Source organism: Shewanella sp. SG44-2, from assembly GCF_014164215.1.
Lineage (GTDB): Bacteria > Pseudomonadota > Gammaproteobacteria > Enterobacterales > Shewanellaceae > Shewanella > Shewanella frigidimarina.
The window spans coordinates 1-57671 of the sequence record NZ_JACJEU010000020.1 but is presented as its reverse complement, the minus strand read 5'-3'; the positions used below and the strand labels follow the sequence as shown (position 1 = coordinate 57671).

Below are 57671 nucleotides of genomic sequence, written 5' to 3'. Positions count from 1 at the left end.
TAGTGGTTCAACTAAACCCATCTTCATATCGGCAGGTAAACCGCCCACATTGTGGTGCGACTTAATCACATGTGCTTTACCGGTTGCACTGCCCGCTGATTCAATCACGTCAGGATAAATAGTGCCTTGGGCTAGCCATTTAGCATTGGCGCATTTTTTTGATTCTTCATCAAAAATTTCAACAAACACACGGCCAATGATTTTACGCTTCGCTTCAGGTTCTGCTTCGCCAGCCATTGCATCTAAGAAACGGTTTTCGGCATCAACGTGAACAATATTGAGTCCAAAATGATCGCCAAACATTTCTAATACTTGCTCGGCTTCGTTCAAACGCAGTAAACCGTTATCAACAAATACACACGTTAGTTTATCGCCAATCGCCCGATGTAATAGCATCGCCACAACCGATGAATCTACCCCGCCAGATAAACCCAGAATAACTTCGTCATCACCAATTTGCTTTTTTAAACGCTCAATAGCATCTTCAATAATTGATGATGGCTTCCAATTGGCTTTACAGCCACAAATGTCTAACGCGAAATGCTCTAGCATACGCTGACCTTGGCGAGTATGCGTCACTTCTGGGTGAAACTGTACGCCGTAAAAACCTTTCTCTTCATTGGCCATAGCGGCAAACGGACAAGTTGCCGTTTTCGCTACGGTCACAAAACCTTCAGGGATAGCAGACACTTTATCGCCGTGGCTCATCCACACATCAAGCAAAGGTTTGCCTTCTTCGCTAACGGCATCTTCAATGCTTTTAAACAAAGCTGATGTGGTTTGCAATTCAATTTGTGCGTAACCAAACTCACCTTCGCCAACGCCTTGAATCACTTTGCCACCAAGCTGTTCTGACATGGTTTGCATGCCGTAACAAATACCCAATACCGGTACGCCAGCAGTAAACACATACTCTGGAGCACGTGGTGAATTGTCTGCGGTGACACTTTCAGGGCCACCAGCCAAAATAATACCATTTGGGGCAAACTCACGAATTTGCGCTTCGCTCACATCCCACGCCCATAACTCACAATACACACCAATTTCACGGATACGACGCGCAATAAGTTGAGTGTACTGAGAACCAAAATCGAGGATTAGAATCTTATGATCGTGAATATTACTCATGAATAACCTTTACATATTAATTAAGTGTAATAACTCGCATCCAACTGATGCGGGCAAATTAACGCTAATAAAACAAGGGCGACATAACGTCGCCCTTACCGTAATTATGAACGATAGTTTGGTGCTTCTTTGGTAATGGTCACGTCATGAACGTGTGACTCACCCATACCTGCTGAAGTTACTCTTACAAACTGTGCTTTTTCATTTAACTCTTTAATCGTGGCACAACCCGTTAAGCCCATGCATGAACGCAAGCCGCCCATGTGTTGGTGAATGATCTCTTTCAACTTACCTTTGTACGGCACGCGACCTTCAACACCTTCAGGTACTAATTTGTCTGCTGCGTTGTCGCTTTGGAAGTAACGGTCAGATGAACCTTGAGTTTGGCCCATAGCACCCAGAGATCCCATACCACGGTATGATTTATAAGCACGACCTTGGTAAAGTTCAGTTTCACCTGGCGCTTCTTCAGTACCAGCAAACATAGAACCCGCCATGATGCATGATGCACCTGCAGCTAATGCTTTAGCTAAGTCGCCAGAAAAACGAATACCGCCATCAGCAATAACAGGAATGCCTAACGCGAGTACGGCTTCAGCAGCATCAGATACCGCAGTAATTTGCGGCACACCAACACCCGTTACAATACGAGTAGTACAAATTGAACCAGGGCCGATACCGACTTTAACGGCGTTAACGCCCGCTTCAACTAGCGCAAGTGCGCCAGATGCGGTGGCAACGTTGCCGCCAACAATTTGTAAATCAGGGTATTTGGCTCTAGTGTCACGAATGCGCTGCAATACGCCTTCTGAGTGACCATGTGATGAGTCAATCAATAATACGTCAACCCCGGCTTTTACGAGCGCGTCAACACGCTCTTCATTGCCAGGACCAGCACCGACGGCTGCGCCAACACGTAAACGACCTAATTCGTCTTTACATGCGTTTGGTTTGCGTTCAGCTTTTTCGAAATCTTTAACGGTGACTAAGCCTTTAAGTTTAAAGTTTTTATCAACCACTAAGACTTTCTCAATACGATGAGAATGCATTAGTTTTTGCACTTCATCTAACTTAGTACCTTCAGTTACTGTGACTAGACGATCTTTTGGGGTCATCATGTCGGCAACGGTTTTGCTCCAATCAGTCACAAAACGCACATCACGGCCTGTAATAATACCCACAAGTTCGTGTGCATCATTCACTACAGGGTAACCAGCAAAACCATTATGTTCCGTTAATAAACGTAAATCAGTTAAGCTTGTGGTAGGCGTAACAGTAACGGGATCTTGAACAATACCGGCTTCATAACTTTTAACTTTACGAACTTCTTCAGCTTGTTGCTCAATACTCATGTTTTTATGAATGAATCCTAAACCACCTTCTTGCGCCATCGCGATCGCAAGACGAGATTCAGTCACAGTGTCCATGGCGGCTGACACAAGTGGAATATTTAATTCGATTTTAGTCGTTAAACGAGTTTTAAGAACTGCGGTATTAGGGAGTACGGTCGAGTGGGCAGGAACCAACAACACATCATCAAAGGTTAGTGCATCTTTCAGTAAACGTAGCATGGCAACATCTCCCTAGTAAGTAGGATTTGAGGTGAAATATTGCGGCGAGATTATACCTTGCATATTGCAGTTGGTAAATGGAAAATAGATTTTTATTAACGTTAGAATGAGAACTCTCATGAGTGCCACAAAAAACAATGTTTATAGTGTTTCGCAATTAAATAGCGAAGTGAGGCATATTCTTGAAGGTCAAATTGGCAAAATTTGGCTAAATGGTGAAATATCAAACTTTTCGGCTCCAAGTTCAGGGCATTGGTATCTCACATTAAAAGACGCTCATTCACAAGTTCGCTGTGCTATGTTTAAGGGCCGTAATCAATCTGTGCGCTTTAAACCCGTCAATGGTCAACAAGTATTGATTAAAGGCGCCATCAGTGTTTACGAGCCTCGTGGCGATTATCAGCTGCTACTAGAGTCAATGCTGCCAGCAGGTGACGGACTACTCGCACAGGAATTTGAAGCGTTAAAACTAAAATTGGCCGCTGAAGGCTTATTTGCACTAGAAACCAAACGCCCTATTCCAACCAATATCCAACGAATTGGTGTCATCACATCGGCAACGGGGGCGGCGTTGCGAGATATCTTGCATGTATTGGCACGCCGAGATCCATCAATTGAAGTAGTTGTGTACCCAACTCAAGTTCAAGGTGCTACAGCCAGTCAATTAATCTGCCAAGCAATTGTCACCGCCAATCAACGCATGGAAGTTGATGTACTGTTGCTTACCCGTGGTGGCGGTTCGTTAGAAGATTTATGGTGCTTCAACAGCGAACACTTAGCCCATGCGATTTACAACAGTGCACTGCCTGTTGTTAGCGCGGTTGGCCATGAAATAGATACCACCATTAGTGATTATGTAGCCGATGTACGCGCCCCAACGCCGTCAGCCGGTGCTGAATTATTATCAAAAGACAAAGGCAATAAAGCAGAAAAGTTGGCGCTATTATTATCGCGTTTGCAGCAAGGGATGAAGCATTACCAATTGCAGCAATATGGACGATTAACTCAGTTATCTCATCAGCTTCAACGCCATGAGCCGCAACATAAACTGCAGCAATTTGAACAGCGATTTGACGAAATTCAAATGCGCTTAGAAAATGCCTTACAGCATAAACTCAGTCGCTTAACCTTACGCCACCAGCAATTACATAATCGTTTGCAACAACGTTCACCAGTCAACACTCTAACCTTAGAAAAACAGCGGCTTGGGTATTTAATTGAACGCTTTAACGACGCCAGTAAAGACTATTTTAAACAGGCTGAATCACAAGTTTCACAAGCCGCCCATAAACTTGACACCGTCAGCCCACTGGCAACCTTAAGCCGGGGTTATTCAATCACAAGTACCAATGAGCATGTTATCGAAAATGTCAATCAATTAAGCAATGGTGATGTTATTCATACTCGGTTAAAGCAAGGAAGTGTCACCTCCACCGTGACAGATGTTTCAACTAAATAACAAGCATGGTTTCGATGATAGAAATGTGGCAAAAGGACGTAACGTGAAACAGATAGATTATCGATTATGTATGCTTGTTATTTAGATCACTTACCATCCATATACCAATTATCTGTGCCAAATACATGTAGTCATCTAGATTATTGTTCACTAACTCCGTTATCGGTTAAGCAAAAAAAGCCATCTTTCGATGGCTTTTTTATTTAAAGGTCAACAAGCATCGCTTGTTAACCACACTCACGGCTAAAACTACTTACCCATTGGTGTTAATACAATTTCTACACGACGGTTTTGCGAACGACCTTGTTCGGTAGAGTTGCTGGCAATTGGGCTTGACTCGCCCATACCAGTAGAAGACACACGTGAACCGCTGACTTTCTGGCTGGTCATATACTGCGCAACTTCACTCGCACGTACTTGTGACAAACGCAGGTTGTAAGAATCTGAACCTGAACTGTCGGTATAGCCAATCACATTTAAACGAGTATCATCATATTCTTTGGCAACTAATACAACACTGTTTAATACTGATTTAGCACGTGAGCTTAGTACAGTTTGATCAACCCCAAAGGTCACTTCATTAGGCATGTTTAATACAATATTGTCACCGTTTCGCGTCACACTCACGCCAGTTGATTTTAACTGTTTACGCAATTCTGCTTCTTGCACATCCATGTAATAACCAATACCACCACCAAGAGCCGCACCAGATGCTGCACCAATTAATGCACCTTTACCGCGATCGCTTTTGCTTGATGAAAGCACACCAATGGCAGCGCCAGAAAGGCCACCGATAATAGCGCCATTTGTCGCTTTAGCATTTTCTGATTCGCCCGTATAAGGATTAGGTAACTGGCAACCTGACAACAACAGCGCCGAACCAATTAATGAACTGCATAACAACGATGCATTTAACTTTACTAACATACATACTCCTAACTACTTATCCCAGATGGATAAGTAAAAACTGACAAAATCAAAAATAATCATTCTAACGTAGATCTAAGGTGCATAAGCATTAATCTTACGTTATTTTTTATTAATCAAACGTCTACGAAACCCAATAACACCGGCCAGTAAGCCTATACTTAACCAAGATAAGGCCCCGCCTGAATGTTCAGTTTCAATATAAATCTCTTCCACATAAACCGCATCGCGGTCGCTACTTTCAAGTGGCAGCGCGTACAAGGCATTGGACTCATCACTACTTATTGTCGCGACCGGATCGGCATAACCTAGCTCATACAGATCGATCAATACATCATAATGATCGGCTTGATAACCACTGGCTAACGTTGTTAGCACTTCGTAATCATCATTGCTAGAGTCTGCGTGGAGGGTGAATACGTCGGTTGAGTAATAATGGATCCACGGTCCACCGTCTTGACTTAAATATAATTCGGCAAATACATCAGCCTGAATGTCGCCCGCGCTGCTGGTAATATCTGCATCAAAGGTCACACTAAAGGTTTGATAAAAACCATCATAATCATAATCATCAAATAAACTTGAATCGGCACCATAGAAGGAGAAATCGTAATACACGACCTGGTTTTGCTGCGCCAACGCTCGTTGTTGCTGATTTTCCGTCGTTGCGGCAGCTTTTTGATTTTTTGCCATCACTTGTTCACGAGTGACTTTTTTATTCAGTGTTGCAACGTTACTTTGCAACTTAGCTTGCTCATGTAAAGCGATCACCCTAGCCTGCTTGTCAGCTTCAGTTTCTGGCGTTTGCGGATTAATGACTCTTGCTTGGCTATATGTACCAAAAGCTTGTTCAGAGATCCGTTCGGCGCCTTGTACTGTTGGCGAACTTAACCAGAGTGCACTGGCAACACATAAACTTACGCCCCATTTTAACTGGGTATTAATAGTCGATAGATTGGCTGTCTTGGCAGTAGTATGTTTCATGTTAGTTTCTCACAGTCTTGATATTGAGGCCATTTAACCCTAATCAAAATGAACGTAAGCTGAACATAGCAACAAGGCTGACTTCCGTTAGCGCTACCCGTTAGTGACGCTGTTATAAATCAATACCGCAAAAACTGACCATAGGCGTAAGTCATTCAGTTAATGTTCATTTGCTACCGCTTATACTGCCAACTCAAATCATCGACACATTTGTATTTACCGATATCTTACGGGCGTTTATGTTTCGCTTACGGCTATTTACCCAATAAGATTAAGTAGATGTTTCTATATAGAAAGGGATCTTTTACACTGGCAATAATGAGGTTATTAGGGAACACAATATGCAGCGAATGCTCAACGTAAATGCCACCATGTTAGGCCTGATGTTAGCGCTACTGTCACTAACGTGCTCAGTGCCGTCCTATGCAGCTGCATTACATTCATCTGCTGGTGCTCAGTTCTCCCCTGGCCCAAATAATAATCGTCAAAACAATAACCAGCAGAACAGCAATCTGGTAGTTAATAGCGCCCAGCAAGCAGTACAAATGGCTCAGCGGAGTTATTCGGGTAAAGTATTAAAAGTGCAATCAGCTAACGTCAATGGACATCCTGGTTATCGGATTAAATTACTCACCAATGATGGCGTTATTTTTTATGTGTTAGTCGATGCCACCAATGGCTCGGTTAAAAGGAACTAGCCCATGAGATTATTACTGGTCGAAGACGATTTAGCCCTACAAGCAAACATAAAACAGCACCTTATTGATGCGCAATATACAGTTGATGTTGCCAGCGATGGTGAAGAAGGCTTATTTCAAGCTCAAGAATATCAATACGATGTCGCCATTATCGACGTGGGTTTACCTAAGCTTGATGGTTTGTCATTAATCAGTAAACTACGTGAACAAGACATTAGCTACCCGATCATTATTTTAACCGCTCGAGACAGTTGGCAAGATAAAGTGGTTGGTTTAGATGCTGGCGCTGATGATTACTTAAGTAAGCCGTTTCAACTAGAAGAACTTGTCGCGCGAATTAATGCATTAATTCGCCGCTCCGCAGGTAAAGCCAGTCCAGTAATTCAAAATGGTCCCTTTAGTATCAATACCCGTAGTTTAGAAATTAAAAAGAGCCTGCAAATAATTAACCTCAGTGGTTCTGAGTACAAACTATTTGAATACTTGATGCTGCACCCTGGGTCGGTACATTCAAAAAGCAGTTTAATTGAACATATTTATGACCAGGATTTTGATTTAGATTCCAACGTAATTGAAGTATTTATCCGTCGGTTACGTAAAAAACTCGACCCCGACAATCAATATCAATTAATTGAAACATTACGTGGTCAAGGTTATCGACTACGACAGTTAGACCCAGATGCGTAAACTACTCAGCTCGCTTAAAGTCCGCATTGTGGTCAGTGCGTTATTACTGATTTTGGTGTTATTACCTATTATCGGTATAACCGTTAATAATGCCTTCGAAACCCAAATAAATGTTGCTGCAAAAAACCAGTTAAAAGCCTATGTTTACTCTGTTTTAGCCATGGCTGAAGTAGAAGATAACCAATTACAAATGCCGTCTCATTTACTTGAAAACCAATTCAATGTGATTGGCTCAGGTCTTTATGCATTAATCACCACTAAAGATAACCAACTACTGTGGACTTCAAACTCATTTCTCGGCCTCAACACGCCGATTAACTTACCCAAACCCGCAACGGGTAGAAGTACCTTCGACTCGATATTGATTAATGACAAACCGCAGTTGATATACAGTTTTAGCGTGAGTTTTGCCACCAGCGAACAGCCTTTTACCATGACGCTGCACATTATAAAAAACCAACAAGAATATCTACAACAAATCCAAAAGTTCTCTAACACCTTATGGACTTGGTTGTTGGTGTTGACTGCTTTATTGGTTATCGTACAGCTCAGCTGGTTGTTATGGACACTAAAACCATTAGGTCAATTTAGCCAAGAACTCAGTGCTGTAGAACAAGGCACATCAAAGCAACTCAGTACTCGCTACCCTGTGGAATTGCAAAAAGTAGCGCAACAGTTAAACACCTTATTGCAAACCGAACAAAGTCAGCGCAAACGCTACCGCAATGCTTTAGCCGATTTAGCCCACAGTTTAAAAACACCTTTAGCGGTAATCCAAACTCAAGCGGATCTAAGTGAAGCCTCGATGGAACAAATTAATCGTATAAACCAAATTATTGCTTACCAACTAAAGCGGGCACAAAGCGCAGCGGGTAGTGCTTGGCATTTAGGGGTGAATGTTGACAGTATTGCCGTTAAATTAGTCAGAACCTTAAGTAAGATATACCAACATCAAAACCTCACCATTGAGTATCACCCCAACAAACAAGCGCGCTTTAAAGGCGATGAAGCAGACTTAACAGAAATGCTTGGCAATGTGCTCGACAATGCTTGTAAGGCTGCTAAAACAAAGGTGATATTAACCCTTACGCAGCAAGAAAATCAGCTGTGCATGACAATTGAAGATGATGGTGAAGGTATCCCTAAAGATAAACAGCAGCATATTTTTGAACGGGGGATCCGTGCAGACACTTACACTCAAGGCCACGGGATAGGACTGGCAATAGTCAGAGATCTTGTCGACAGTTATCACGGTAAACTTACCGTTGGTCAATCGGCATCATTGGGTGGCGCCAAATTTGAGTTTATTTTCCAACAGTAAACGCCTACCTCAGGTTGCCGTTATATATTATTTGTTTAATTTATCTAGCTTGCTCCTCTCGTTTATTCCTCTCGTTTATTCCTCTCGCATAGTTCTAGCGTATTAATTTCAGTTATTAGCTTTCAGCTTATGTTCATCTTCGGCTCGTTATGATGAACATAACAGTCATCAATGACGCTGGAGATAACATGAAAAAAGCCATTCACGTACCCGCTCAGGCATTACTCGCCTTAGCCTTGGTCTGTATGCCATTAACAAATGTACAAGCGGCGCAACCAACTAATTCATACACTTATAATGCAGCAGATGATGTGGTGAGTGATGCTGAGTTGGCACAAATGCTCGCGCCAATAGCGCTATATCCAGACAGTTTATTAACCCACATATTAATAGCGTCTACGTATCCATTAGAAATTGTCCAAGCAAAACGCTGGTTAGCAAACCAAGGTAACCGCGACACCAACAAAATTATGACAGAGGTAGAGTCGCAAGACTGGGACCCAAGCGTGAAAGCATTGGTAGCATTTCCCAATGTATTAGAGCGTTTAAATGATGATTTAGCGTGGACTCAAAGCGTAGGTGATGCATTTTTGCAAGACGAAGGTCGCATGCTAGACACTATTCAATCGTTAAGGCAACAAGCTGACGAAGCCAACAACTTAGCCGACCTTGAGCAAGTTAAAGTGTCACGAGTCGAGCGCCGGATTATTATTGAATCAGTTCGCCCAGAAATTGTTTACGTGCCTTACTACGACAGCCGTATCGTTTATGGCAATTGGCGCTGGAATCGTTATCCACCCGTTTATTGGCATGCACCTGCTTACGTACATTATCGCCCTAACCACAGCGCGATATACTGGGACAGCGGAGTACGCATTAGCTTTAATTTCTTTTTTAGTGGTTTTCATTGGCATGACCGCCGCGTGATTGCGGTGCCAGTACATCAAAACTACCGTTACTACACACCACGGAAAATTAGTTACAGCCATGGAGCCCAACATTGGCAACATAAACCTAAGCATCGCAAGGGTGTGGCTTACCACAGCCAAGTGATCAGCAAACGTTATAACGGCCATTATGAAAAGCGTAACAAGCAAGTAAGCTATTCACGTGAACCTAAACGCCAGCACGCCAATGAACCTCGTCATTACTCAACCAAGGTCAATGAGCAGCGTAAAGAAGTAAGCCATGGCAACAAGCATGACAAGCGTAGCGAAAAATCGACAGTAAGAAGCGTAGGCCGTAATGAGCCGATAGAGCACAGAAGTAACCAGCTAAAACGCGATCTCAGCCAACAACGTCAACCTGTAGCACAGGTAAAGTCGTTTGAGCGTAAAGGCGAGCCGATGAAGTCAAATTACAGTCGCCAGCGCGATGTGGCCCAAACTAGGCCTAAATATGAGGCAAAACCGGTGGCAAATATAACAAGCAAGCCGCGCACTCAAGAATTACAACAAGCACAGCGTAACACTCGAGTTGAAAAGTCGCGAGAGTCGCACGTTAACGCGATGCGCAATCCACAACAGCAAGTGAAACAAATTCGTAGGAGTGAACCGCAAAAGCAGCAAGTTCGCGAAACAACTCGATCGACTCCTCAGCAAGCTTCGCGCTCAATGAGTCAGCAACGTGATAATTCATCATCACGCCGTGCAAGCCAATCAAGAGACGCAGGGCCTTCAAGAGACAAACCGTCAAGAGAAAAGCCTTCAAGAGAAAGACAGTAAACAGTCAAAAAAATCAGCGAGCTAAAGCGCTAAACAACACGAGTAGACCTTGCCTCTCGTGTTGTTTTTTTATATATAAAATCAATAAAGTTATCAGTTCGCACACTAAATCTGAGCATGAGGTAAGACGATACAAACATTTAAGCCATGAGGTTCTACTTTGCTAAAAGTCAATTCACCATGATGTAAACTGATAATATGCTGGCAAATCGACAAGCCTAAACCGGCACCGTGTGAAGCGTTTTCATCAACTCGATAAAAGCGATTTTTGGCTAAGCTAATTTCTTCATCAGACATTCCCTTGCCTTGATCAAGTACACAAATCATCGTCTGCTGCTCGTCCTGAGTAACCGTAATGGTAATTAATGATTCTATAGGGCTATATTTGCAGGCATTTTCGATAATATTTTTCAGTACCAATTCAATGTAAAACGGATCGGCATTGATGGTCATATCTTTAGGAACAACGATATACCACTCGTAATCGGCAATGATGTGTACAAGCTGATTTATCACATTCTCAATAACATCTTGCAGCTTACAATCGGTTTTATTTAACGCCTCAATGGCATCAACGCGTGATAATAACAACAGCTGCTCTACAGTATGGCTAATGCGGTTTACGCCCTCGCCTATGGCTTCTATATACGGCAAAGTTGTCTGCTGGATCTCTGGTGTTTGGCTAGACAATACATCGCTTAAGCCGTCGCTGTGTAACTTAATAATCGCTAATGGCGTTTTAAGTTCATGGGCTGCATCTGCACTAAAGCGACGTTCACGGATCATCGTCTCGCTAATGCGCAGCAAATAGCTATTAAGGGCTTTTTGTGTTGACGCTAACTCTGTCGGTAACGTGAAATTGATAGGGGTTAGGTCTTGGGCTGAGCGGTTAGCTAGGTGACGTTCTAATAATTTAACTGGTTTAAATAAGAAATAAGTCAGCACTAACATAAAAAATACCATAATGGGGGTAATCATTAATGGCGAGCGCCAGGTGTTGCTGATGATTAATGAGACTAATTCTTGCCGAACATCATCACGTTGCGCAGTCACAATCCATACTTGATGCGGCGATGAAAAAAAGCTGTATACATGCCATAACTCATCATCGATTCGATGAATATCATAACCTTGAGTGAAATTGGTTAATGGTTGTTCGCCAGTGCTATCAGAGTACGCGAGTAACTGTCCCGAGCTGGACAGTAATTGAAATGATAATTTATGCTCATAAGACAAAGTGACAGGATTCGATTGTTCTGCAAAGGTTTCTATCTTTGAATCCGCAACATGAAACAAGATCGGCTGAGAGATAAGTTGAGTCAATTGGTCTTCGGTTAATTGATCTACATAAAATTGTTCCAGCATTTTGGCGGTTTGAACCATCTGCGCATCAAACAATTCTTCGACTTCATGCATAGCATCGCGGGTACTGAGTATGCTCGAAAAGGTTACCGTGAGAACAATCCCTACTAGCATAATCAAACTTAATAATAATCGTAATGAAAACATAATTTCCTTATCACATTGGGTGTAATTTGTTCGTCGCTTATGCTTGACTTATTTAGATTTTCTTTTGATTTATTTTTTTCAACCTTGACTTATCTTAACTTGTTTACCAGTATCAAATCTCTCAATTGCTGGATTATAAATATAAATATTATCTCTAACCATTACTAATCAGCCACCTAAAGATAAAAGAGAAAATCATGCTAACCTCCATTAAATTGAAATTATTGCTGGCTTTTGGCACCATATTTTTATTGCTACTACTGTCATCCCTTTCCAATTACATCAAGCTTATGAACACAGCAGAAGTTCAGACTAAAGTTATCGATTTAAGAATGGTGACAGTTGTTGCTGGTAAAGATATTACCAATGGTATCAATAGCTCTTTGGCGGCGCTCAGAGGATACATGATCCTTGGCAGCGACCCACAAATGGCTCAAAAAATGTCTAGTGAACGAGAAGAAGCATGGAGCAATATTGACAGCAGCTTAGCAATACTCTCCAACTTGTCAGTGAACTGGACCGATCCCACCAACAAAGCAATGTTATCCGAATTGGAAAGCGTACTGGCAGAGTTTAAAGTATCTCAAGAGCAGATACAGACTATTTCCAATACCCCTGAAAATATAAAATCATATCACTTGTTAATTACCGATGCAGCGCCGCGAGCAAGTAAAATACTCGACGCAATAACCGCAATCATCGATGAAGAGGCAACACTCGAGGCGACTGATGAGCGCAAACTATTACTAAAGCAACTCGCTGATTCACGCGGCTCATTTGCCATTGGTCTTGCTAATATCAGAGCCTATTTGTTATCGGGTAATAGTGATTTCAAAGACAAATTTGCCTCTAACTGGCAGGCGAATACTCAAGCTTTCGATAACATCGATTCGCTCGCAGGAATATTGTTTACCCCAAGCCAGAATGCTAACTGGCAGATATATCAAACAATACGTCTAGAGTTCGCTCCTCTGCCCCAAACTATGTTTCAATTACGTGAAGCAAATGACTGGAATCAGGCAAATCATTTACTCGGTAGTGAAGCTGCGCCAAGAGCAAGTAAAGCATTAGAGATATTAGGTACAATGCGCACATCCCAAGATGAATTACTCGCTGAGGATATCGTCAATTTAAAATCTAACACTCAGAATATGCAAGTCACTCTGATTGGCAGTGCTGTGGTTTCACTATTTATTTCAGTGTTAATTGGCATTTGGTTCAGTAAAGATTTGTTAAGCCGACTCATGCCTATTTTAGACCGCGCGAAAGACATATCAAACAATAAATTAAGCGGCACGCCTTTGCCAATCCAGGGGAAAGATGAGCTAGCTGAATTGACTCGAGAAGTAAACGCCATGTCACTCGCCCTACAGCAAGTGGTGGAATCGACTGCACTATCCATGAATGAGGCTGCAGAGGGAGCCGATGCAATATTCGACTCTAACTCTGCCATGGCAGAAGAAATCACCATGCAAGTTGACCAAGTGAATATGATAGCGGCTGCCATTGAAGAATTATCAGCCTCGGCGGCGGACGTTTCCATGAACAGTACTGATGCTACCCACAGCTCTGATGACTCTCTAAAATTAGCTGAGAATGGCGGTAACTTAATGGACAAGTCTCTGGAGCAAATGAATGAGATCAGTGAAGCATTCAATGAAAGCTCCACCTCCATAGACTCTCTAAGTCAACAGAGTCATCAGATAGAAGGGATCTTGAGTGTCATTCGTGGCATTGCCGAGCAAACCAATTTATTGGCACTAAATGCGGCAATTGAAGCAGCCAGAGCTGGTGAACAAGGGCGCGGATTTGCCGTTGTGGCAGACGAAGTTAGACAATTGGCCACCCGCACGACCGAAGCGACCCAAGAAGTAGAGCAAGCCATCGACGCAATGAGAAATGACACTCAAACTGTCGTCAGCAGCATGGCGATCGGTAGAGAGAAAGTAACCCAAGGAATAAAAGTGTCACACCAAGTAGCTGATATGCTGAAACAAATTATCGACAAAGCCAAAGACGTTGCATTAAAAGTTGAGTCGATTGCAACGACGTCGGAACAACAGTCTGCTGTTACCGGCGATATAGCCAGCAATATAAGCCAAACGTCCATGGCGTCACAGAAAGTAAAAGAAGGTATTCAGGGTGTAGTTGAGATGGCAAAGAAAGTCTCAGAAAACACTATAAAAAGGGCCGATGAACTAAAAACAATGATCAATAGCTAAGCCTGCTGAATCAAGCTTATGTAACAAGGCACTATATCAACATGGAACATGCATATAAATGAGGCTCACATCAATCAATCGACTGTCACACAGTCGATTGATTATTTATACCATATTGCAGCAGTAAGCAAATCCTTTAACAAGCATACAGCGCCTACCTCGAAATAAAGAAACACCAATGACAACAGGAAACTAATTAATAAAAGTGTGCTATATCCGGCGATGATAAACCAAAGCACTAAACATAAAGCTCGACGATAGAGAATCAGCCCGCTGGAAAGTAAAACATCCTCAAGGCATCCAAAATCAACTTAAAAAGAAAGTGATGAGCCTTTAATTTAAGCCAGACAAAATGTAGAGCCATTAACCCCTAAAGACTATACCGTTTCAGTTAATATATAGCCTATACCACGCACGGTTTTGATCAATTCCGTGGCGGTTTTTTTCCGTAGATGATGAATATGCACTTCAATAGAGTTACTGCCTACTTCATCCCAGCCATAAGTTAACTGTTCAAGTTGATTACGGGTTAACACGCGACCTGCTGATTGAGCAAATTCGAGTAATAATTGATATTCACGACGTGAAAGCGACACTAACTCATCGCGAAAATGAACTTCACAGCGGGCAAAATCAATGTTGAGTGCACCGTAGCTAAATTGGTTATTATCTAGGCCATGTTGGCGTCGAATAATCGCTTTAAGCCTCGCGATTAATTCCCTCACATCAAAAGGCTTACTTAAATAATCATCTGCACCAATATCTAAACACATTAAGCGAGTGTCAAAATCTGTATTTGCGGTCAACACAATTATAGGTAACGAGATACCATTTTTACGCCACTGTTTTAATAAGTCAGCACCATTGCCATCGGGTAAACTTAAATCGAGAATAATGGCGCTAAAATCTTCATTTTCTAAGGCGATTTGTGCTTGATTATATGATGCTAAATGATCGACCTGAATACCTGATTTAGCTAAACTCATCACGATGCCTTGTGCTAACAGCTTATTATCTTCTACTAATAACACCCGCATTCAGTACCCTTATTCATTAACGAAACACCTTAAAATCGACACCTTGTTGCTGTAAAAAATCTTCAGCATCAGCTCCTTTTAGCATCGACATTGTGGCCAACATTCCAGCCATAACACAATTGGGCGCCAGCACAGTGACAGATAATGGCGCTTGTTCTACGGGGTATCCCGTTTGAGGATTAATAATATGCCCATAACGTTTACCGTCTACCTCAATATAGCGCCGAGTAGTGCCACTAGTGGCTAACGCACCTTGGCGAATAGTTAACAGTGCTGCAGCGTTATCAAGCTTATGCGGGTTTTCAATCCCTACCTGCCAGCCATCACTTTTGGTGACAGGGCAAGTAATGTCGCCCCCAAAGTTGACTAATACCGATTGATTTGGCCAACGATTCGTTAATATTTGTGCAGTGCGATCAACCGCATATTCCTTACCTATACCGCCAAAGTCGACACTCATGCCTGCAGGCATGCAAACGGTCTTATCAGTCAATGCAATGCGATCAAAACCCACCTTAAGCAAAGCGGCATCAATATCAGTTTGTAACGGCACTCGATGGTTACCATCAAAGCGCCATAACGCCATTAAAGGACAGGCACTGATATCAAAAGCTGATTCGCTTAATTGAAAACACTGTTGAGCAAACTGTAATAAATGAGCTGTTTCGGCATCGATCGGTGTGGTTTCACCTTGGGCATGGTTTAACTGCCAAACTATGTTACCTTCAATAAAACGGCTGAATTTATGTTCTATACGCTTTGCTTCGTCATAAGCAATAGTCAGCATTTGCCTCGCAGTATGCTCATCATCAACCGCCATTAATAATTCACATGGACTAGCCATAGCGTTAAATGAACCTAAAAAGCCCCAAGGACGAGGCTGTAAGCTCATCACTTTTGGGGCTTTTGACATTGTTTTGAGTGGTTCAAGCAAATTAAATGACTCTATTTATTGATGATACGTTCATCTTAAAACGAATAACTCACTTGAGCTACTATCGCCTTCACCGCTGGGAATAAATCGTAGTTTTGTAGCTGACCAGGTATCTCTGTGCCATTATTTTCAGGATTTTGCTGATAATATTCAATACGATAACTTAGTTCATGGCCACCCGATAAACGCTGACCAAATTTAAGCCCTATAGTGTAAGCCGTCATATCACCAATGCGATAATCTGCGCTGGCATACTCAGGTATTGCATCGCCACTCATTAAGAATGGTTGATAAAACTCAGCGGCTTGCTGCTGGTAATAACGCAAGTGTAATTGTCCGTACATACTTGGGCTAAAATAGTAGCGATAATGGGTCTCTAAAGTATGCGATTGAATGTCCCAATCATCAGTGCTGTAACGATATGAAAAATCAACTACACCTGAATCCAGCGCGCCTTTAGTAAGTAACAACACACTGTGCTTAAGGCGTGAGTCTGGACGATTTTCGTAACGGTAAGCTTGTGTTTGACCGTTAACATCGACCTCACTAAGGATCTTGTACGGGTCAGTCATGTAGCCTGACACACTTGATAAACCATAGTTAGCTTGCATCAACCAATTACGATTAATAATCTGAGTTACGCCAAACATAATATCGCTTGTTTGTTTAGTATCATCGTCCGCTAAACGAGTTTGATCGAAGGCTACTTGATAATCGGCATCGTTGGCATAATTACCACGAAATACCATTTCTGACATTGCCACTGGGCGGCCGCCAACAGGATCAACTACATCATTGGTAAAAGCACCCGACAATGACAACGTTGTGTTATTTTTATTAAAACTTCGCTCAAGACCACCATTAATACCCATTGAAAGATAATCAAACTCTTTCGAACCATACACGCCAATATTACCAGTCCAATCTTGATTAAGCACTTCTTGCCAATTAGCACTTAGCTGAACACGAGTATCATGAAAGGTATCGTCCAGCGGGGTATCACCAGCAGCAACAGTGTATTGGCCATCACCCGATGGACGCGTGAAAGTTTGACTGTCACTTTGGGCCACTGCACCAGAAGCTGATGCACCAGTTAAACTGTCGACCACAATTTTAAGGTCCAATAACGAACTATCACCAAAGGCTTTTTGTACATTACCAATCGCTTCTGCGGCTTGAACACGGTCCTGCTCACCATAATACATAATGGCAGCATCGACCTTCCAATCATCAGTGGCAGGAATAGGTTCTGCAGCACTGGCCTGTTGACTCAACAAACTACAGCTTGCCAATGCCAACGCACTGGCAATACTTTGCTTAGATGTTAGTTGCATCCACAACCTCCGCCCGCTAATGAGCGACCACCACTGGTGCCTTCTTTGCTAAAGTAAATATGATCATCTAACGCGAGATCGAGTTTTTCGCTGTTCAAAGCCATATCAGCACGGGCTAATTGATCTTTTTCCCAAGGTTGTACACCTAAGCTCGAACAGCCAACCAAACTACTGACAATGGCTAATGCCACGGCAGCTTTGGCAAATGGTTGATAAAATGCTTTTGTCATCAATTTACTCCTGTAACAACATTTGGATTTCTTGTTCGTAGGCGGGAATGTTTTCAGTAAAAAAACCCATGTGAGTTTGCACTAATTCACCTTTACGATTGAACAAAAAGCTACTTGGCATACCCTGTAAGTCAAAGGCTTGAGCGATATCACCTTCAGGATCAAAACGAAGATTAAATGTTGCTGGCAGCTTGCTCAAAAACTCATGGGCTAAGGCGGTATCAACATCAAGATTAATCGCTACAACCTCTAAACCTTGCTGTTGATATTTAGCCTGAATTGCATTCATCCACGGAAATGATTTACGGCACGGAGCACACCAAGATGCCCAAAAATCAACATAAACCACTTTGCCAGCAAACTGTTGCAGACTCACACTTGCGCCTTGTTGATCTAACACATCATGTTCTAATGAGGGAGCGGCTTGAGCTTGGGCATTAACACCTAACCCAATAGCCAAACTCAACGCGATAAACTTAATGTTACGAAAATGACAAAATAACCCAATTGACATCATATTTTCACCTAATGAACCGATAGCAAACAACATAAGCCACCAATCTTAAGATTTACTTAAGCATTGTAAAGATATCGTAAAGACCATTTATGCCATTCAAAAAAAGGAAACTAACATTAGCCGCCAATCATTTTCGACACGATGCCTTTATCGTTGCCTGACTCCGCCACTAAAATCCCTGCTAAATGTAAACTAATAAAAGGGATGAAATACCACAATGCCAACTTATGAATCGTTTCAGCCTGCTGTTCTATTGCTTCAGAACCAAACTTGAGTAACAAACCTGTTATTACCGATAACGCTACGCCGGCATAAAAGACCCAATACACCCATGCCTGAAACTTTTGCTTTGTGGTAGCTTGGCGTGAAAAAGGTGACGGATAATGCAGACCAAATTTAGCCATATAAACAAACCGAGCGAATACAAATACCCCAACCGCATAGCCAAAATAAATATGCCACTGGAACATAACGCCACGAATACCTTTGGCAATGCTCACCGCTTGTTTATCGGTAATAATGACATCTATTTTCGCTAAGCCTTGATGAATTATGGCGGCCATATGGTTTTTCTCCATCCACCCAAGCCTTAGTAATACAGTTAATAACATCACCATCATAGTCAATGCCAATCCCCAATGAATAAGACGATGGAGTCGTGGATAAGTAGTCTGTGTTTGCATAAAAACCTCGGTAGGATTGCGATGATGGGGGCCATTATCACGCCGGAATCTTAACAATCACTTATGGATAACAAAAATCGGAAAATAATCTAAAACATGACACTATGGCGATAAAATAACTTTGAACGGACTCACACATGACTCATTTTCTGCACAAAACTCGACAAACAGCATTATTCCTTGCAGGTATAGGCACGTCATTAGGCGGGCTTTATACCTTATTCCCACAATGGGCTGTCGAAAATCTTAACCAACTAACCTATCAGCCCAGTGACACGATATTTATTCAGCATTGGGGATTTATGGTATTAATGGTTGGATGCAGTTTTTTTATTGCGATGGTGCGTTCAACTTGGATAAAGCCGCTATTTTGCATTGCGCTCATTGAAAAGCTGTTTTTTGTTAGCTTGGTATTGAGTCATGCCAATCAAGCTTTTGTCGATGGGTTTTGGTTATCAATGGTAATGGACAGCATGATATGTACTTACATTGCCGCGTATTTATGGTGGTGTCGAGCCACTGGTGATTTAACGTCTTAAGATAGGTAAACTCAATTTAGTCGACACTATCTGGCGGTGCCGCAACATCGCATTTTTTACAATTAAGGATCATTCCTAATTGTTGTTGCCGACCTTCGATTGTCGTCACCCAAAGGCGAACAGTCCAAGGCGGATTATGGCGTACATGCTGAAAGTGACCACAGCCTAATTCTGCCACCCAATGCTGTTCTTCATCCAAATGATAACCGATAATTTTTTGCTGCATCCTAGTTCACCCAATCTTCAATGTCTTAGATCACCATAGAATGAAAATTTTCTGCTGAAACAATAATACCAATAGCAATTCAAATAACACGAGCACGGTTTACACCTACAAAAAAGCCTGAACAAGTCAGGCTTTTTGAGCGATAAATAACGTAGTTCAATACTAAGTTATTCCAATCCTAAGTTATTCCAATACTAAGTTATTCCAATACTATATTACTTAGTACGATCGCGAATGTGGCTCATTGCACGCTTACGACGACGCTCTTGACCTACGGTCAATTTCTCGGTTCTACCTTCAAACGGGTTAGCACCTTCATGGAAACGTAACTGAATTGGCGTACCAACTACTTTTAATGAACGACGGAAGTAGTTCATCATGTAGCGCTTGTACGAATCAGGTAGCTTCTTAACTTGGTTACCATGAATAACTACGATTGGTGGGTTATAACCGCCAGCGTGAGCATATTTAAGCTTTACACGACGACCATTCACCAATGGTGGTTGATGATCATCTTGCGACATTTGCATAACACGAGTAAGCATTGATGTGCTTACACGACGTGTAGCACTGTCGTAGGCTTCTTCAATTGACTCATATAAATGACCAACACCAGTGCCATGTAATGCCGAAATAAAGTGAATACGGGCGAAATCGATAAAGCCTAAACGGCGATCAAGTTCGCTTTTAACACGGTCTTTGACTTTTTGATCAATACCGTCCCACTTATTTATCGCAATAACTAATGCACGACCTGCGTTTAAGGTAAAACCTAATAAACCAAGATCTTGTTCTGCAATCCCTTCGCGCGCATCGATAACTAACAATACTACGTTAGCATCTTCAACTGCTTTCAAGGTTTTAATTACCGAGAATTTCTCAATAACTTCATTTACTTTACTGCGACGACGAACACCAGCAGTATCAATTAATACGTACTCTCTACCTTCGCGTGACATTGGAATGTAAATACTGTCACGAGTGGTGCCTGGCTCGTCATAAACAACAACACGTTCTTCGCCGAGGATACGGTTAATCAGTGTTGATTTACCCACGTTAGGCTTACCAATAATAGCGAGCTTAATCGGTAAGTTTTGCAGGCGTTCTTGTTCGGCTTCAGCTTCTTCTTCAGTGTATTCACGTTCAACTTGCTCGCCTTCTTCGTCGAGTTCGCGAACAATACCCATAGCTTCGGCATAAGGCGTTAGTGCGTAGTCAATCATGTTGGTCACACCACGGCCTTGCGCGGCAGCCATTTGATAGACTTCACCTAAACCTAGAGACCAAAATTCACCACAAGCAGAATCGGCATCAATACCGTCAACTTTGTTGGCAACCACAAAAGTGACTTTATCGCGGCTACGTAAATGCTGAGCAATCGCTAAATCGGCAGCCGTCATACCAGCACGAGCATCGGTCATAAATAATACGACATCAGCTTCTTCAATCGCGGCCAATGACTGTTCAGCCATTTTGGTTTCGATCCCTTCTTCGCTGCCATCAATACCGCCAGTATCAACAACGATAAACTCGTAGCCAGCTAAAAAAGCACGGCCGTATTTACGGTCACGTGTTAAACCTGGGAAATCAGCGACTAACGCATCACGAGTACGAGTAAGACGGTTAAATAATGTCGATTTGCCGACATTCGGTCGCCCTACAAGGGCCACAACAGGGATCATGATTTTGCCTCTAAAAAACTTTTCAATAAAAAGCCCCCGGAACGCTTCCAGGGGCTCTAGTAAGGACATTATACCTTAATTAACGCAAAAATAGTGCTATGACTTATTCCGCATTAGTTTCAGTATCTTCCTCTACATTCATTTGTTCTTCTTTGTTCAACATAACAATAGCGATTTTGCCACTACGACCTTGAACATAGATTTTGTCACCCACAACTAAAGGTTGGGCATATAATCCATTACTATCAACTTGAACTCGGCCAACTATATCGCCGCTATTACGGTCAATAAAATGTAAGTAACCTTCAAAGTCGCCGACAACAATATAGTTATCAATTACTGCTGGTGCTGTTAACTCACGGTTTTTAAGGACTGAAGTGCTCCATAATTCTAAACCATTACGGCGATCGACTGAGTAAATTCGGCTATGATCATCGACCAAATACAGACTAATACCTGCAGCAGCTAAATCATTAAAGCTTGAATATTTACGCGACCAAACAACACGACCACTACGAAGTTCCATAGACACTAAGTTACCATTGTAACTAGCAACATACAGATTTTCGCCCAGTACTAATGGCGTCATATCAATATCAGCCATCCGGGTGAACTCATTTGCGCCGGTTGGACTAAAGACGGGTTGTTCCCAAGCAGCCTGACCATTACTTTTAACGACAACAGCCACCTTACCGTCTGCTGTACCTAAAAAGAAACCGCCCGCTTCATATGCTGCAGAACCAGTACCACGTAAAGTCAGGTTTGGCAGTTGCATTTCATAGGTCCATAACTTTTTACCGTTATCGATATTAAATGCTTCAAATGCGCCTTTACTGGTATTTACCGCAACAACATCTTCTGCCACTGTCGGCGCCGATAATAACTCGCCATTTGCTTGCGCAGACCACACAACGTCACCGGTTGCTTCGTCAAGCGCAACCAATAAACCCGTTTCGCCACCAACAAAGACTTTATTACGTGCAGCTGTAACACCTGCTGCTAAACGAAGCCCCTTGGTTTTAGTTTCAAGCTTCTCTTCAAAGACGTCATTGAAGTCTTGCTTCCAAAGCTCATCACCGGTTGTTTCATCAAAAGCAACCACAATACCGCTGCGATCGGCGACAAACACCTTGCCGTAACGAACGGTAGGACGAAGTTGCGAGTAATAATCGCCTACACCATCGCCGACACTGGTATCCCAAGTGACCTCAGGAAAAACGGTTGCTTGTATATCAACTAATTCACTCACAGGCTCTTCTTCAACATCACTTGAAGAACAAGCAGACATAAGAGCAACACTTAACCCAACGGCAAGTAGATTTTTACACCACGACTTCATCGGCTAAATTCCTTATGCCTTGTTTAGATTGTCTAATTTCATGGTCAACGCTGGACTGGCTAACGCACCACCATTATCCACTGCTGCTTGATAAGCTGATTTGGCTTTATCCAAATCACCTTGACGCACTAAAAAGTCGCCTTTTAATTCTTCGCGTTGTGAAGCAAATGCTTTATCAGTCACTTGTTCTAACGTCGCTAACGCCATACCTAAATTGTTTTGCTCAGCTTGGATACGCGCTAAACGGATCATCGCTACCATGCCTAAACCAGAACCAGGTTGCGCAGCAATCACTTTTGTAAATGATGCTTCTGCTTTGGCTAAATCGCCGGCTTCAACAGCGGATTTTGCCACCATTAATTCTAGTAACGCTTGATAACCTTGCTGATCATGTTCTGATGTAAAGCTTTCTGCCTGAACCAATAACGCAGCAGGGTTAGCCGACTGTGTCACGATAGACTGAAACGACTCAGAAGCTTCTTCAGCCGCAGTCACTTTCATGTCAGAATAAGTATTCCAACCATATAGACCACCAAGGCCTACTACGGCACCAACGACAATCGAGGTACCATAATCTTTCCAGAACTGCTTGATAGCATCTACTTGTTGTTCTTCTGTGCTATAAATTTCCACTTGCACTTCCCCTTTAAAATCTGTTCTTAAATCAGTTCTGCAATTTTAGCTACGAGTTCACTACGCGTAACCAATTGTTGTTCATTGTTTGTTCTTAACGGCTTAATGGCAACTTGATTGTTGGCTATTTCGTTTTCACCAATAATCAACGCAAATTGGGCACCGCTTTTATCAGCGCGTTTCATTTGCTTTTTAAAGTTACCACCACCGCAATGGCTCATGACTTTAAGCGTTGGCAACTGTTGACGCAACTCTTGAGCTACTTTAATGGCTTCAACGACACAATTTTCACCCATTGCAGTGACATAAACGTCCACTTCAGGGGCAATATCACTGGTTAACTCAAGCGTTTCAAGCAAAAGCACAATACGCTCAAGTCCCATAGCAAAGCCAACCGCAGGTGTGTCTTTACCACCAAGTTGGCCGACTAAACCATCGTAGCGTCCACCTGCTAATACTGTACCTTGAGAGCCCAAACTAGTGGTAACCCATTCAAATACAGTGCGGTTATAATAATCTAAACCACGGACTAAACGCGGATTGATGGTGTATTGGATGCCAACAGCGTCTAAGAGTTCACACAAAGTTGAAAAATGTGTCTTAGAGTCTTCACCAAGGTAATCCATCAATGCTGGTGCATCGCCTAAAATGGCTTGCACTTGCGGATCTTTACTGTCTAACACTCGCAATGGATTTGAATACATGCGACGTTGACTATCTTCATCCAACTTATCTTTGTGCTGCTCTAGAAATGCGATTAAAGCATCACGGTAAGCGGCGCGCTCAGCGGGGTCGCCTAGCGTATTAAGCTCTAGTGCAACGTGTTCTTTAATGCCGAGTAAATCCCATAAACGGGCAGATAACATTAATACTTCAGCATCAATGTCGGCGCTACCAATACCATACACTTCAACACCAAACTGGTGGAATTGACGGTAACGACCTTTTTGCGGACGCTCATGACGAAACATGGGACCCATATACCATAAACGTTGTTCTTGGTTATACAGCAGACCATGTTCATTACCAGCACGAACGGTTGAAGCCGTACCTTCTGGGCGTAAGGTTAAACTGTCACTGTTACGGTCTTCAAAAGTATACATTTCCTTTTCAACAATATCGGTCACTTCACCAATAGAGCGCTTGAAAAGATCTGTACTTTCAACGATGGGAGTGCGAATTTCGCTATAACCAAATGCACTAACTGATGAACGCAATACTGCTTCGACTTTTTGCCATAAAGGACTTTGCGTAGGCAGAATATCGTTCATTCCGCGAATTGCTTGGATTTGCTTTGCCACTGTTAACGTGTCCAATTCTTGAATTAGCTTGCGCTAATAAAATGTAAATATACCCTCAACATCGACAACACTTAGATTGCCATGCACAGGATTAATGATTATTCAGTTTTGTCGGTGATAGCGATGCGGTTGGCCATCATACTCGCTTTAGCACGGATCTTGGCTTCTAAACCATCGATGATTTTATTGTTATCAAAGCGCTCTTTTTGACGTACTCCGTCATCATAATAACCGCTCTTAGCATGGCCGCCAGTTAAGCCGATATCAGACACTAACGCTTCGCCTGGACCATTGACTACGCAACCAATAATTGACACATCCATTGCAGTGGTAATGTCTTCAAGACGACGTTCAAGTTCATTGACGGTACTAATCACATCAAACTCTTGGCGCGAACAAGAAGGACAAGCAATAAAGTTAATGCCACGGCTACGAATACGTAGCGACTTTAAAATATCAAAACCAACTTTAATTTCTTCAACCGGATCGGCCGCTAACGAAATACGTAAAGTATCACCAATGCCTTCAGCTAATAACATGCCTAAACCGACAGCTGATTTAACGGAACCTGCACGCATGCCGCCGGCTTCGGTAATACCAAGATGTAACGGTTGACGAATTTGTTTAGCCAGCAGACGGTATGATGCGACAGCAAGGAAAACATCTGACGCTTTAACGCTGACTTTAAATTGATCAAAGTTCAAACGGTCCAAAATATCCACATGACGCATCGCTGATTCAAATAATGCTTCAGGCGTTGGTTCACGATATTTGTCCATTAAGTCTTTTTCAAGCGAGCCACCATTCACTCCGATACGGATGGGAATGTTTTTATCGCGCGCGCACTCAACCACACTACGAATGCGTTCTTCATTACCAATATTACCAGGGTTAATACGCAGGCAATCTGCACCGTATTCAGCGACTTTAAGCGCGATACGATAATCGAAATGAATATCGGCCACTAATGGCACATTGACAGACTGTTTGATAATTTTAAACGCTTCAGCATCATCCATGGTCGGCACTGAAACACGTACAATATCAGCGCCCACTTTTTCTAATGCTCGAATTTGAGCTACGGTGGCGGCAACATCGGTAGTTTTAGTATTCGTCATCGATTGGACGGCAATCGGCGCACCATCACCAATAGGCACATTGCCTACATAAATTCGGGTAGATGGTCTGCGAATAATTGGGGATTCGTTATACATGCAAATATGCTCTACTGCTGTTGCTAAAGCATTATGACGCTTTAGGCAGGGTTAATCTTGCAACTCGACCGTTGGCAAACTCAGCTAAACTGACGTTATTGCCATCGAGGCTGATGCTGGCTACTTGAGGCGCACCCAAAATCACTTTAAAAGGTTTTATTCCGCGAACTTCAATTCGTTGTGCCGCATTTTTCACGCCATCAACCATCACTTTGCCATTAGCATCGGTTACGTTAACCCAGCAGTCACCCGTGAGCTCAATGGTTAACACGCTCTCGGCACCTGCTAAGCTAGTATCTGCTGTTGATGAAGATACAATATTAGTACTTTCAACAACACTGCTAGCGGGTAATGACTGTGAAGCAGTCGCTGCATCTTGGGCCGTTTGAATCAGTTTGTCCTCGGCTTCTATTGCTGCCTGATCAGCCACATCTGTTGCACTAACATTGCCTTCGTTATCTAAACCATTACCACTGGATTGTACAGAGCCACTTCTAATGATCTGTTGCGGTTCAGGCATATTACTTTCAGCTGCAATTTCTTCAACAGTAGGCTGTGATAAATCAATATTGGTTAGTAACGATGATTTTTGTACCCACCACAGCACTAACATGGCAATCAATACAGCAACAATAAGGTAGGTCACTAAATTAAGACGACTATTACGAGCTTGATGAGTCGTCTTACGTGAAAAACTTTGCATTGCAGGCGCAACAATTTCAGGCAACTGATGGCTTAAACATTGTTGAATTTGGTTAATATCGGCATTCACAACACGGGCATAATTTTTAATATAACCTCTAACGTATGTGGTAGAGGCAATATTAACAAATATGTCGTTTTCAAGATCATTGATAATCTTGGGACGTAAATGCAATTGGGTTGCTACGGTCTCAAGTGAGAGTCCCTTTGCTTCGCGAGCCGCTTTTAAAATGGCGCCAGCAGTAACAACATCCTTTAACAATGGCGCTTTTTCTGCGTCTTGTTCTACTTCGAATTCTTTAGTCATTAATTCAAGTTAGCTCTATAATTTTTGGCTTGTGGAGATGCAGGAAACTTCGCAATGAGTAAAATGCCAAATCGTTTTACGGCCTCTATATCATTTGCCGCCCGCTCAATCTTAATCCCTAAGGCTAAACTTTCTGCTGATTCGCTAGCAACTCGATGGTATCTTGCGAGTTGTTCGCGCGCATTGCCGTAGTCAGCATCTTCCATGGCTAACTCGGTTAACTCTAATAACGTTACTTTACGTCTTTGATCATACTTTAACGCCATATTAAAATACTGTCGCGCTTTTTCTTTATCACCGGCTTTACGGCTGCATACGCCTAAGTTTTCATAACTCGATGCGGTACGGGTATATTTAGGTGTTTCAATCGCCGCAAGAAACATTTTCTCAGACTCAGCAAAATTATTTTGCTGACATAAAAACACCCCAAAATTATTCCGTGCATCACCAGTAACATCACTCAAGCTAATGGCTTTTTTATATGACTCTTCTGTTCGTTCTATATCACCAACAGTTTGATAATAATAAGCCATTGCCATATGAACTTCACTGATATTCGGCGCATATTCAACAGCTTTATTTAAATTATACTTGGCTTGTTCGCTATTACCACGATTTAGATAAGTTAACCCAAGTTGCATTCGTTCTCTAGCGGCCCCCTGCTTATCAAACCGACGCTCTGCTACAGGGGTATCAGTACCGCTGTAAGTGCGCTCAGTCACACAAGCAGTGACAGATAAAGCCACTAATGTAATTAGACCAACCTTTTGCATTCCGTGCTTCATTTATAAGCCTATTATCTATGCAAACAACGAGTTATTCCATTGTGACTGAAATCTGATTCTGTTGCATTTGTTTTTTTGCTAAACGCTTTGTTCTATCACGAATATCACCGGCTAATTGGCCACAAGCAGCATCAATATCATCACCACGGGTTTTACGAACAATCACCGTTAGGCCATGTTCCATCAACACTTTAGAAAAACGATCTATGCGTGAGTTAGATGAACGACCGTAAGGAGAACCAGGATACGGGTTAAACGGGATTAAGTTAATCTTACATGGAGTATCTTTCATTAGTATCGCGAGTTCATGCGCTTGGTCTGTGCTGTCATTAATATGATCAAGCATGACATATTCAACCGTCACGCGGCCGCGATTTGCATTAGACTTTTCTAAATAGCGACGAATGCCCGCTAAAAATTCTTGTAATGGATATTTTTTATTAACTGGAACCAACACATCGCGCAGTTCATCATTAGGTGCATGAATACTTACCGCTAATGCGACGTCAATGGCGTCACCTAATTTATCAAGTGCAGGTACTACACCAGACGTTGATAACGTCACTCGACGTTTAGATAAACTAAAACCAAAATCATCTAGCATAATATCCATCGCAGGGATCACGTTAGCAAGGTTAAGCAAAGGCTCACCCATACCCATCATCACTACGTTAGAAATTGGTCGATCGCCAGTATCTTTGTGGAAACCTAAAAATTGCGATACACGCCAAACTTGGCCAATAATTTCAGATACCGTTAAGTTACGATTAAAACCTTGTTGGCCCGTTGAGCAGAAAGTACATTCTAAAGCACAGCCGACTTGTGATGACACACACAAGGTCGCACGGTCTTCTTCAGGAATGTATACGGTTTCAACTTCTTGGCCTTGGCCAACATTGATAGCAAATTTAATAGTGCCATCATTCGACTTTTGAAAACTCGCAATTTCAGGCGCAACTATTTCACACTTTGCTGCAAGCTTGGTGCGCAACACTTTGTTTATGTTGTTCATTTCTTCAAAGTCAGTAACACCAAAGTGATAAACCCACTTCATTAACTGATCGGCACGAAACGGTTTTTCGCCCATTTCACTGAACAACGCCCGTAGTCCTTTACGATCAAGATCTAATAAATTGATTTTCTTTACACTCATTCGCCTAACCTCAAAACACCAAAACCTGTAACAGGGCGGCGAATTATACAGTTAGCATCACGTTTTAGCCAGTATATCTGCATCTAGTGATATGTTAGTATTACTGTAGGCTATATGGCCTTCTACGAGGAAGTTTTTACCCACACTATGTTTACCCTTTTATTGATTGTTTCCTTTGCTATTTTGATTTCCTTTTTGTGTAGTATTTTTGAAGCCGTTCTCTTATCTGTTACTCCAAGTTATATCGCAACCCTGAAAGAAACTAACCCCTTTATTGCTGCGCAACTCGATAAGCAAAAGCAAAATATTGACTCTCCTTTAGTGTCTATCCTAACGCTAAATACCATCTCACATACCATGGGTGCTTCTGTTGCAGGCGCACAGGCGGCTATTGTGTTTGGTAGTCATATGCTCGGAGTATTCTCTGCGGTTCTGACTTTTTTAATTTTGTTCCTCTCAGAAATCATTCCTAAAACATTAGGGGCTAATCATTGGCGTAAATTGGCGCCATCGGTATCGGTTTGTTTATTCTGGATGGAAAAAATAACTATGCCTTTAATTTGGATGTCTCAAAAGGTCACCAATCTCTTAGGCAAAGGTAATAACGGTCAATACATTCGTCAAGAACTCAGCGCAATGAGTAAAATGGGTAAAGACAGTGGTGAGCTAAGTGAGCAAGAATCACAGATTTTAACCCAAATGTTATCGATGAAAGACATGCACGTCAGCGACATAATGACCCCCCGCACTGTGATATTTAAATTATCGACTCACATCACTCATGCGCAATTTACCGACCAATATTTGTCGAGTCCGTTTACTCGTTTTCCGATTTACCAAGGTGACCGAGACAATGTGATTGGTTATGTTAATCGTAATGACATTATTCTTCAGTCTCGCCAAACACCAGATACCGAAATTGGTACTCATTTAAAAACGCTACTTGCTGTCCCCTCTTCAGTAAGAGTATTGCCACTGTTTCAATTAATGATAAAACGTAATGCTAAAATGGCATTAGTGGTTGATGAATATGGCTCAAGTGAAGGGATAGTGACAATTGAAGACATCATCGAAACCTTAATTGGTTTAGAAATCGTTGATTCAAAGGATTTAGCTCCCAATATGCAAGCTCTGGCACGTAAGCTGTGGCAACGACGTATCAAGAATAAAGGTTTGGTTATATATGATGATAATTAACTTGGTTAATTAAGCCACTTGTATACAAATACATAATCAAAAAAATCAATTGTTAACACTCTTTTATCGCATTTTTTAATACAAACTGTATTGGCTATATTCAGCTAATTTGTACCATCATTTTCGTAATTTGAGCTGCAATATAAAGATCACAAAAACGCGCAGCGATAACATGTTTACCTAAATTAGTATAAGATAGCGACATTAAATTGAGGGAAAAAATGTCACATATTTATCGTTTATCTATAGCTCATATTAATGACACTCATTCTAACTTCGAACCTAGTCCAGTCCAATTTAGCCTGACAGCCCAGCAACACACTTATACACTTGAGGGCCATTCAGGTGGCTATGCGCGTTTAGGTTACCAAATAGAACAGGCAAGGCAGCAAGCCGCGGCCGAACTAACTCCATTTCTATTTTTACATGGCGGCGATAGCTTTCAGGGCACTTTATATTTCAGAGAGTTTCAAGGTGCGGCTAATGCACACCTCCTTAACTTACTCAAACCTGATGCTATGGTATTGGGTAATCACGAAATCGATGCAGGTAACAGCCCTGTACAAGCTTTTTTGAACCGTATCGATTTTCCGGTATTAGCCGGCAATATGGATTTAAGCGCAGAAGATAGACATAAAACAGGTCGATTATACGGCCACCCAATGTTGTACGACTTTGATGACAGCACCAGAACAGCAAAAGTACTGATAAAGCCATTTCACGATACCCAGATGGCTATTATTGGTATTACCTTAGACCAAATGCATTTAATCGCTAGGCCGGACCCCGATACTCATTTTGTTAATGCTATCGACACCACCCATAAAACAGTTCAAAAACTGAAACAACAAGGTATTAACCATATTATTGTACTAAGCCACCTAGGTTTAGACCAAGACCAAGAACTTGCTGCCAGTGTCGACGGCATAAGCCTAATTGTCGGCGGACATTCTCATACACTTCAAGGTAGTATGAGTAACATTGGCTTAAGCGATATTCCTTACGCCGAAACGATAAACTCAACGCCAATTTTGCATGCCGGAAAATATGCAGAAACACTGGGTCTTGCCCAAATCAATTTTGATTCAAATGGCAAAGTAACCGAGCTTATCGGTAATAATTATTTTATGCTTGATGACAATATTCAAGTCAGCACCAAAGACGGACAGCCTGCCGATAGCGCTATTGCAGCTGATTTAATCGAGCAGTTGTTCACCCATCCAAGTATTAAAGACGCTCAGCATGATGATGCTATTCATCAGGTCATTCATAGCCAATACCGCCCATCATTAGATGCGCTAGAAAACCAAATACTGGCTCATATACCTCGAAACTTTGTTCACACTAGGTTACCCAGCAAACAGCTCCCTCATGGCAGTGAAATAGCCCCTTGGGTGAGTCGTAGCATGTATAAAGCGGCTAAATACATTGAGCCAAATATCGATTTTGCACTGCATAATGCTGGGGGGGTGAGGCAATCGCTCAATAAAGGTCAGTTATCACTTGCTGATGTTGTTGGCCGCATTCTGCCATTCGAATTACCCCTAACGCTGTATCAAATTATGGGTAAACACATTATTGAAGCATTAGAATCGTCCATCAATAGCGCGACCAATAATGGCATTGTTGGTACAGGAGCGGGCAGTTTCCCCTATCCTTATGGATTGCGCTACTTCTATGATGGTAAGCGAATTAAAGGCCAGCGGATCACCCAGATTGATATCTACAAGCAGGATCAATGGCAAACTCTTGAATCCAATAAACTGTATATTGGTGTATCAAGTGCTTATACCGCTGCGGGTAAGGAAGGATATGATGCACTATTGCATGCTCACTGGCAGCAACCGATGAGCAATCAAACACTCCCTGAAGCTTTTATCGATTTTGTTAGCCAGCATGGACATCTCATTACGGGACAACTGTTTGCAAATGTACATTATATTAGCCACCGCGACTAAACGATGGCTTCATGTATCTAGATGACAATACCCAACAGAGAATACCTAACAGAAAATACCTAACAGCTGATAGAAGACAATAATTCGCGGTAGATCACAGACCAGAATGAGTAGAAATGGTTAAATGGTACAAACGTTGAATTAATATCCTCATTAACTATCATTTTTTGGGCAAAATAGGAATACATACATGAAAGCTAAATTAATTGCATTTGCTGCCGCTGCCACTTTGGCTATGGGTGTTTCTTCTGTATGGGCGCAAGGTGCTTTGCATCAAGGTGAAGTACTCGACACCATGAATGGCGGCGGTTATACCTATGTTCAACTTAAAGAAGCTGATAAAACATATTGGGCTGCGGGTCCGCAAACTGAAGTGACTAAAGGCGATAAAGTAGAAGTGTCTGAACAAATGTGGATGAGCGACTTTAAAAGCTCAAGCCTAAACAGAACATTTGATAAAATCATGTTTGTTGGCAATATTAATAAAAAATAGTACGTTTTATCGTAAAAAGCTTACATAATTGACCAATCTTATCGATTGGTCTTTTTTATGAAAAACTCAATAAATCAACATCATCAAATCGTTGATTTCTCTGCATCATATGCAACTCAAATAAGTGAGTTATACCATACTGCGGTACAAGGTATTATTCATCCAAGATACCCAAGCATAAAACTCAACGCATGGTCATCAGCACCGCGCTCTACTAAATTTTGGCAACTACGATACAAACGAAATAAAGCCTGGTTAGCACTTGATAACCAACAGGTCATCGGCTTCATTAGTCTAGAAACTCATTTTAAGCACCAAGGTTATATTGACTGCTTATACGTTCACCCCGACTATCAGCAGCAAGGCATCGCCAGCGCACTCTATAAACACTTACAACATTGGGCTCTTCAGCAACAATATCCTTATCTCAGTGTTGATGCATCATACTTATCTAAACCGTTGTTTGAAGCTATGGGGTTTGTTTTGCAACAGACAAGCTACCAACAAAAATGTGGCCAAACGTTTACCGGCTTTTACATGAAAAAACGGTTAATAGACTAGATACTAGGGCGGATTTCGTTATCGCTTGTTACCAGCTTCATAGCTTACTACCTAGCTTCACCGCTTTAACAGAGGTTGTAGCATTTCTTCCAATCCATTGAGCTTCACTTCATACATTAATGCTAATTGCTCACCAAGTTTGCCTTCAGGAAAACCTTTAGAGTGAAACCAAACTAAATAAGGTTCAGGTAACTGCAGTAATTTACGACCAGCATATTTACCAAATGGCATGGTTTGATTAATCGCTTCTAATAATTGCTGCTCATTCATCATTTATGGCTCCACGCCTTTGTGTCTTTATTAGGTTAATGTAATACCAATTTGATTAGCTATTTTATCAGTTCAAAGCCTTTTTCAAAACCGCTTTAGGATTCGAAAAATGAACTGATAATACGCACGTTTGACATAACAGGGCGTCAAAAAGTACAGCTAAGTGAAATGCATAATGAGTTGGTGCTGCGTTAATTGATGCGAATTTAATTAATCAGAGGTTAACTAATCAGAGGTTAACTACTGATTAATCAACCCATTCAGAGTAACTCAGGCTGAATTAATTACTGTTTATTTTTAAATCCACAAAATACCCAGTTCGAACGCGATTGCAACTGACTATTTAGGACAATAATCAGACCACTGGTTTGCGTAAAATAACCGATTGAATCAGATTTAAGCTTAAAACAACTCATTTTGCGGCATCCTTTAACTATACCAATTAGCTATATAGAAGTGGGCTTATAGCCATTTAATGCATATAAAACATGTATTCAGTTTTATCTCTATTGAAAACAATCCCTAAAACAACAATGTTCTTTGCACATAACAGCTGCAAGTCATTATTAAATGTAACCTTTCACTAACATTGACGGATGCTAACTTCTGTTGTCAATTTTCTGCCTTAATGTTCAAAACAGTCAAATAACCGCCTCGAAGACATTAATAAAAAACTGTCAAAAATCAGCTAATTGACTAAATCTATATCCATTATTACAGTGTGATATCAATTACATTTAACGGTGTAAGATAGTTATATTGAGAGGGTAACGTCCATGATCATATTAGTTGGTGGTGAAAAAGGGGGTAGTGGTAAAAGCTGCCTTGCGCAAAATATTGCAGTCTTCCTGACCAATGAAGTTCAAGCGAGCGTGATTATGGTCGACTGCGATCCGCAAAGAACCACGTCAGACTGGATCCAAGCTCGGAACAACAACCCCAAATTACCAGCCATAAACTGCGTGCAGCTGTATGGAAAAATCCGTAATGACTTGCTCAGCTTAGAGCAGCATTATGATTATGTTGTTGTCGATTGTGGTGGCCAAGATAATCTAGCGCTTAGAGCAACCATGTCAGTGGCATCCTATGTATTAATGCCATTGCGCCCAAAACGCAGAGATTTAAAAACCGTCAGCCATATGGACGATATCGTTTCCACTTGTTTAATGATAAACCCGAAAATGAAAGCATCATTTGTGATCACTCAATGCCCAAGTTTACCTAACCAGGCAAGCAGAATTACTGAAGCAAAAGATGTCTGTCGTACTTATGATATTAATGTATTAGATGCCGTTAACTACTGTCGTAATATTTACGACGACAGCGAAGAATCAGGCTTATCTGTATTTGAGTTAGAACCCCAAGGTAAAGCTGCTGATGAAATGCGCAGTATTGCCTGTGAATTACTCGATATTACTGATGCAAAGCAACTCATTGAACAGCGCAATACTGCATCGAACGTGACCACGATGAGAGGAAATTATGGGACTAGCCGATCTCAAGAAAAACGCTTCGTTATGTAAAAGCACCAATAACATTGCAGTATCAATTGATGACTTTATTGCTGCAGCCGATTTATATGCTGCTGGTCAAAACCGTCCTCAACATGAGGAAAAGCAAACGCTAATGACAAGCGATGCAGATAAGCAAAACAATATAATCGATTTTTTACAGCGTAAATATCCACAGCATGTAGAGCCAATAAAATCGGTCAATAAAAGTAAACAGCAACCTTATAGACGTTGTACCTATACCTTAAGTGAAACGGCAATAAGCCAGCTTACATTATTAAGTCAGCAGGGAGGAATAGCAAAATCAAAACTGATCAGGCAGTTGATTTCACAATATTTTAGTCTATCTCCACAACAACAAAAACGGTTAGATGTTAGCTTTACAGACCAATAGTTAACTTTGCAGACAGATAGTGAATTGAACATAATTTTTACCAAACACAACGACAACCACTTTATCCCCGCCCTTTCACTGGCAGTAAATATAAGACTAATATTTGCTAGCCAGTGCTTTTATTTATCCAAAACTTCAACCTATACGCTAGGCAAACTACATTTTCACTTATCACTCTCATTGCTATTTAGTTTTTCCTAAAGCTTGAATTTACTCACAAACTGCCCCATTAAATACTCATGGAATGAAACAGCCAGCGAATGAAATAAACAAGTCATATTAAACATTGCAAGCTCAGATAATACATAAGCTTAAAATATCAATCTTGACGCCCTCTTCGACTACCAGGACACTTCTATGATCGCGATTGTAATATTGCTCGTTATATCAATAACAGCTGTGGCATGGATTGTCAGTAGCCAATGGCGTCTCAACCGTCAACGTAACATTATCACCAGCAAACCATTCCCCACTCAATGGCGTCATATATTAAAAAAGCGTTTTCCTTATTTCAAAGCCATGCCGACGGATTTGCAACTTCAACTCAAAAAGCATATTCAGATATTCATTAATGAGAAACAATTTGTCGGTTGTGACGGGTTCGAAATCAACGACGAAGTAAAAGTAACAATTGCAGCCCAAGCTTGTTTGTTATTACTCAATCGTAAAACTAACTATTACCCAAAACTGAAACAAATTTTAGTCTATCCAAGCGCGTTTATCGTTGAGAAAAACCGCACGGATCTCGCGGGAGTACAATCAAGCCAACGTAATGTGTTGCTGGGAGAATCTTGGGAATATGGTAAAGTCGTATTGTCATGGAACAGCACTATAGAAGGCGCGGCCGACCCGTTTGATGGTAGCAATGTTGTGATACACGAATTCGCTCACCAGCTTGATCAAGAAGATGGAACGGCTAATGGTGCACCACCACTGCGCGATATTACTTCGTATCGCTCATGGTCTAGCACATTGGGTCAAGAATTTAAGCAACTTCAGTATTGCGCTCAACAACATATCCCGTCATTATTTAACTATTACGGCGCGACCAATCCGGCGGAGTTTTTTGCTGTGATAAGTGAAACGTTTTTTGAACGACCCGTGGAGTTTTACCAACAGCATCAACAATTGTATAAAGAATTAAGCCAGTTTTATCAGCTAGACCCAATAAATTGGCATTAGAAAAGTATTAAAACGCATAATAATAATTTACTAAATAAACAGGAATACTATGCAATCAATCATTCACCGACTCGGTTTTATCGCCGTGTTAATGACGACAGTGGCCGCCTTCGATTTACATGCAACTGAAGCCGAAGAATCAACACTTGAACAGAGCCAAACTGAGCAAAAAAACAAACAAATTAGTCAGCAAGTGAGCTCCGAAAGCGAAGCGATTATAAAAGACATTAGCCAAAAAAATGAGTTAATTGATAGCCAAGGCTTATCAGAAAAAGACAGCCAAGAAGTCAGCGCTTTGTTAAATCTATTACATGAAAGTGCAGCTGCTGCTGACTGGACCACTTATTTTAGCCTTTATCATCCACAAGCGGTGTTTATTGGTACCGATGATTCAGAGCGTTGGAATATGGTTGAGTTTGAACATTATGCCAAACCCACTAAAGGCTGGCGTTACGATTTAAAGTCGCGTCACTTATTACAAATTGACGATACGATTGTATTTGACGAGCAGCTCTATAGCCCAGCATATGGCGTAAGCCGGGGTACAGGTGCGTTGGTACAAACCTCTGAAGGATGGAAAATAGCGCAATACCATTTGAGTTTTCCAATTCCAAACGATAAAGCCAAACGAATTACCAGCTTGATCATGCAATAGCAGTTAAACAATATGGTGGCCATCGTCGAGTATGATGACCACCATAATAGTGAATAGTTAGCTATTCTCTAGACCGATTGTATTGAATGGGAAATATTCAATACCCATCCTATGTCATCGACACTCCAAAACACACATTAGCGAGCTCACTAAAGTGAGTGAAACTGTCGAAGTCCTCTTGCTCAAAACGACGTCCAGTACCCTGCCTATCGGCATAAAATAATCCCAACACTTTCTGTCCAACAAAGAGCGGCGCTAATAAAAAGCCATTTTGAGAAAAGCGTTCAACGAGTACATCATCAATTTGAACTTTGCATTCTTTACTGGTGGGTGAATTTACCCACACACTCTTTTTTTGCCCAATACATTGAGTAAAAACGGATCGAGGATCGTCTAGTTCTATCACAAAGGCTTGTTTTAATAATTCAGCGCCATCCCCCATCATCACCCTTGGTTGTAATAATTTACGACTTGGAGAGAGTAACAATACACCACACCTATCTAAACCAACGCCGGTTAACATTCCTTCCAATGTGGTGTGCATTATTTGATTAAAATCAGTTTTAACCACGGCATAATGGGTTAATTGTCTCAATTTACTTAACTGATAACCTTGATTGGTTTGCCTTATCTCAGTGAGCTCAATAGGAGCGTCGACATGCTCTAATACGTCTGCGGTATTAGGTAAGTAAGACACTATGGCTTTGGCACCATATTCAATGGCTAATTTATGGGTTATTTCGCTGCAATCAATAAACTTTTCAGTAAATTCATCCACACTGATGTCTAACATTTCTGCGGCTTGAGATAGGCGTTTGTGCAGCTCTTCAGCGTTAACTTTAGGCTGTGACACGATTTCTGATAACTTATCGGCTAAAAAAATACAACGGATCTCAGGCATGCGCTCGTCTGGCTGTGCTAAAGACTTAATCAGTACTTCACCTAAGCCCCAGCTTCTGGCAATGCTTTGGGTCAGCTGGGTAAAAGAGGTACCTAGTTCAGTTCGAATTAATGAGCTTTGTTCAATTTTATCGTCAGTCGCTAACAACTTTTTATCAAGCTGTTCGGTTAATTCACCGCCCATGCTCCAAAAAGCACTTTCACCTATCCGATACAATAACGAGGCAATAAATACCTCTTCACGTAGCGATTCTCCACGGTCGCTCATCATCATTCTAGCGAGCATCGCCGCCTGAAAAGATTGCGCCATCAGTTTTAATAAACGTTGATAGACACTTTCGCTCAGGTGCTTATTTTCAAGTAAACTGGTGAGTAGTTTTGCGGTAATGCATATGTTGCGAATTGTATCAAAACCTAATACAACCGCTGCACGGCTTACGGTCGAAACAGGATTAATACCTTTATTGTAAGTGGCGCTGTTTGCCACTCGCAAAATACGCGAGGTGAGTGCATTGTCGTGCATGACACTTCGACCTAACAAAGATAACGAAGACACATCGTCTTTTGCCAACTTTTCTAAATCACGCACTGTTGAACATAATGCAGGCATTTCTTGATCACTAATCCGCTTGGTCCAGTAATCAGCCCCTTTTTGTTGAGTCATCGCCTTCAAAAATTAACCTAAATATAACAAACATTGTTTTTAGTATACTCAATTTCATCACGGTGTCTTGTAGATATTGCTATTCGCTTAAGCTAGCTCACGTATCAAAGTAAAACAATAATACTCATATCCCTGCGCCCACTGATTAGTGAATTAATCACACTGATGCTAGCACAACGAATAAATGACATGTTATATCGCTATTACATCACTTTATTCAGGAATTGCAATTTTTGAGCTAGTGTCGTTCGAGATAAGCGGGGTTCATTTGGGTGCAAAAGTGACATCTACATAAACGATAAATATTGGGCAAAAAAAAACGGCTCACAAGAGCCGCAATCACAATAATGTGGTTGGAAAAAACTTACGGGTAGGAAGTATCCAAACAATCAGGTTCAACAACTAAGCATTGACTTATAAACCATTCTATTTGGATAAAAATCCCGTACGACCTGTAGGTGAGCCGCACGGGGTTACAACAGTCACAAAGTGACCAAACTTGTAAAACGGTTGGGACTAACGATTAAAACTGTTCTTCTTCAGTCGAGCCCGTTAGCGCTGTTACTGACGATTTACCGCCTTGAATACACGTAGTCACTTGGTCAAAGTAACCTGTGCCCACTTCTTGCTGGTGCGATACGAAGGTATAACCTTTCTTAGCCGCAGCAAATTCAAGCTCTTGTACTTTTTCAACATAATGCTTCATGCCTTCACCACGTGCGTAGTCATAGGCTAAATCGAACATGTTGTACCACATGTTATGAATGCCCGCTAACGTGATGAACTGGTACTTGTAGCCCATGTTAGACAACTCTTGCTGGAACTTAGCAATCGTAACGTCATCCAAGTTCTTCTTCCAGTTGAACGAAGGTGAACAGTTATAAGCAAGTAGTTGATCTGGATACTGTGCATGAATGGCATCAGCAAATTTCTTCGCTTCTTCAAGACAAGGTTTAGCTGTTTCACACCAAATTAAATCAGCATAAGGAGCATAAGCAAGACCACGTGAAATAGCTTGGTCTAAACCAGCTCTAACGCGGTAGAAACCTTCGTTAGTACGTTCACCAGTAACAAACTCACGGTCATATTCATCACAATCTGAAGTCATCAAATCAGCAGCATTAGCATCTGTACGTGCAATAACCAAGGTATCAACACCACTGACATCTGCCGCTAAACGTGCAGCAACTAACTTTTGCACCGCTTCTTGAGTTGGTACGAGGACTTTACCGCCCATGTGACCACACTTCTTAACAGACGCTAATTGGTCTTCAAAGTGAACACCTGCAGCACCAGCATCAATCATCGACTTCATTAGTTCAAATGCATTCAATACACCACCAAAACCGGCTTCTGCATCAGCAACGATAGGTAGGAAATAGTCAGTGTAATTGTCATCACCAGGATTTACTTCTTTGCCCCATTGAATCTGGTCAGCACGGCGAAATGAGTTATTAATACGGCTCACAACTGCAGGTACTGAGTTTGCTGGGTAAAGTGATTGGTCTGGATACATTGTGCCCGCTAAGTTAGCGTCAGCAGCTACCTGCCAGCCTGATAAGTAAATCGCTTCTATTCCCGCTTTTGCTTGCTGTACAGCTTGACCACCAGTAAGTGCGCCCAGTGAGTTTACGTAGCCTTTTTTAGCGCCGCCGTTAACCAGTTCCCACAATTTTGCAGCACCCATTTTAGCAATGGTATTTTCTGGCACAACAGAGCCACGTAATGCGACAACTTCTTCAGCAGTAAAAGGACGCTTAACCGATTTCCAACGTGGATTTTCAGCCCAATCTTTCTTAATTGCATCAACCTGTTGCTGACGAGTTAGTTGTGTAGTCATAGTGTCGCCCCTTCCTGTATGAGGGTGGCAAAGTGAATCATTCAACTTTGCCTAATTCAGTAGTGTTGTAATTAATATCGTTATCCGACATTACGCCGTTAACAGTTCATATCCTGGTAATGTTAAGAAATCGACTAGCTCATCAGAGGTAGTAATTTGTTCAAATAATTCTGCCGCTTTGGCGAACTCACCGGCATTAAAACGCTCCGCGCCAAGTTCCTTTTTCACGTTGGCCGTTTCCTCTTTCAACATGTCTTTAAACAATGCTTTAGTGACCAGTTTGCCATTGGATAAACTTTTACCATGCTGGATCCATTGCCAAATAGAAGTACGCGATATTTCTGCTGTGGCAGCATCTTCCATCAAACCGTAAATCGGTACGCAACCATTGCCCTGGATCCACGCTTCGATGTACTGCAAAGCAATTCGAATATTCAACCGCATGCCCGCTTCAGTTCGCTCGCCTTGACAAGGCTCAAGTAATTCACTGGCTAAAATGGGTGCATCGACATCACGAGTAATGTGTAATTGATTGGTTCTATCGCCACCGATGTAATCATTGAAAATTTTCATCGCTGTGTCGGCTAAACCCGGATGAGCAACCCAAGTACCATCATGACCATTGCGAGCTTCTAACTCCTTATCGCCACGTACTTTTTGTAATACCAGTTCGTTAGTTGCTTCATCTTTGGCAGGAATAAATGCTGCCATTCCGCCCATGGCTAATGCGCCACGTTTATGGCAAGTTTTAATTAATAAGCGTGAATAGGCACTTAAAAATTTAGTATCCATAGTTACCGCTTGACGGTCGGGTAGCACACGATCAGGATAGTTCTTTAAGGTTTTGATGTAGCTGAAGATATAATCCCAACGGCCACAATTCAGCGCGACAATGTTTGAACGAAGTTCATAAAGAATCTCCTCCATTTCAAATACCGCAGGTAATGTTTCAATTAAACAAGTACATTTAATGGTGCCAGGCTGTAAGCAAAAACGTTCTTCTACAAAGGCAAACATTTTCGCCCACCAACGCGCTTCTATATGGCTTTCTAACTTAGGAATATAAAAGTAAGGTCCAGATTTTTTAGCTAAAAGTTGACGATAATTATGGTAAAAGTACATAGCAAAATCGACTAAACCGCCAGGAATGGGTTTGCCTTTGTATTCAATGTGCTTTTCAATAAGATGCAAACCACGTACACGAGTAATTAACACTGCAGGATCCGGATTTAACGAATAATGCTTACCTGTTTCAGGGACAGTTAGTTCAATATCACCGCGCACGGCATCACGAAGGTTAATTTGTCCTTCGACAATTTTTTGCCAACTCGGTGCTAATGAATCCTCAAAGTCGGCCATAAACACTTTTACATTAGCGTTTAAAGCATTGATTATCATCTTACGATCAACAGGGCCGGTAATTTCAACACGTCTATCAGTGAGATCGTCAGGCATTCCACGGATAGTCCAATCACCATCACGAATTGCACGAGTTTCAGGTAAAAAATCAGGTAACTCACCATTATCAATACGGGCTTGTTTTTGCTTACGCTTAGCTAATAGCTCGGGTACTTCATCAACAAATTTTGCACATAACGAATCAAGGAAAGCCACGGCGCCAAGGTTAAAAACTTCTTCTTGGCCATTAACAGTAGGCCCAATAAACGTGAGATCAGTTTTAACCGAATCATCAGCATTTGCTGTGGACTTACTGTATTGAGCAACTAACTGTTCTGCCGTCATAATAATGGCTCCCTAAATGCTGTCTGTTTTGATATTGATTGTCATGCTTCACTGTGTAGTGATGTTATCTACTGTCTATTTATCCCGCCTGTCTGTACCAAATCATCGCTGTACTTATTAGCGTTCAAATAAACCATTTCTAATAACATTTAACTGAAGCTGACTGTTTACCAAAAACTTTCAAATGTCTATTTCGTACTAAAAACTAACCAAAAACGTTTGTAATTGCAACAGTCTGCTCCTTACCAAAACGACTCGAAAAACAGTGCCTCCGATCACATAAAATGGTCTTACCAACACAAGTTAAGCACTTCAAGCCTCTGTTACTTATACTTTTTACATAATAGAGCTTATACTTTAAAGCAGCTATGTAAAATTCATCTTACCAATTGACCAGCAAATGATAATGGTAAAAAAGGTTGTAATATAAAAACCAACTGTAAATATTTATTTACCAAACTTTAGTCTATATTATTGAATTAAACAATTTTGCAACGTTTCTAGCTTACCTATACGTAACAACATTTTATTACTTAAAAACAAAGACTTACCCAAAGCCAATTACAAATCAAATTTAAACAACTGTTTTAAACTTACCTTTACGTAAACGTAATCAAAAAAGCCATTTTAATAGCTTAAAATGTGAGTTACGTCACCCGATCAACAAGCTCAAGCAGATTGGTTTGTTTTAAATAAAATGCATTTTTTTTAAAAATAATTGAAAAAACTTCATAAATGGGGCAATTAAGAACCACAATGGTGCAGCGAAGAGTAATAAACAGTGCTCAGATCTGGCGGAATATGTCGGTAATAACGAGGCTTAGTTCACTGTATGTTAATTGGCATCTGTCGATAAATCGCTAATGATTCAGCTCTAGCTCAGATAGAGTGGCAACAAGGTATCGCAAACGCTACGTAATGAATTGAATAAACTAATGTTGCAACTAATGAATAAATGGAAATGCCGTTAGCATTTGTGGCGTAGGATTTTCCTTGGAGCAATTTAGTGCAGACACTGTAAATGCATAACCTTAGCTCAGACTATTAAAAATGACATCACACGATAAAACGAGATTAATTTCAAACCTGCACGATTCAATTTACCCGCTGTTCGACTTACAAGGCACACTTATACCGAGCCTATGACTAATCAATACACTAAAGATTACGGTAAATAAGTAGTTTGATTAACATTCATAAACCAGAGCACAGTAACGTTAAACAACGAGTATAGTGCCAACGTTTAGACGCTATCACAAGTGACAAGCTGGTTTAACATATGTTGATTTACTCAAGGTAGACACTTCCGGGAGAGATATAAAGCTAAATAACTATCGTTATTTGATGGTGTCGTTATAACAGATGACACAATTTCGACCATTATGCTTGGCCTTATACAGCGCTAAATCCGCACGGCGAATTAACGGGTCGAGGCTTAGGTCATCCTTATCGACACTACTCACACCACAACTCACCGTGACAGTAAAATCGTGTCCTGAGAAACGAGTGTTAATATTGGCTATTGCATTGCGGATCTGCTCGGCAAATTCAACCGCGATATCTTCAGTTTGCTTTGGCATAAAGATAGCAAACTCTTCACCGCCCATTCGGGTAAATATATGAGTCGGCTTCAACATATCACCAATCACATGTGTGACCTTTTTTAACACCCAATCACCCGTAGCATGGCCATATTGATCATTAATATTTTTAAATAAATCTAAATCCATCAACAACACAGAGAATGACTCACCAAGCATTTGAGCTTGAATAAATTCATTTTCTGCCATTTCTTGCCCGGTGCGGCGATTAAAGATACCTGTCAATCCATCTCGCTGCGCTTGCTTCATAAATTGATTACGTTGCATCCAAGCAGAGATTAATAACAACAATAAACCTACAGAAAGCCCTACTAATAATGTTGAAAACATAATTGATGAGCTTTTCTCTTTCATGAATAAATCTTTTTGTTTCATCAGTAATTCATGGTCTTGGATCAAGCTAGTATTCTCACGATTTTTTTCCACACTATCAAAGCGAGCCATTTGATAGGCATTTTCTTTTATTTTCTGTTCATCAATTAATTGCTGACCAAGTGCAGATGCCACAACTTGATACTGATATGCTTTATCAAACTGACCACGTTTACCCGCAATTAAAGACAATATTTCACTAACTCGTTTTTTTACCTGCATGTTGCTAGGCTTATTAGGTAAAGCATTAACTAACTGCGCAAACATATCAGCTTGTTGATAATCACCCAGATGAAAATATATCGAGCTCAAATAAGACTGTATTTCGTTAATTTCAATTTGAAATTGAAACTTCTGATAACGCTCTAAAGCCTCAAGGTAAAAAGGTTCTGCTTCAGCATACAACCCCTTATCAAACAACACATTAGCTTTACCTTTGATAGACATAATCTCTATCAATGTAAAACCATGGCTTTTGCAATAAAGTTGGGTGTCTGTAAATAATGCCTCTGCCTGGTCAAAGTGGGTTAATTTCAAATGAGCCACTGAGTGATATAGCATCGAAAAACATTCGCTTTTTGGGTCTTTACCTTGATTTAGACTTAGTGCTAATTGCGCTATACGTAGCATTTCCTCATAAGCATCAAGCTGTAAATACACATTCATCAAACGAATATAAGACATTATTTTTATACTTTGATCTTGATAACTGTCGATACGAGAAAGGTTGTCCTCTAAAAGAGCAAAAGCTTTTTTATAGTTACTCAATCCTATATTTGCGGTGGTTTTCAATAAATAAATATTTGTGAGTTCTTCACCGAGTGGATCGTAAGTCAGTGCTTTATCTAAAGCTTTATCTGCTTCGAGAAAATGACCTAAATAAAGATTTTTTGTACCTAGCAACATATACAGACGACTATGCTGTGGTGAGGTAAGTAATGATTCAGAGGATAACGCGATATCAATCTTTTCAATGGCATAACCAATGTCAGTCTTCAAAGATTGTTCTATAGTATCGAGTTCTTTATCATAATCGACGTTGCCAGCTATCGCCGCGCGGCTAAAAAGCAACACGATGATAATAAAAAAATACATCAATATTTGAGGCAAAAAATAATTACTCTGTCGGATTACTTATAATCATATACATGGCCATTTCTTTATCACCAGACAACTGGCTAACACGTGCTTTATCTCCTGACATCACAGCATCAATCTCTTCTTGTGTTAATCCATTTGATTTCATTACACCACGAGGATCAAGCTTATATGCTTCCAATAAAGCGGCGTCAGTTCCAAGCTTAGTAAAAAATGTATTCATGTTAGACATATCGTAACCTTATATTCTAGATTATATTTGTAATTAACGACTTAAATTTACATCTGTGTGATTATCATTTGTAACAACTTTAACTTTACTGGGTCTGCCCGTCGACAAAAAACGTCATAACCAATTGTTTTATGACAAATCTCTACAATAAATAGACCATTAAAATGTTATTATCAATAAAAACTGCATCACTTTCGATAAGTATTGATTCACTAATCCTCTATAGCACCCATCCATAAGTTGTTGATAAAAATATGGTCGTTTTAAACATACGATTTCCTAATTAACTCATTTGTCAGCAACCATTCAAAATACTTAGCCAATATCTGATTCCACTATGCCTAATTTGACTAACATCTCATGGTTAAGCGTCATCGGACGCGCTGGAGGAATTAACAACGTGCTAATCGTCGTTAGCGTAGCCTCTGGCAATAAAGATAACGGCATACGCTCTATAACAGGTGATTGAAATGGCAAATTTGCGGCTTCATATATAATCACTTCATGAGTCAGCGGATACCACTGATTTAAGTGTTCAACCAAAATCTGCAATTTATCTTTAGTGCTACTAAATTGAGTTAAGGTATGTTCACCAGCAAGAGCAATCTGCCAAAGTAACAGATGCGTTGTAGGATCCGGAATATGGTGATAAAGCATGAACTGCGTTGCTTCAAAACTTTGGTGGCCACTATTACCAGGGTCAATGCCTAAATCAGCCCACAAACAAGCTTCAGCTGAAATACCCGGCAACATGCTAGCGTCAAAACCTTCACTGCGGGCTTGTTTAATGGACCAATGCGCCACGCAGGCAAATACCCCAGGATGACCATATAAGGCACATACAACTAATTTGCCTAGGCGAACTTCGTCTAAGATAGCATCAACCATTTCTGCATAAGTATCACGACGATTTTTTACCTCATCGTGTTGAGCATAATAAGGTTGAAGTGAGCGAACATCACAATTAAGCGACATTAACCAACGTTCCGAAAATCCATCGGGCACTAACGAAAAGACCACATCAGCATGCTCTATATAACTCAAACTTAAGGCGCCTATTTGCCCTGCTAGTTGTAATCCCGTTCCAACACAAACAAGGTTGCCTTTTTGCGCTCTGGTTAATGTTGCTATTGGTGATTGTTGTCTCGTCATCATAGTTTCTTATTTTGAAATAATTATAATGCAAAATAAAAGCATAAAATAAAATTATCAGTGACTTATGTATTAATAGCGATTGACATTATTAAACGTTATCTAGGGCATCTAAATCATAAATTGAGCAACATCCTACCAACATTTTTTGTACAACGTTAAATAAAAATGAAAATTTACTCTAAATTTATTTATCGAAGAAAATGGAACTTCAACCGCTAAATTGACTCAAAACCACAACATCTTCTAATAGACCCTTGTCAGCATAGGGACTGCTTGGGTATGATGACCGACAGAATTTAGGAAGTAGCGCAGACAATGATAAACAAAAAACAAAGTCTTACCCTTGTAAGCGCAGTAGCGCTTTCATTATCACTTAGCGGATGCAGTGTGTTTGATTGGTTGATTTATAAGCCAGACGTGCCACAAGGCAACTACATGGAAACACAGCAAGTCGAAAAACTTCGTGTCGACATGACTAAAGAGCAAGCAGAATATATTTTAGGTCGTCCAGTATTGCGCGACAGCTTCTCCGATGACACTTGGTATTATGTGTATCATTTTAAAAGTGGTCGAGATGCCAGCATTACCCATAAAGAATTAATCATTCATTTTAATGGCGACAAGATCTCCAGTGTTGCTGGTGATTATGACTTAAGTGCTGAATTTAATACCCCGCTTGATCAAAGCTCATTGCCGTCGGTTAACGAACCGGATCTTAAGCCTTTATTACCAGAAGTTCGCCCAGATGCGAAACCTTTGGTTGAAGAGCAGCGTCCTGCGTTAAAAAACCAAGCTGAAAATGATAATGCACCAACATAAACCACGATAACATGTGATTTATGCCAATAAAAAGCAGGACCTCTCACGAGAGTCCTGCTTTTTTTATGACATTTTTCTAATATTACAATTTGATCAATCTAGTTAACTCAACTCGAATTAACTGATGGAATAAAATCAATCTAGATTCAACATGGTAGGATTAGCAAAAAATTTAAGATTAATATATTAGCTAACTTTAGCACCAGTAATTTTATTAATACGACCTTCATCTTTAGCTTTTTCAGCGCGCTTACGACGAACATCTTTAGGGTCTGCAATTAATGGGCGATAAATTTCAACCCGCTGCCCAGGTACGAGTACTTCATCATGTTTGGCCTGACGGCTAAACACCCCAAGCTTAACCTCTTCAAGGTTAATATCCGGAAAAAATTTAATAATATCACTTTGCTTAACCGCTTCAATGAATGTGGTACCTGGCGACACCATCACCGAAATAATTTTCTGCTGTTTTGGCAATGCATAAATAACATCTACCGAGAACTTTTCTGTTTCATTAATCACGATAAATCACCTTTGCCCTATCGGTAAATGCCATTACCATCGACGACATCAAATCCTTAAACACTTTACCAAACGCCATATCAACCAGCATGTTTGAAAATTCAAAGTCCAAATCAAATTCAACTTTACAGGCATCTTCAGTCAGCTCAGTAAATTTCCACAAGCCATGCATGTGCTTAAACGGGCCATTTTCCAATTCAAGTGAAATCGATTTAGCTTGGATCACTTGGTTGCGGGTGGTAAATGTTTTACTGATCCCCGCCTTACTGACATCAACCGATGCCACCATGGTTTGACCATCAAACTCAAGCACCTTACCACCGACACAGCCCGGTAGAAAAGCATGATACGATTCAACATCATTGACTAAATCATACATCTGTAAGGCACTAAATCTAACCAGCATACTTTTGGAAATCTTGGGCATCTGACATCACTATCGTTAATACAATAGTGCGATTTTATCACGTTAAATAAAAAAGGCATCTCCGAGAGCGTTAAATCACGTTGGAAATAACACAATCACCAAGAAACTGGGTATAATCGTTGAAATATCAAAAATCTCCCCCATATCTATTAGTTAATAGTATTAGCATAATAGAGTTTATCAAATGGGCTCACTGCGGGTTGTCCAGCACCATCCTTCAGGTCAATAACGGCAATCAGAACGGTAATAATAATGGTAAAAAAGAAATCAGCAAACGCCTCAGCGAGCATCGCACGCAATAAACGCGCGACCTTTGAATACCGCATAGAAGACAAAATCGAAGCGGGATTACAACTTATGGGCTGGGAAGTTAAGTCCATTCGCATGGGTAAAGTAAATTTATCTGATTGTTATGTCTATATTAAAGAGGGTGAAGCCTTTATGCATGGTTGTACTATTCAACCACTTAATACAGCTTCAACCCATGTAATATGTGATCCAATCAGAACCAAAAAACTGCTATTAAAGCGCAGTGAAATTGACAAACTTGCCGGCCTAATTGAACGTCAAGGCTACACCTTGGTACCATTATCAATGTACTGGCGCAAAGGTGCCTGGGTAAAAGTCGAAATTGGCTTAGGTAAAGGTAAAAAAGATCACGATAAACGTGAAGATACCAAAGAACGCGAGTGGAAAATTGAAAAAGCTCGTGTGATGAAAAAAGACAAAGAAAACGCTTAATCTCGTTGATAGGCCACTGAAACAATTAAAATTGATAAGTTGTTATTGAACACAGGCCTATAACGAACAGATAGTGAACAAACGATTATATTTTGTTAATGGACACTAGGTATTCATCTAACAAAGCGTTATAGTTAACTCAATTGGGGGCGATTCTGGATTCGACAGGATTCACGAAACCCAAGGAGCATGTCGAGGGGCGGTTGGCCTCGTAAAAAGCCGCACCGTTATAGTTGCAAACGACTCTAACTACTCTCTAGCAGCTTAGGCTAGCTAGCCATCAACCACACGTTTCGCACGTGGACAGTGGATTCTGATGGTCATATTACAGTGTGCTAGCGAGGGAACTCCGTCCGGGGGTGAACCGCGAAACAGTACCGGACTCACCAAGTAGCATCCTGTCTTTCGGAGACTGCTTGGTTAAATAAAAGAGAGACTAAACATGTAGTGCCGAGGATGTAGGCTTTCTGGACGCGGGTTCAAGTCCCGCCGCCTCCACCAATTTAAGTAAAGAAGACGTCCTAGGGCGTCTTTTTTCTTGCCTGTAAAATACTAAAATCAATAACTTAGGCTCCATTAGCGTTTGAGGGGATCTCATAGCAGCTTGGGTTTTATGTAACACCTAATGTAACATCAGACCTATATCTTCAATTTGGGTGTTACAATCATGGCCAATACCACCAAGCTCCTCACTGCTACAGCTGTCGCCAACGCAAAACCTAGATCTAAAGAGTACAATCTTTCTGATGGCAGAGGATTATCACTTAGAGTCAAAACAACTGGCTCAAAATTTTGGTTACTAAATTACTCACGCCCAGTAACAACGAAACGAACCAACCTTGGTCTTGGTACTTACCCTGATGTTCCTCTAGCAGAAGCGAGAAAAAGAAGAGAAGCAGCCCGAGAGCTTCTTGCCCAAGGTATTGATCCACAGCACCACCAGCAACAACATAAAGCAGCAATTAAAACCGATGCTGAAAACACACTAAGATCGGTAACCGACACTTGGTTTGTAATTAAAAAGCAAAAGGTCTCAAAAAATCACGGTCAAAAGCTGTATCGTCGTCTTGAACTTTATCTCTTTCCTGCTTTAGGTGAAACACCCATCAGCGCCTTAACAGCGCCGCAAGTCATTCAAGTACTCAAGCCTGCTGAAGCTAAAGGCTATATCGAAACCTGCAAGCGCGTGATCAGCTGGCTAAACGAAGTGATGACCTTTGCGGTCAATACTGGCCTGATACACTCAAACCCACTGATTGGCATAGCAGCTGCCTTTGGCGTACCAGAGAAGCGCCAAATGCCTACCCTCAAGCCAGCAGAACTACCAGAGTTTATTGAGGTATTAACCTATTCTAATATAAAGATAACTACCCGCTGTTTAATTGAATTTCAACTACACACCATGACTCGCCCAGCAGAAGCGGCAATGGCAAAATGGACTGAAATTGATTTAGATAAGCAACTGTGGACGATTCCAGCTGAGCGGATGAAGATGAAGCGCGAGCATATCATCCCGCTCACACCACACGTTCTCGCTTTGTTAAAACGCCTGCAGCTTATCAGTAGCCACTTGGAATACATATTCCCTTCCGATAGAAATCCAAACACGCATACCAATACACAAACAGCCAATATGGCGATTAGGCGTATGGGGTACAAAGGACGCTTAGTTGCCCACGGCCTTAGAGCATTGGCTAGTACCACCCTTAACGAGCAAGGCTTTGATGCAGAGCTTATCGAAGTATCGTTAGCTCATGTAGATAAAAACACCGTTAGGGCAGCATATAACCGAGCAGACTATATCGAACGACGCAGAGAGCTTATGTGCTGGTGGAGCAATCATATCCAGCCAGGACAAGCACGATAGAAAGAAAGTCTACCCTAATCAATATTTAAAACTCATAATTAACGGGTTCAACATGCCACTAAACCAGCTATCGCCACACTTCCCATTTATTGTTCCTTACGCCTCAGTCAAGAGAACTGCTAAAGCATTTAAATGCGAAATAGAGGACATTCTAGCGTTCGCCAGTAATCAATCAATTACATTATGTATAAACATGAATTCACAACCAGAAACGATCATATCTGAGGATGATTTAGAGCTGATGGAATACGCTTTAGAGTTTCAGGAAGGAGAGGAAGGTTTTGAAAGCTTTTCAACCGTTAAGCAGGCCTATGAACCGCAAAATTATGTACGACGTAAAGCTGCTTCAGACTTTTGGGCTATCCCCTCACAGGATGTGTTCAAATTTTCAGGGGATACTGAGTCCTGGCAAATAGATGCAATAGCTCCTGACTTCGAAAACAGCATAATAATCGGGCTAGTTAAGCCAATTTCAGTTAATACCAACTCCATATTCATACTATTATCAGACCTTGAGCACATCGCTAACTTCATCAATAAACAACATGAGAGTAACCAACAAGTAGAAATAAAAAAGTTCATTACTCCATTAAATGGCGAAAGCCATACCATCATTGAAACAAGCAGCCATATTGCGGCAGAAGGTGTGAGCATTCCAGCAGAAAAGAGCGCAGATAAAATTTCTGCAAGTCTAGGTGTGGATGAGCGTATTAATAATCCGATCGCTGCTAACACCGTTGATGAAAAATTCACCAAAACCAAAACATCGGGGAGTAAAAGGTTTTCTCATAAATCAACCCAAGTAGTCTGGAGCCTCATTAAGCTTCACCCAGATCTTAAAGACATAAAGGAAGCAACTACAGTCCATAATGTTATATCAACACTACTGGCTAATAATGCGCTCCCACAATTAAACATTACAGCAAAGACTATGAGGGAATGGTTTCCAAGAGGAACTTTATAAAAGAACTATTTATAAATTACCCTATATTATCAGTAATATAGGGTAATTAAGCCAGTAAGCATTACCCTAAACCGCCACACTCACGTCCTTAATCTCCACACTCACTTCCTTAATCTCCACATTAGAAGAGCTGAACATCTTATTCTTCAATTGTTCTATATAAGCTGTCAACAAACTAGGAGATCCGATGAAGATCATCAGATTAAAAGCACTAATTATTAAAACAGACCTTTCCCGCTCAACTATCTATGAACTGATTGCAAACAACCAGTTCCCCAAGCAGCTGTCGCTAGGTCCCCGCTGCGTCGGCTGGATAGAGCAGGAGATCGATGACTGGCTTTCAGAGAAAGCAGCAGCGCGTGACTAACTCTAATTAGTACTTCTCAATTTGCCCCTGATTACAGGGGCTACACATAAAATAATCAATATTAAGATTGGAGTTATCATGATCAGTAATAACGCTAGCTACTTTAAACATTTAGAGCAAGAAAATATCAAATGTGTTGATACAGGGGAGTTTATGAGCTGTGAGAAAACTTATGCCTGTGTACATGTAAGCCGCTCTACAATTTACCGCCTAGTAAAGGATGGATTATTCCCTGAACCCATACGTGAAAATGGCCGTACAATTGGGTGGAGATCAATGGATGTTTTCGGTTGGTTAAACCAAGAGTGGAAAAGGAGAAACGGTATAATTTGAACATATACGACTTTGTCCTTACGCCCTAATGGCTTTAGACGCTTTCGGAGTTCTAAAGCCCTTATAGGCCTTTATGCATTCACAAGTGCTCTTTTTACCATAGAAATATTGAATAAATCTCAGCATAGCCCTTTGGTGTAGCACCACTGGGCAATGTGTTGGGTCTAAATACTACGGGTTTTATTATTATGCCCCTACCAATACCTGACAACAATCAACCTTATGTATACCAAGATCAAATTCTGCCGATCCAAAAGTTAAAAGGGGGTGTTAATAAAAAAATCATGAATAAAATCATTTCCCAGATAAATGGCATGTTAACAATTTACTCTAGATTATTACTCGTGCGTGTAGATATTCGGCTTTATCAAACTAATGGTAAAAATACGCTTATTGGTAAACTAATGAAGCAACTTGTCAGGGCCCTTGAGTCTCACTACAAATCTAAGGTAGGTTTTTTTTGGGTACGAGAACAATCCACACCTAAAAATAATATTCACTATCACTGCTTTATGATGCTTGATGGCAGAAAGGCGAAAAACTCATTCGGATTAAAACCTCATTTTGAACGAGCCTGCTATCTATTAGCTGACATAAACTACTACTTTCCTGATAACTGTAATTATGTCATCAACCGCAATGATATAAATAGCCTGTTACTAGCCATTTACCGAACCAGCTATCTTGCTAAAAATCATACTAAAGAGTTCACTCCAGTTGGTATCAGGCGCTTTGGTTGCAGAAGTACACAAGAAAAATAGATCACAATAAAATTTTAAGTCTCTTAAAACGAAACGGAAAACATATTTTCTAAAAAATAGAACAAATACACCCAAACCTCTGATAAATAAAATATAAAATATTGAGGAAATTATATTTAGATCATTAAAAAGGATCACATTTTTGGTGATATTCAGCACATTTGTTATAGCTAGTTTAATCAAAGAACCAAACAGCGTTAATTTAGCAATCATATATGATTTATCTTGTCGAAGGCCCAATACTTATAAAGCTAGGGTAGTCAGGAGTTACGTCTTTGATTAGTTCATTAAACATCCTCCACGCCTTCGATATTAGCCTTAATCTGCCCTTTTCAGTATGAATAAAGCGATAAAATTTACCGGTTTCATCATCGCTATATTTAGTTATTTGATCTGTATACTTAAAGCTAGCTGTTTCAATAGTAATGAACATATTCTTTCTCGTTTCGCTACGTTGCAAACTTATATTCAATCTACTACTTAAATGCAGTTCGAGACTTTAAACCTGCATATTTTGCTAGATTCATGATTCAACCTTCTTGTTTTCAAATCTTAAAAATCATTACATTAATGATCATTGTTACTAAAGCCTGAACTAATAAAACCTTGCTGGTGGTATACAAGCTAAAACGCGTCAAGCAACAAAATACTGACCTTTTGTACTGTTCAATATAATGCTACTGGGCGTGTGTTAGACGTCAATGTTATGGAATCAGTACTGCCCATATACAGCAGACCAAACCAACTCCCCCTTTATCTCTTCTTCTGATTTATTTAATAGCATTGAAAACTTCAATTAAGAAGTTTTATGGATGAATAACAGACGGTTGAAAATAAAATTAAAACTGCTATCTCATACAGATGATCTTTCTTAATTTGTCGATATTCATAGCAGGCTTTTCAGTGTGTAAAATTGCATGACAGTTAGGGCAAACGGGAATAAGGTCGTTAATAGGGTCTACTTGGTCGCTTTCACCAATCATAGCTAGATCAACCTTATGATGCACATGAATAAAGCCTTTGCTTATGTGGCCATAGATCTTTTCAAAATCAAAGTCACAAACTTGGCAGGTTACGCCGAACTTGGCGATACAAGCCGCTCTAGCTTTAGAGTCTCGCTCATAGGGCATCTCCAACTGTCTTTAGCTTTATCTAGATAGAGCAAACGTTTCATTCAACATTTGCTACCGTCCAAATCCGTTTTAATGGAAGCTCTGCTTTAAGCTCTTCATCCAGTTTGTCGTAGTGCAAGAAAAGCTGCTCTAACAAATCATGTTGTGTCCACAGACGCACCCGGAAGAAGCTTGAGGCCAGTTCTTTTTGAACACTAGACTTATATCCGCCCCAAGCTACGAATAGGCCTTGGGTGGCGTTAAACTTGGTCATTGCTCCCATAAGCTTATCAACCGTAGGACGGTCCACCAGCCCATCGCCAGATTTCACCTCTATACAGATCCGTTGTTGTCCAAAACCCATCGGCCCGTCGCCTGCGAGAATATCCACTCCACCGTCAGCACCTTCTGGGCTTTGCCAGCAGGTGTAACCTTGGGCCTCCAAAATAGCTTTTACCAATCGAGTTAAATTATGCCCCTTGAACTTGGCCTCTATTAACTTGACGATTTGCGAGTGACCAAGTTCTTCCAGATCGGAATCCACGGTCTCATCAACCGCTTCGCCATCCTGCATCTCGATAATACCCGCACTGACGATCTGTTTTTTGCTCTCGACTTGCCATCCAGAGTTTTCCATTTGATTGAGGCGGAACTCTGCATTATTACGGGTAATACGGCAAATGGTCATAAAGGCGCCAAAGCTGTAGATCAAATCCTGAGAAAAATGAGAACGCGGCACCGCATCGGGTAACCATTCAACACTACGCCAATGGAAAAATGGATCTATCCCATCTGCTTGATAGTGATAACCAGAGATGATTTTGCCAATGTAGATAACAGGCTGAGTTTTGGAAGGCAGAATCACTCTGTCGCCCAACTGCATTGAGTGGCCAAACGGCCAGATCTGGCTGGCATGATTTATCATCTTTTTCGGTTTAGCATCACTATCAAGTGATGCCAGCTTAGTGATCAAAAAGTCCCTGTTTTCAAGTTTATCTAAGGGAATATTCAACCCATCCCAAGTCAAATAGATGCGATTTTCCTGAATAAATTTTTGCTCATACTGGCCTTGAGAACCGGCCCTGACTAACCAAACTGCCATTATTTCACTCCCAAAATATTATCCAAAGTCAAATTTAACATCAGCAACTACAGTCCGACGAAGCTTATTTTCAAAACTCTGTTCTTGGAATAAAGTTGATTTCTGACACTTTAAGTGGTCAATACTGTCGTAACAGAGCATGCCGCCCTGTTGCAGCTCAGATGACAAAGTACCAGATAACCAGTCCTCCATATTACCTATAACAAAGAGATGATGCTTTGCCCTTGTCACTGCAACATTTAGCAAATTTGGCTTACTATTTACCCAGCTTATTCCTCCTTCTTTAATTCTAACTTTTGATGCGGCAGTGCACACGATAACCGTAGAAGCCTCTTTTCCCTGAAATGTATGTACGGTGCCAATGTTGTCTTCAGCGTACTGTTCAATATCTTGCTCTTGCTTTGCTATGCCAAAAGCCTCACGCATCCATTCGTGATTTTCTGGGGATTCAGCCCTTTGCTTCCACAGTTTTTTGAGCTCCCGTCTCATCACTGAGAAAGGTGTGATTATATAAATACCACCTTCAACCATGTCTGGTTGCTCTTCTACCAAAAATTTAACCAGTTCAAGCGCTGTATTTGCTTCCATTTCGTTTGCATACCCTTGCTTTCGAATATCTGATGGAAGCTCAGCAACATGTATCCAGCCACTTTGTATGGCCCGCCACTCAAAGGGTTGACTCGCCAGTACCATACGATTGTCATAGGCAATCTTATTGGCCACTGAAAACATCGGTTCAGTACAGCGCCTGTGCACGAGCAAAGGTATACCAACCTTACGCTCACCAATCTTAGCCATGTAATGGCTAGCATTGTCAGCTACTGATTGCGCAGAGCTAGCACTTACCTGATAGTCATCTCCCCAATGGTGCTCCCCATCTTTTCTCGAAATAGGAAGGAAATCTGCTGCTATAGCTAAATCTATTGAATGTGGCATTGTCACAACGGGTTCGAGTTGAATTGGATCGCCGACAAAAATTGCCTGTCGGCTACGCTGGAGCAAGCCAGCGACATGATAGTTAACAGCCTGACCAGCCTCATCAATCATCGCAAGGCCGAAACCTCCCGGCTTTAGCATCAGCTTAAATTGGCTCTCAACGGATGAAAGCGAAGTACTCACAACTGGGAAGAATAAAAACAATAACGACCATAGCTGTTGATGTTCAGGATTAGTTTCCTTCGTTTCCAAACGCCCATCAATCAGTAGTTCTAATTGCTCCCAGTGTTTAGAAAACTGACTTGCAGCATTCTCCAAAATAGCTTCATTTAAGGATAATGCCTTAACGAACAGCTCACTGCGACACTGGTTTAAAGCTTTGCTCCCTAGAGGCGAGCTTAACTGCAGGCGCTTCTCAGCTTCATCTATCGACTCATGGCTTCCCTTCAAATACGCTTCAGGACCAATTAGATGCTTATGAGAGTCAAGCTGCCATTCAGAGTCAATACCGTCGCTTAACTTACTGATTTTTGCATAGGCAAGATCAAAGTTTTTTTCAGCCTCTTTCAGCTTAACTTGTAAATGACCTTGGTATAGCTTTTTGGCAAACCATTGTTTCTTGAATGTCTCAATAGCCTCTAACGCTAACGACCACTGCACCTCGCTTATATCACTCCAACTTGAAGAAAACTGTTCAACCGTTAATTCTCCTTGCTCAACTTTAGCTAATGCTGATGTGAATGGGTTGAAAAACATACTGTATTTGCGGTTGGCAGGGCATTGCTTAATGTCATTTGCCAACAAATTTAACCTTCCATTGTCGCGCCAAATATTTACGAAACGTAAAAAAATGTCACTAGCCTCCTCCTTGCCTTGCTTCTTCATCGAGTTGACCAAGCCGTTAAGTTGAAAGTAGTCGCTGACTATTGTGGCTTAATGAATCTGTACACCGATTGAGGTAAACTTCCCTTAAGATAAAACGGTGTAAAAAAGTAATGAAAACTCAACCAACTTACTCAACAGAATTTAAAATAGATGCTGCAAACCT

The 57671-nt window shown here is 41.0% G+C and carries 54 protein-coding genes and 1 other RNA gene (1 of these 55 running past the window's edge); 23 read left to right on the top strand and 32 right to left on the bottom strand.

The window, feature by feature from the left end:
* Together guaA and guaB are read right to left on the bottom strand one after the other, a co-directional pair.
* Positions 1-1128, bottom strand: the 5' portion of a protein-coding gene (guaA, locus tag H5181_RS14530) for a glutamine-hydrolyzing GMP synthase (RefSeq protein ID WP_182751371.1). It extends 450 nt beyond the left edge of the window; the window shows 1128 of its 1578 coding nt (coding positions 1-1128); its start codon is at positions 1126-1128; its stop codon lies beyond the left edge, outside the window.
* Positions 1129-1232: 104 nt separating this feature from the next.
* Entirely contained in the window at positions 1233-2699 is a 1467-nt protein-coding gene (gene guaB / locus H5181_RS14525) for an IMP dehydrogenase (protein ID WP_011636611.1), read from the bottom strand.
* A 118-nt stretch (positions 2700-2817) separates the two neighbouring features.
* On the opposite strand from guaB, the gene xseA reads away from it, so the two are divergent.
* Complete coding sequence (xseA, locus tag H5181_RS14520) at positions 2818-4158, top strand: exodeoxyribonuclease VII large subunit (RefSeq protein ID WP_182751370.1); 1341 nt, start codon at positions 2818-2820, stop codon at positions 4156-4158.
* 249 nt (positions 4159-4407) lie between these two features.
* Here the strand turns inward: xseA and H5181_RS14515 are convergent, their stop codons facing one another.
* On the bottom strand, positions 4408-5085 hold the full coding sequence (locus H5181_RS14515) for an OmpA family protein (RefSeq protein WP_182751369.1): 678 nt from the start codon (positions 5083-5085) through the stop codon (positions 4408-4410).
* Positions 5086-5187: 102 nt separating this feature from the next.
* Positions 5188-6069, bottom strand: coding sequence for a choice-of-anchor H family protein (locus tag H5181_RS14510; protein ID WP_182751368.1), 882 nt, complete (start codon positions 6067-6069; stop codon positions 5188-5190).
* Positions 6070-6410: 341 nt separating this feature from the next.
* On the opposite strand from H5181_RS14510, the gene H5181_RS14505 reads away from it, so the two are divergent.
* The 4 genes from H5181_RS14505 (at position 6411) to H5181_RS14490 (ending at position 10499) form a co-directional block, all read left to right on the top strand.
* Positions 6411-6767 carry a PepSY domain-containing protein gene (locus H5181_RS14505; protein ID WP_259397055.1) on the top strand — a complete coding sequence of 119 codons (357 nt, stop codon included), beginning with the start codon at positions 6411-6413 and terminating at the stop codon, positions 6765-6767.
* Between the two features lie 3 nt (positions 6768-6770).
* A complete protein-coding gene (locus tag H5181_RS14500; protein WP_059747866.1) occupies positions 6771-7454 on the top strand; it encodes a response regulator transcription factor in 684 nt (227 codons plus the stop codon).
* The gene (locus tag H5181_RS14495; protein WP_182751367.1) at positions 7447-8775 is read left to right on the top strand and encodes an ATP-binding protein; all 1329 of its coding nucleotides are present in this window, start codon (positions 7447-7449) and stop codon (positions 8773-8775) included. Before H5181_RS14500 ends, H5181_RS14495 begins: the two co-directional genes overlap by 8 nt.
* Positions 8776-8963: 188 nt before the next feature.
* Positions 8964-10499: a DUF3300 domain-containing protein gene (locus H5181_RS14490; protein WP_182751366.1), complete on the top strand. Its 1536-nt coding sequence runs from the start codon at positions 8964-8966 to the stop codon at positions 10497-10499.
* A gap of 105 nt (positions 10500-10604) precedes the next feature.
* Here the strand turns inward: H5181_RS14490 and H5181_RS14485 are convergent, their stop codons facing one another.
* On the bottom strand, positions 10605-12008 hold the full coding sequence (locus tag H5181_RS14485) for an ATP-binding protein (RefSeq protein WP_182751365.1): 1404 nt from the start codon (positions 12006-12008) through the stop codon (positions 10605-10607).
* Positions 12009-12205: 197 nt separating this feature from the next.
* Between H5181_RS14485 and H5181_RS14480 the strand changes: the two genes are divergently transcribed.
* Positions 12206-14230, top strand: a complete 2025-nt coding sequence (locus tag H5181_RS14480) for a methyl-accepting chemotaxis protein (RefSeq protein ID WP_182751364.1) — start codon at positions 12206-12208, stop codon at positions 14228-14230.
* Positions 14231-14607: 377 nt separating this feature from the next.
* Here the strand turns inward: H5181_RS14480 and H5181_RS14475 are convergent, their stop codons facing one another.
* The 6 genes from H5181_RS14475 to H5181_RS14450 all read right to left on the bottom strand — a co-directional run bounded on the left by H5181_RS14475 (position 14608) and on the right by H5181_RS14450 (position 18965).
* Positions 14608-15267 (bottom strand): response regulator transcription factor, encoded by a 660-nt coding sequence (locus H5181_RS14475; RefSeq protein ID WP_011636602.1) that lies wholly within the window; start codon positions 15265-15267, stop codon positions 14608-14610.
* A gap of 16 nt (positions 15268-15283) precedes the next feature.
* The gene (locus H5181_RS14470) at positions 15284-16180 is read right to left on the bottom strand and encodes an FAD:protein FMN transferase (RefSeq protein ID WP_182751363.1); all 897 of its coding nucleotides are present in this window, start codon (positions 16178-16180) and stop codon (positions 15284-15286) included.
* 56 nt (positions 16181-16236) lie between these two features.
* The gene (locus H5181_RS14465) at positions 16237-17535 is read right to left on the bottom strand and encodes a DUF3570 domain-containing protein (RefSeq protein ID WP_182751362.1); all 1299 of its coding nucleotides are present in this window, start codon (positions 17533-17535) and stop codon (positions 16237-16239) included.
* Entirely contained in the window at positions 17526-17765 is a 240-nt protein-coding gene (locus H5181_RS14460) for a DUF4266 domain-containing protein (protein WP_011636599.1), read from the bottom strand. The genes H5181_RS14465 and H5181_RS14460 overlap by 10 nt, the downstream gene beginning before the upstream one ends.
* Before the next feature lie 4 nt (positions 17766-17769).
* Positions 17770-18246, bottom strand: a complete 477-nt coding sequence (locus H5181_RS14455; RefSeq protein ID WP_041413446.1) for a TlpA disulfide reductase family protein — start codon at positions 18244-18246, stop codon at positions 17770-17772.
* Between the two features lie 152 nt (positions 18247-18398).
* A complete protein-coding gene (locus H5181_RS14450) occupies positions 18399-18965 on the bottom strand; it encodes a cytochrome b/b6 domain-containing protein (RefSeq protein WP_182751361.1) in 567 nt (188 codons plus the stop codon).
* A gap of 137 nt (positions 18966-19102) precedes the next feature.
* On the opposite strand from H5181_RS14450, the gene H5181_RS14445 reads away from it, so the two are divergent.
* Positions 19103-19504, top strand: a complete 402-nt coding sequence (locus tag H5181_RS14445) for a hypothetical protein (RefSeq protein ID WP_011636596.1) — start codon at positions 19103-19105, stop codon at positions 19502-19504.
* 16 nt (positions 19505-19520) lie between these two features.
* Here the strand turns inward: H5181_RS14445 and H5181_RS14440 are convergent, their stop codons facing one another.
* The 9 genes from H5181_RS14440 to H5181_RS14400 form a co-directional block, all read right to left on the bottom strand.
* Entirely contained in the window at positions 19521-19730 is a 210-nt protein-coding gene (locus H5181_RS14440; protein WP_011636595.1) for a DUF3565 domain-containing protein, read from the bottom strand.
* Between the two features lie 215 nt (positions 19731-19945).
* Complete coding sequence (gene der / locus H5181_RS14435) at positions 19946-21412, bottom strand: ribosome biogenesis GTPase Der (RefSeq protein WP_011636594.1); 1467 nt, start codon at positions 21410-21412, stop codon at positions 19946-19948.
* A 103-nt stretch (positions 21413-21515) separates the two neighbouring features.
* Positions 21516-22751, bottom strand: coding sequence for an outer membrane protein assembly factor BamB (gene bamB / locus H5181_RS14430; protein ID WP_011636593.1), 1236 nt, complete (start codon positions 22749-22751; stop codon positions 21516-21518).
* Positions 22752-22763: 12 nt separating this feature from the next.
* Positions 22764-23384, bottom strand: coding sequence for a tetratricopeptide repeat protein (locus tag H5181_RS14425; RefSeq protein WP_123884573.1), 621 nt, complete (start codon positions 23382-23384; stop codon positions 22764-22766).
* Positions 23385-23410: 26 nt separating this feature from the next.
* Complete coding sequence (gene hisS, locus H5181_RS14420; protein WP_011636591.1) at positions 23411-24685, bottom strand: histidine--tRNA ligase; 1275 nt, start codon at positions 24683-24685, stop codon at positions 23411-23413.
* Between the two features lie 98 nt (positions 24686-24783).
* Positions 24784-25899, bottom strand: coding sequence for a flavodoxin-dependent (E)-4-hydroxy-3-methylbut-2-enyl-diphosphate synthase (ispG, locus tag H5181_RS14415; RefSeq protein WP_011636590.1), 1116 nt, complete (start codon positions 25897-25899; stop codon positions 24784-24786).
* 31 nt (positions 25900-25930) lie between these two features.
* Positions 25931-26908: a RodZ domain-containing protein gene (locus H5181_RS14410; RefSeq protein ID WP_123884572.1), complete on the bottom strand. Its 978-nt coding sequence runs from the start codon at positions 26906-26908 to the stop codon at positions 25931-25933.
* On the bottom strand, positions 26908-27693 hold the full coding sequence (gene pilW / locus H5181_RS14405) for a type IV pilus biogenesis/stability protein PilW (RefSeq protein ID WP_011636588.1): 786 nt from the start codon (positions 27691-27693) through the stop codon (positions 26908-26910). The genes H5181_RS14410 and pilW overlap by 1 nt, the downstream gene beginning before the upstream one ends.
* Before the next feature lie 31 nt (positions 27694-27724).
* Positions 27725-28846 carry a bifunctional tRNA (adenosine(37)-C2)-methyltransferase TrmG/ribosomal RNA large subunit methyltransferase RlmN gene (locus H5181_RS14400; protein WP_011636587.1) on the bottom strand — a complete coding sequence of 374 codons (1122 nt, stop codon included), beginning with the start codon at positions 28844-28846 and terminating at the stop codon, positions 27725-27727.
* Between the two features lie 147 nt (positions 28847-28993).
* Here H5181_RS14400 and H5181_RS14395 point away from each other — a divergent pair, with 147 nt between their 5' ends.
* From H5181_RS14395 to H5181_RS14380, 4 genes are all read left to right on the top strand, one after another.
* The gene (locus H5181_RS14395) at positions 28994-30043 is read left to right on the top strand and encodes a CNNM domain-containing protein (protein ID WP_182751360.1); all 1050 of its coding nucleotides are present in this window, start codon (positions 28994-28996) and stop codon (positions 30041-30043) included.
* A 221-nt stretch (positions 30044-30264) separates the two neighbouring features.
* Complete coding sequence (locus tag H5181_RS14390) at positions 30265-32001, top strand: bifunctional UDP-sugar hydrolase/5'-nucleotidase (protein WP_123884570.1); 1737 nt, start codon at positions 30265-30267, stop codon at positions 31999-32001.
* Positions 32002-32191: 190 nt separating this feature from the next.
* Positions 32192-32494 (top strand): hypothetical protein, encoded by a 303-nt coding sequence (locus H5181_RS14385; protein WP_011636584.1) that lies wholly within the window; start codon positions 32192-32194, stop codon positions 32492-32494.
* A 57-nt stretch (positions 32495-32551) separates the two neighbouring features.
* The gene (locus H5181_RS14380; protein WP_123884569.1) at positions 32552-33055 is read left to right on the top strand and encodes a GNAT family N-acetyltransferase; all 504 of its coding nucleotides are present in this window, start codon (positions 32552-32554) and stop codon (positions 33053-33055) included.
* A gap of 57 nt (positions 33056-33112) precedes the next feature.
* Here H5181_RS14380 and H5181_RS14375 read toward each other — a convergent pair whose 3' ends face one another.
* Complete coding sequence (locus H5181_RS14375; RefSeq protein ID WP_041413444.1) at positions 33113-33325, bottom strand: DUF3820 family protein; 213 nt, start codon at positions 33323-33325, stop codon at positions 33113-33115.
* A 776-nt stretch (positions 33326-34101) separates the two neighbouring features.
* Here H5181_RS14375 and H5181_RS14370 point away from each other — a divergent pair.
* From H5181_RS14370 to H5181_RS14355, 4 genes are all read left to right on the top strand, one after another.
* A complete protein-coding gene (locus H5181_RS14370; protein ID WP_123777106.1) occupies positions 34102-34848 on the top strand; it encodes an AAA family ATPase in 747 nt (248 codons plus the stop codon).
* Entirely contained in the window at positions 34808-35230 is a 423-nt protein-coding gene (locus H5181_RS14365) for a hypothetical protein (RefSeq protein ID WP_102037046.1), read from the top strand. The genes H5181_RS14370 and H5181_RS14365 overlap by 41 nt, the downstream gene beginning before the upstream one ends.
* A gap of 357 nt (positions 35231-35587) precedes the next feature.
* On the top strand, positions 35588-36412 hold the full coding sequence (locus H5181_RS14360) for a M90 family metallopeptidase (RefSeq protein WP_011636579.1): 825 nt from the start codon (positions 35588-35590) through the stop codon (positions 36410-36412).
* 49 nt (positions 36413-36461) lie between these two features.
* Complete coding sequence (locus tag H5181_RS14355; RefSeq protein WP_011636578.1) at positions 36462-37067, top strand: nuclear transport factor 2 family protein; 606 nt, start codon at positions 36462-36464, stop codon at positions 37065-37067.
* Between the two features lie 109 nt (positions 37068-37176).
* On the opposite strand, the gene H5181_RS14350 is transcribed toward H5181_RS14355, so the two are convergent.
* The 6 genes from H5181_RS14350 to H5181_RS14325 form a co-directional block, all read right to left on the bottom strand.
* Positions 37177-38631 (bottom strand): HDOD domain-containing protein, encoded by a 1455-nt coding sequence (locus tag H5181_RS14350; protein ID WP_011636577.1) that lies wholly within the window; start codon positions 38629-38631, stop codon positions 37177-37179.
* 523 nt (positions 38632-39154) lie between these two features.
* Positions 39155-40471 carry an isocitrate lyase gene (gene aceA / locus H5181_RS14345; protein ID WP_011636576.1) on the bottom strand — a complete coding sequence of 439 codons (1317 nt, stop codon included), beginning with the start codon at positions 40469-40471 and terminating at the stop codon, positions 39155-39157.
* A gap of 90 nt (positions 40472-40561) precedes the next feature.
* A complete protein-coding gene (aceB, locus tag H5181_RS14340) occupies positions 40562-42214 on the bottom strand; it encodes a malate synthase A (RefSeq protein WP_182751359.1) in 1653 nt (550 codons plus the stop codon).
* A gap of 1337 nt (positions 42215-43551) precedes the next feature.
* On the bottom strand, positions 43552-45297 hold the full coding sequence (locus tag H5181_RS14335) for a GGDEF domain-containing protein (protein ID WP_182751358.1): 1746 nt from the start codon (positions 45295-45297) through the stop codon (positions 43552-43554).
* Positions 45298-45304: 7 nt separating this feature from the next.
* On the bottom strand, positions 45305-45517 hold the full coding sequence (locus H5181_RS14330; RefSeq protein ID WP_011636573.1) for a hypothetical protein: 213 nt from the start codon (positions 45515-45517) through the stop codon (positions 45305-45307).
* Positions 45518-45832: 315 nt separating this feature from the next.
* Complete coding sequence (locus tag H5181_RS14325; RefSeq protein ID WP_123884565.1) at positions 45833-46672, bottom strand: SAM-dependent methyltransferase; 840 nt, start codon at positions 46670-46672, stop codon at positions 45833-45835.
* 315 nt (positions 46673-46987) lie between these two features.
* Here H5181_RS14325 and H5181_RS14320 point away from each other — a divergent pair, with 315 nt between their 5' ends.
* Positions 46988-47491 carry an outer membrane protein assembly factor BamE gene (locus H5181_RS14320; RefSeq protein ID WP_011636571.1) on the top strand — a complete coding sequence of 168 codons (504 nt, stop codon included), beginning with the start codon at positions 46988-46990 and terminating at the stop codon, positions 47489-47491.
* Between the two features lie 186 nt (positions 47492-47677).
* Here H5181_RS14320 and H5181_RS14315 read toward each other — a convergent pair whose 3' ends face one another.
* Positions 47678-48013 carry an RnfH family protein gene (locus tag H5181_RS14315; RefSeq protein ID WP_011636570.1) on the bottom strand — a complete coding sequence of 112 codons (336 nt, stop codon included), beginning with the start codon at positions 48011-48013 and terminating at the stop codon, positions 47678-47680.
* On the bottom strand, positions 48006-48440 hold the full coding sequence (locus H5181_RS14310) for an SRPBCC family protein (RefSeq protein ID WP_011636569.1): 435 nt from the start codon (positions 48438-48440) through the stop codon (positions 48006-48008). Before H5181_RS14310 ends, H5181_RS14315 begins: the two co-directional genes overlap by 8 nt.
* Before the next feature lie 252 nt (positions 48441-48692).
* Here H5181_RS14310 and smpB point away from each other — a divergent pair, with 252 nt between their 5' ends.
* The 7 genes from smpB to H5181_RS14275 all read left to right on the top strand — a co-directional run bounded on the left by smpB (position 48693) and on the right by H5181_RS14275 (position 53473).
* Complete coding sequence (gene smpB, locus H5181_RS14305) at positions 48693-49181, top strand: SsrA-binding protein SmpB (RefSeq protein WP_011636568.1); 489 nt, start codon at positions 48693-48695, stop codon at positions 49179-49181.
* A gap of 145 nt (positions 49182-49326) precedes the next feature.
* Positions 49327-49682, top strand: a transfer-messenger RNA (tmRNA) gene (gene ssrA, locus H5181_RS14300).
* A gap of 166 nt (positions 49683-49848) precedes the next feature.
* Entirely contained in the window at positions 49849-51048 is a 1200-nt protein-coding gene (locus tag H5181_RS14295) for an integrase domain-containing protein (RefSeq protein WP_182751357.1), read from the top strand.
* A gap of 193 nt (positions 51049-51241) precedes the next feature.
* Positions 51242-52012, top strand: a complete 771-nt coding sequence (locus H5181_RS14290; RefSeq protein ID WP_182751356.1) for a hypothetical protein — start codon at positions 51242-51244, stop codon at positions 52010-52012.
* 187 nt (positions 52013-52199) lie between these two features.
* The gene (locus tag H5181_RS14285; protein ID WP_123884274.1) at positions 52200-52379 is read left to right on the top strand and encodes an AlpA family transcriptional regulator; all 180 of its coding nucleotides are present in this window, start codon (positions 52200-52202) and stop codon (positions 52377-52379) included.
* A 78-nt stretch (positions 52380-52457) separates the two neighbouring features.
* The gene (locus tag H5181_RS20995) at positions 52458-52712 is read left to right on the top strand and encodes an AlpA family phage regulatory protein (protein ID WP_220491732.1); all 255 of its coding nucleotides are present in this window, start codon (positions 52458-52460) and stop codon (positions 52710-52712) included.
* 158 nt (positions 52713-52870) lie between these two features.
* Entirely contained in the window at positions 52871-53473 is a 603-nt protein-coding gene (locus tag H5181_RS14275; protein WP_182751355.1) for an inovirus-type Gp2 protein, read from the top strand.
* An 848-nt stretch (positions 53474-54321) separates the two neighbouring features.
* Here H5181_RS14275 and H5181_RS20925 read toward each other — a convergent pair.
* The 3 genes from H5181_RS20925 to H5181_RS14260 are packed head-to-tail and all read right to left on the bottom strand — an operon-like array spanning position 54322 to position 57508.
* Positions 54322-54603: an HNH endonuclease gene (locus H5181_RS20925; RefSeq protein WP_182751354.1), complete on the bottom strand. Its 282-nt coding sequence runs from the start codon at positions 54601-54603 to the stop codon at positions 54322-54324.
* Positions 54604-54643: 40 nt separating this feature from the next.
* Positions 54644-55687, bottom strand: coding sequence for a restriction endonuclease (locus tag H5181_RS14265; RefSeq protein ID WP_182751353.1), 1044 nt, complete (start codon positions 55685-55687; stop codon positions 54644-54646).
* Positions 55688-55705: 18 nt separating this feature from the next.
* Positions 55706-57508, bottom strand: coding sequence for a DEAD/DEAH box helicase (locus tag H5181_RS14260; protein ID WP_182751352.1), 1803 nt, complete (start codon positions 57506-57508; stop codon positions 55706-55708).
* Between the last annotated feature and the right edge of the window lie 163 nt (positions 57509-57671).

Bases quoted from the DNA above. Each gene is read 5' to 3' on its own strand.
- H5181_RS14375 (WP_041413444.1), bottom strand. From the start codon at position 33,325: ATGAATGAGCAGCAATTATTAGAAGCGATTAATCAAACCATGCCATTT.
- H5181_RS14495 (WP_182751367.1), top strand. From the start codon at position 7,447: ATGCGTAAACTACTCAGCTCGCTTAAAGTCCGCATTGTGGTCAGTGCG.
- H5181_RS14365 (WP_102037046.1), top strand. From the start codon at position 34,808: ATGGGACTAGCCGATCTCAAGAAAAACGCTTCGTTATGTAAAAGCACC.
- H5181_RS14285 (WP_123884274.1), top strand. From the start codon at position 52,200: ATGAAGATCATCAGATTAAAAGCACTAATTATTAAAACAGACCTTTCC.
- H5181_RS14290 (WP_182751356.1), top strand. From the start codon at position 51,242: ATGAATTCACAACCAGAAACGATCATATCTGAGGATGATTTAGAGCTG.
- H5181_RS14445 (WP_011636596.1), top strand. From the start codon at position 19,103: ATGACTCATTTTCTGCACAAAACTCGACAAACAGCATTATTCCTTGCA.
- H5181_RS14355 (WP_011636578.1), top strand. From the start codon at position 36,462: ATGCAATCAATCATTCACCGACTCGGTTTTATCGCCGTGTTAATGACG.
- H5181_RS14330 (WP_011636573.1), bottom strand. From the start codon at position 45,517: ATGTCTAACATGAATACATTTTTTACTAAGCTTGGAACTGACGCCGCT.
- H5181_RS14360 (WP_011636579.1), top strand. From the start codon at position 35,588: ATGATCGCGATTGTAATATTGCTCGTTATATCAATAACAGCTGTGGCA.
- H5181_RS14380 (WP_123884569.1), top strand. From the start codon at position 32,552: ATGAAAAACTCAATAAATCAACATCATCAAATCGTTGATTTCTCTGCA.
- H5181_RS14400 (WP_011636587.1), bottom strand. From the start codon at position 28,846: ATGAGTGTAAAGAAAATCAATTTATTAGATCTTGATCGTAAAGGACTA.
- H5181_RS14505 (WP_259397055.1), top strand. From the start codon at position 6,411: ATGCAGCGAATGCTCAACGTAAATGCCACCATGTTAGGCCTGATGTTA.
- H5181_RS14475 (WP_011636602.1), bottom strand. From the start codon at position 15,267: ATGCGGGTGTTATTAGTAGAAGATAATAAGCTGTTAGCACAAGGCATC.
- H5181_RS20995 (WP_220491732.1), top strand. From the start codon at position 52,458: ATGATCAGTAATAACGCTAGCTACTTTAAACATTTAGAGCAAGAAAAT.
- H5181_RS20925 (WP_182751354.1), bottom strand. From the start codon at position 54,603: ATGCCCTATGAGCGAGACTCTAAAGCTAGAGCGGCTTGTATCGCCAAG.
- H5181_RS14440 (WP_011636595.1), bottom strand. From the start codon at position 19,730: ATGCAGCAAAAAATTATCGGTTATCATTTGGATGAAGAACAGCATTGG.
- bamB (WP_011636593.1), bottom strand. From the start codon at position 22,751: ATGAAGTCGTGGTGTAAAAATCTACTTGCCGTTGGGTTAAGTGTTGCT.
- der (WP_011636594.1), bottom strand. From the start codon at position 21,412: ATGATCCCTGTTGTGGCCCTTGTAGGGCGACCGAATGTCGGCAAATCG.
- H5181_RS14470 (WP_182751363.1), bottom strand. From the start codon at position 16,180: ATGTCAAAAGCCCCAAAAGTGATGAGCTTACAGCCTCGTCCTTGGGGC.
- guaB (WP_011636611.1), bottom strand. From the start codon at position 2,699: ATGCTACGTTTACTGAAAGATGCACTAACCTTTGATGATGTGTTGTTG.
- H5181_RS14370 (WP_123777106.1), top strand. From the start codon at position 34,102: ATGATCATATTAGTTGGTGGTGAAAAAGGGGGTAGTGGTAAAAGCTGC.
- smpB (WP_011636568.1), top strand. From the start codon at position 48,693: ATGGTAAAAAAGAAATCAGCAAACGCCTCAGCGAGCATCGCACGCAAT.
- H5181_RS14295 (WP_182751357.1), top strand. From the start codon at position 49,849: ATGGCCAATACCACCAAGCTCCTCACTGCTACAGCTGTCGCCAACGCA.
- H5181_RS14450 (WP_182751361.1), bottom strand. From the start codon at position 18,965: ATGCAAACACAGACTACTTATCCACGACTCCATCGTCTTATTCATTGG.
- ispG (WP_011636590.1), bottom strand. From the start codon at position 25,899: ATGTATAACGAATCCCCAATTATTCGCAGACCATCTACCCGAATTTAT.
- H5181_RS14260 (WP_182751352.1), bottom strand. From the start codon at position 57,508: ATGAAGAAGCAAGGCAAGGAGGAGGCTAGTGACATTTTTTTACGTTTC.
- H5181_RS14490 (WP_182751366.1), top strand. From the start codon at position 8,964: ATGAAAAAAGCCATTCACGTACCCGCTCAGGCATTACTCGCCTTAGCC.
- H5181_RS14510 (WP_182751368.1), bottom strand. From the start codon at position 6,069: ATGAAACATACTACTGCCAAGACAGCCAATCTATCGACTATTAATACC.
- pilW (WP_011636588.1), bottom strand. From the start codon at position 27,693: ATGAAGCACGGAATGCAAAAGGTTGGTCTAATTACATTAGTGGCTTTA.
- H5181_RS14465 (WP_182751362.1), bottom strand. From the start codon at position 17,535: ATGCAACTAACATCTAAGCAAAGTATTGCCAGTGCGTTGGCATTGGCA.
- H5181_RS14515 (WP_182751369.1), bottom strand. From the start codon at position 5,085: ATGTTAGTAAAGTTAAATGCATCGTTGTTATGCAGTTCATTAATTGGT.
- aceA (WP_011636576.1), bottom strand. From the start codon at position 40,471: ATGACTACACAACTAACTCGTCAGCAACAGGTTGATGCAATTAAGAAA.
- H5181_RS14460 (WP_011636599.1), bottom strand. From the start codon at position 17,765: ATGACAAAAGCATTTTATCAACCATTTGCCAAAGCTGCCGTGGCATTA.
- H5181_RS14390 (WP_123884570.1), top strand. From the start codon at position 30,265: ATGTCACATATTTATCGTTTATCTATAGCTCATATTAATGACACTCAT.
- H5181_RS14500 (WP_059747866.1), top strand. From the start codon at position 6,771: ATGAGATTATTACTGGTCGAAGACGATTTAGCCCTACAAGCAAACATA.
- aceB (WP_182751359.1), bottom strand. From the start codon at position 42,214: ATGACGGCAGAACAGTTAGTTGCTCAATACAGTAAGTCCACAGCAAAT.
- H5181_RS14410 (WP_123884572.1), bottom strand. From the start codon at position 26,908: ATGACTAAAGAATTCGAAGTAGAACAAGACGCAGAAAAAGCGCCATTG.
- H5181_RS14310 (WP_011636569.1), bottom strand. From the start codon at position 48,440: ATGCCCAAGATTTCCAAAAGTATGCTGGTTAGATTTAGTGCCTTACAG.
- H5181_RS14480 (WP_182751364.1), top strand. From the start codon at position 12,206: ATGCTAACCTCCATTAAATTGAAATTATTGCTGGCTTTTGGCACCATA.
- H5181_RS14350 (WP_011636577.1), bottom strand. From the start codon at position 38,631: ATGACTCAACAAAAAGGGGCTGATTACTGGACCAAGCGGATTAGTGAT.
- H5181_RS14265 (WP_182751353.1), bottom strand. From the start codon at position 55,687: ATGGCAGTTTGGTTAGTCAGGGCCGGTTCTCAAGGCCAGTATGAGCAA.
- H5181_RS14395 (WP_182751360.1), top strand. From the start codon at position 28,994: ATGTTTACCCTTTTATTGATTGTTTCCTTTGCTATTTTGATTTCCTTT.
- H5181_RS14320 (WP_011636571.1), top strand. From the start codon at position 46,988: ATGATAAACAAAAAACAAAGTCTTACCCTTGTAAGCGCAGTAGCGCTT.
- H5181_RS14325 (WP_123884565.1), bottom strand. From the start codon at position 46,672: ATGATGACGAGACAACAATCACCAATAGCAACATTAACCAGAGCGCAA.
- H5181_RS14485 (WP_182751365.1), bottom strand. From the start codon at position 12,008: ATGTTTTCATTACGATTATTATTAAGTTTGATTATGCTAGTAGGGATT.
- H5181_RS14385 (WP_011636584.1), top strand. From the start codon at position 32,192: ATGAAAGCTAAATTAATTGCATTTGCTGCCGCTGCCACTTTGGCTATG.
- xseA (WP_182751370.1), top strand. From the start codon at position 2,818: ATGAGTGCCACAAAAAACAATGTTTATAGTGTTTCGCAATTAAATAGC.